General features: G+C 70.5%; 52 protein-coding genes and 2 pseudogenes (2 of these 54 only partly in view). 22 read left to right on the top strand and 32 right to left on the bottom strand.

The features are described 5' to 3' along the window. Both NHL60_RS11245 and NHL60_RS11250 read right to left on the bottom strand, forming a co-directional pair. Positions 1–299, bottom strand: partial view of an aspartate/glutamate racemase family protein gene (locus tag NHL60_RS11245; protein WP_253443299.1) — the 5' end (the start) only. The gene continues 403 nt to the left of window position 1, outside the view; 299 of the gene's 702 nt are visible here — the first part of the coding sequence; its start codon is at positions 297–299; the stop codon falls past the left edge of the window. An 11-nt stretch (positions 300–310) separates the two neighbouring features. Then, positions 311–874: a LysE family translocator gene (locus NHL60_RS11250; protein WP_253443300.1), complete on the bottom strand. Its 564-nt coding sequence runs from the start codon at positions 872–874 to the stop codon at positions 311–313. Between the two features lie 137 nt (positions 875–1,011). On the opposite strand from NHL60_RS11250, the gene NHL60_RS11255 reads away from it, so the two are divergent. Together NHL60_RS11255 and NHL60_RS11260 are read left to right on the top strand one after the other, a co-directional pair. Next, positions 1,012–2,409 (top strand): PLP-dependent aminotransferase family protein, encoded by a 1,398-nt coding sequence (locus NHL60_RS11255; protein WP_253443301.1) that lies wholly within the window; start codon positions 1,012–1,014, stop codon positions 2,407–2,409. 251 nt (positions 2,410–2,660) lie between these two features. Next, the gene (locus NHL60_RS11260; RefSeq protein WP_253443302.1) at positions 2,661–2,819 is read left to right on the top strand and encodes a hypothetical protein; all 159 of its coding nucleotides are present in this window, start codon (positions 2,661–2,663) and stop codon (positions 2,817–2,819) included. Positions 2,820–2,875: 56 nt separating this feature from the next. On the opposite strand, the gene NHL60_RS11265 is transcribed toward NHL60_RS11260, so the two are convergent. The 4 genes and pseudogenes from NHL60_RS11265 to NHL60_RS11280 all read right to left on the bottom strand — a co-directional run. Next, complete coding sequence (locus NHL60_RS11265; RefSeq protein WP_253443303.1) at positions 2,876–3,268, bottom strand: hypothetical protein; 393 nt, start codon at positions 3,266–3,268, stop codon at positions 2,876–2,878. Between the two features lie 16 nt (positions 3,269–3,284). Further along, positions 3,285–3,485, bottom strand: a pseudogene (locus NHL60_RS11270) (ABC transporter ATP-binding protein); the annotation flags it as partial. Positions 3,486–3,601: 116 nt separating this feature from the next. Continuing rightward, positions 3,602–4,789 carry a transposase gene (locus NHL60_RS11275; RefSeq protein WP_253443304.1) on the bottom strand — a complete coding sequence of 396 codons (1,188 nt, stop codon included), beginning with the start codon at positions 4,787–4,789 and terminating at the stop codon, positions 3,602–3,604. A 117-nt stretch (positions 4,790–4,906) separates the two neighbouring features. Beyond that, positions 4,907–5,362 (bottom strand): annotated as a pseudogene (locus NHL60_RS11280) (hypothetical protein); the annotation flags it as partial. A 165-nt stretch (positions 5,363–5,527) separates the two neighbouring features. Between NHL60_RS11280 and NHL60_RS11285 the strand changes: the two are divergent. From NHL60_RS11285 to NHL60_RS11310, 6 genes are all read left to right on the top strand, one after another. Continuing rightward, entirely contained in the window at positions 5,528–6,820 is a 1,293-nt protein-coding gene (locus tag NHL60_RS11285; RefSeq protein ID WP_253443306.1) for an MgtC/SapB family protein, read from the top strand. A 95-nt stretch (positions 6,821–6,915) separates the two neighbouring features. Beyond that, positions 6,916–7,764, top strand: coding sequence for a MurR/RpiR family transcriptional regulator (locus tag NHL60_RS11290; RefSeq protein WP_253443308.1), 849 nt, complete (start codon positions 6,916–6,918; stop codon positions 7,762–7,764). 268 nt (positions 7,765–8,032) lie between these two features. Continuing rightward, the gene (locus NHL60_RS11295) at positions 8,033–9,070 is read left to right on the top strand and encodes a TRAP transporter substrate-binding protein (protein ID WP_253443310.1); all 1,038 of its coding nucleotides are present in this window, start codon (positions 8,033–8,035) and stop codon (positions 9,068–9,070) included. A gap of 15 nt (positions 9,071–9,085) precedes the next feature. After that, positions 9,086–9,655: a TRAP transporter small permease subunit gene (locus tag NHL60_RS11300; protein ID WP_119022113.1), complete on the top strand. Its 570-nt coding sequence runs from the start codon at positions 9,086–9,088 to the stop codon at positions 9,653–9,655. After that, complete coding sequence (locus NHL60_RS11305; RefSeq protein ID WP_253443311.1) at positions 9,652–10,956, top strand: TRAP transporter large permease; 1,305 nt, start codon at positions 9,652–9,654, stop codon at positions 10,954–10,956. The genes NHL60_RS11300 and NHL60_RS11305 overlap by 4 nt, the downstream gene beginning before the upstream one ends. A gap of 3 nt (positions 10,957–10,959) precedes the next feature. After that, a complete protein-coding gene (locus NHL60_RS11310) occupies positions 10,960–11,649 on the top strand; it encodes an aspartate/glutamate racemase family protein (protein WP_253443313.1) in 690 nt (229 codons plus the stop codon). Between the two features lie 106 nt (positions 11,650–11,755). Here the strand turns inward: NHL60_RS11310 and NHL60_RS11315 are convergent, their stop codons facing one another. From NHL60_RS11315 to NHL60_RS11340, 5 genes are all read right to left on the bottom strand, one after another. Then, a complete protein-coding gene (locus tag NHL60_RS11315) occupies positions 11,756–12,004 on the bottom strand; it encodes an acyl carrier protein (protein ID WP_119022116.1) in 249 nt (82 codons plus the stop codon). Then, positions 12,001–13,266, bottom strand: coding sequence for a dihydrolipoamide acetyltransferase family protein (locus tag NHL60_RS19595; protein ID WP_301271061.1), 1,266 nt, complete (start codon positions 13,264–13,266; stop codon positions 12,001–12,003). Before NHL60_RS19595 ends, NHL60_RS11315 begins: the two co-directional genes overlap by 4 nt. Next, positions 13,263–15,272 (bottom strand): pyruvate dehydrogenase (acetyl-transferring) E1 component subunit alpha, encoded by a 2,010-nt coding sequence (gene pdhA, locus NHL60_RS11330; protein WP_253443315.1) that lies wholly within the window; start codon positions 15,270–15,272, stop codon positions 13,263–13,265. Before pdhA ends, NHL60_RS19595 begins: the two co-directional genes overlap by 4 nt. Next, positions 15,269–16,990: an acetate--CoA ligase gene (acsA, locus tag NHL60_RS11335; RefSeq protein WP_253443317.1), complete on the bottom strand. Its 1,722-nt coding sequence runs from the start codon at positions 16,988–16,990 to the stop codon at positions 15,269–15,271. The genes pdhA and acsA overlap by 4 nt, the downstream gene beginning before the upstream one ends. A gap of 149 nt (positions 16,991–17,139) precedes the next feature. Beyond that, a complete protein-coding gene (locus tag NHL60_RS11340) occupies positions 17,140–19,350 on the bottom strand; it encodes an OsmC domain/YcaO domain-containing protein (RefSeq protein WP_253443319.1) in 2,211 nt (736 codons plus the stop codon). Positions 19,351–19,533: 183 nt separating this feature from the next. Between NHL60_RS11340 and NHL60_RS11345 the strand changes: the two genes are divergently transcribed. Together NHL60_RS11345 and NHL60_RS11350 are read left to right on the top strand one after the other, a co-directional pair. After that, positions 19,534–19,971 (top strand): antitoxin Xre/MbcA/ParS toxin-binding domain-containing protein, encoded by a 438-nt coding sequence (locus tag NHL60_RS11345; protein WP_253443321.1) that lies wholly within the window; start codon positions 19,534–19,536, stop codon positions 19,969–19,971. Then, positions 19,971–20,456, top strand: coding sequence for an RES family NAD+ phosphorylase (locus NHL60_RS11350; RefSeq protein WP_253443323.1), 486 nt, complete (start codon positions 19,971–19,973; stop codon positions 20,454–20,456). Before NHL60_RS11345 ends, NHL60_RS11350 begins: the two co-directional genes overlap by 1 nt. Positions 20,457–20,495: 39 nt before the next feature. On the opposite strand, the gene NHL60_RS11355 is transcribed toward NHL60_RS11350, so the two are convergent. Continuing rightward, entirely contained in the window at positions 20,496–21,260 is a 765-nt protein-coding gene (locus NHL60_RS11355) for an SDR family NAD(P)-dependent oxidoreductase (RefSeq protein WP_253443325.1), read from the bottom strand. 333 nt (positions 21,261–21,593) lie between these two features. On the opposite strand from NHL60_RS11355, the gene NHL60_RS11360 reads away from it, so the two are divergent. The 3 genes from NHL60_RS11360 (at position 21,594) to NHL60_RS11370 (ending at position 24,233) form a co-directional block, all read left to right on the top strand. Then, positions 21,594–22,085: a CIA30 family protein gene (locus NHL60_RS11360; protein WP_253443327.1), complete on the top strand. Its 492-nt coding sequence runs from the start codon at positions 21,594–21,596 to the stop codon at positions 22,083–22,085. A gap of 128 nt (positions 22,086–22,213) precedes the next feature. After that, entirely contained in the window at positions 22,214–23,803 is a 1,590-nt protein-coding gene (locus tag NHL60_RS11365) for a BCCT family transporter (RefSeq protein WP_253443329.1), read from the top strand. 100 nt (positions 23,804–23,903) lie between these two features. Next, entirely contained in the window at positions 23,904–24,233 is a 330-nt protein-coding gene (locus NHL60_RS11370) for a hypothetical protein (protein WP_253443331.1), read from the top strand. Positions 24,234–24,332: 99 nt separating this feature from the next. On the opposite strand, the gene NHL60_RS11375 is transcribed toward NHL60_RS11370, so the two are convergent. Then, entirely contained in the window at positions 24,333–25,886 is a 1,554-nt protein-coding gene (locus NHL60_RS11375) for a glutamate synthase-related protein (protein WP_253443333.1), read from the bottom strand. A gap of 168 nt (positions 25,887–26,054) precedes the next feature. Here NHL60_RS11375 and NHL60_RS11380 point away from each other — a divergent pair, with 168 nt between their 5' ends. Next, on the top strand, positions 26,055–26,954 hold the full coding sequence (locus NHL60_RS11380; protein WP_253443335.1) for a cation diffusion facilitator family transporter: 900 nt from the start codon (positions 26,055–26,057) through the stop codon (positions 26,952–26,954). Positions 26,955–26,961: 7 nt separating this feature from the next. Here NHL60_RS11380 and NHL60_RS11385 read toward each other — a convergent pair whose 3' ends face one another. From NHL60_RS11385 to NHL60_RS11415, 7 genes are all read right to left on the bottom strand, one after another. Continuing rightward, entirely contained in the window at positions 26,962–28,611 is a 1,650-nt protein-coding gene (locus NHL60_RS11385) for an MBL fold metallo-hydrolase (RefSeq protein ID WP_253443337.1), read from the bottom strand. Positions 28,612–28,830: 219 nt separating this feature from the next. Then, on the bottom strand, positions 28,831–29,241 hold the full coding sequence (locus tag NHL60_RS11390; protein WP_253443339.1) for a YciI family protein: 411 nt from the start codon (positions 29,239–29,241) through the stop codon (positions 28,831–28,833). Then, positions 29,238–30,083, bottom strand: a complete 846-nt coding sequence (locus tag NHL60_RS11395; RefSeq protein WP_253443341.1) for a YciI family protein — start codon at positions 30,081–30,083, stop codon at positions 29,238–29,240. Before NHL60_RS11395 ends, NHL60_RS11390 begins: the two co-directional genes overlap by 4 nt. A 92-nt stretch (positions 30,084–30,175) precedes the next feature. Further along, on the bottom strand, positions 30,176–31,405 hold the full coding sequence (locus tag NHL60_RS11400; RefSeq protein ID WP_367399328.1) for an RNA polymerase sigma factor: 1,230 nt from the start codon (positions 31,403–31,405) through the stop codon (positions 30,176–30,178). A gap of 149 nt (positions 31,406–31,554) precedes the next feature. After that, positions 31,555–32,373 (bottom strand): DUF2182 domain-containing protein, encoded by an 819-nt coding sequence (locus NHL60_RS11405; RefSeq protein ID WP_253443343.1) that lies wholly within the window; start codon positions 32,371–32,373, stop codon positions 31,555–31,557. Beyond that, positions 32,370–33,032 carry a DUF1326 domain-containing protein gene (locus NHL60_RS11410; RefSeq protein WP_253443345.1) on the bottom strand — a complete coding sequence of 221 codons (663 nt, stop codon included), beginning with the start codon at positions 33,030–33,032 and terminating at the stop codon, positions 32,370–32,372. The genes NHL60_RS11405 and NHL60_RS11410 overlap by 4 nt, the downstream gene beginning before the upstream one ends. 142 nt (positions 33,033–33,174) lie before the next feature. Continuing rightward, a complete protein-coding gene (locus NHL60_RS11415; RefSeq protein ID WP_253443347.1) occupies positions 33,175–33,753 on the bottom strand; it encodes a TetR/AcrR family transcriptional regulator in 579 nt (192 codons plus the stop codon). 143 nt (positions 33,754–33,896) lie between these two features. Between NHL60_RS11415 and NHL60_RS11420 the strand changes: the two genes are divergently transcribed. After that, complete coding sequence (locus NHL60_RS11420) at positions 33,897–34,301, top strand: RidA family protein (RefSeq protein WP_253443349.1); 405 nt, start codon at positions 33,897–33,899, stop codon at positions 34,299–34,301. Here NHL60_RS11420 and NHL60_RS11425 read toward each other — a convergent pair. Genes NHL60_RS11425 through NHL60_RS11435 form a run of 3 tightly spaced genes read right to left on the bottom strand, consistent with a single transcriptional unit; the run spans position 34,298 to position 36,856 of the window. Beyond that, positions 34,298–35,356, bottom strand: coding sequence for a serine hydrolase (locus NHL60_RS11425; protein WP_253443351.1), 1,059 nt, complete (start codon positions 35,354–35,356; stop codon positions 34,298–34,300). The two genes, NHL60_RS11420 and NHL60_RS11425, sit on opposite strands and share 4 nt — an antisense overlap. Next, the gene (gene opgC, locus NHL60_RS11430) at positions 35,353–36,486 is read right to left on the bottom strand and encodes an OpgC domain-containing protein (protein WP_253443353.1); all 1,134 of its coding nucleotides are present in this window, start codon (positions 36,484–36,486) and stop codon (positions 35,353–35,355) included. Before opgC ends, NHL60_RS11425 begins: the two co-directional genes overlap by 4 nt. A gap of 31 nt (positions 36,487–36,517) precedes the next feature. Then, positions 36,518–36,856: a hypothetical protein gene (locus NHL60_RS11435; RefSeq protein ID WP_253443355.1), complete on the bottom strand. Its 339-nt coding sequence runs from the start codon at positions 36,854–36,856 to the stop codon at positions 36,518–36,520. Positions 36,857–37,113: 257 nt separating this feature from the next. Here NHL60_RS11435 and NHL60_RS11440 point away from each other — a divergent pair, with 257 nt between their 5' ends. From NHL60_RS11440 to NHL60_RS11455, 4 genes are all read left to right on the top strand, one after another. After that, complete coding sequence (locus NHL60_RS11440; protein WP_253443358.1) at positions 37,114–37,584, top strand: aminoacyl-tRNA deacylase; 471 nt, start codon at positions 37,114–37,116, stop codon at positions 37,582–37,584. A 124-nt stretch (positions 37,585–37,708) separates the two neighbouring features. After that, on the top strand, positions 37,709–38,875 hold the full coding sequence (locus tag NHL60_RS11445) for a ChaN family lipoprotein (protein WP_253443360.1): 1,167 nt from the start codon (positions 37,709–37,711) through the stop codon (positions 38,873–38,875). Between the two features lie 3 nt (positions 38,876–38,878). Further along, complete coding sequence (locus NHL60_RS11450) at positions 38,879–40,894, top strand: M1 family metallopeptidase (RefSeq protein ID WP_253443362.1); 2,016 nt, start codon at positions 38,879–38,881, stop codon at positions 40,892–40,894. Positions 40,895–40,993: 99 nt separating this feature from the next. Beyond that, a complete protein-coding gene (locus NHL60_RS11455; RefSeq protein ID WP_253443364.1) occupies positions 40,994–41,392 on the top strand; it encodes a glutaredoxin in 399 nt (132 codons plus the stop codon). Positions 41,393–41,448: 56 nt separating this feature from the next. On the opposite strand, the gene NHL60_RS11460 is transcribed toward NHL60_RS11455, so the two are convergent. The 9 genes from NHL60_RS11460 to NHL60_RS11500 form a co-directional block, all read right to left on the bottom strand. Then, entirely contained in the window at positions 41,449–43,065 is a 1,617-nt protein-coding gene (locus NHL60_RS11460) for a PH domain-containing protein (protein ID WP_253443366.1), read from the bottom strand. Next, the gene (locus tag NHL60_RS11465) at positions 43,052–43,594 is read right to left on the bottom strand and encodes a PH domain-containing protein (protein WP_253443368.1); all 543 of its coding nucleotides are present in this window, start codon (positions 43,592–43,594) and stop codon (positions 43,052–43,054) included. The genes NHL60_RS11460 and NHL60_RS11465 overlap by 14 nt, the downstream gene beginning before the upstream one ends. A gap of 59 nt (positions 43,595–43,653) precedes the next feature. Next, positions 43,654–44,673: an ABC transporter ATP-binding protein gene (locus tag NHL60_RS11470; RefSeq protein WP_253443370.1), complete on the bottom strand. Its 1,020-nt coding sequence runs from the start codon at positions 44,671–44,673 to the stop codon at positions 43,654–43,656. Beyond that, positions 44,670–45,755 carry an ABC transporter ATP-binding protein gene (locus NHL60_RS11475; RefSeq protein ID WP_253443380.1) on the bottom strand — a complete coding sequence of 362 codons (1,086 nt, stop codon included), beginning with the start codon at positions 45,753–45,755 and terminating at the stop codon, positions 44,670–44,672. Before NHL60_RS11475 ends, NHL60_RS11470 begins: the two co-directional genes overlap by 4 nt. After that, positions 45,755–47,101: an ABC transporter permease gene (locus tag NHL60_RS11480; protein ID WP_253443382.1), complete on the bottom strand. Its 1,347-nt coding sequence runs from the start codon at positions 47,099–47,101 to the stop codon at positions 45,755–45,757. Before NHL60_RS11480 ends, NHL60_RS11475 begins: the two co-directional genes overlap by 1 nt. Continuing rightward, positions 47,098–48,225, bottom strand: coding sequence for an ABC transporter permease (locus tag NHL60_RS11485; RefSeq protein WP_253443384.1), 1,128 nt, complete (start codon positions 48,223–48,225; stop codon positions 47,098–47,100). The genes NHL60_RS11480 and NHL60_RS11485 overlap by 4 nt, the downstream gene beginning before the upstream one ends. Further along, positions 48,222–50,813, bottom strand: coding sequence for an ABC transporter substrate-binding protein (locus NHL60_RS11490; RefSeq protein ID WP_253443386.1), 2,592 nt, complete (start codon positions 50,811–50,813; stop codon positions 48,222–48,224). Before NHL60_RS11490 ends, NHL60_RS11485 begins: the two co-directional genes overlap by 4 nt. A gap of 80 nt (positions 50,814–50,893) precedes the next feature. After that, positions 50,894–52,105: a methyltransferase gene (locus NHL60_RS11495; protein WP_253443388.1), complete on the bottom strand. Its 1,212-nt coding sequence runs from the start codon at positions 52,103–52,105 to the stop codon at positions 50,894–50,896. Between the two features lie 12 nt (positions 52,106–52,117). Then, positions 52,118–53,086 (bottom strand): DUF523 and DUF1722 domain-containing protein, encoded by a 969-nt coding sequence (locus NHL60_RS11500; RefSeq protein WP_253443390.1) that lies wholly within the window; start codon positions 53,084–53,086, stop codon positions 52,118–52,120. A 63-nt stretch (positions 53,087–53,149) separates the two neighbouring features. Between NHL60_RS11500 and NHL60_RS11505 the strand changes: the two genes are divergently transcribed. The 3 genes from NHL60_RS11505 to NHL60_RS11515 all read left to right on the top strand — a co-directional run. After that, positions 53,150–53,473: a hypothetical protein gene (locus tag NHL60_RS11505; RefSeq protein ID WP_253443393.1), complete on the top strand. Its 324-nt coding sequence runs from the start codon at positions 53,150–53,152 to the stop codon at positions 53,471–53,473. A gap of 104 nt (positions 53,474–53,577) precedes the next feature. Further along, on the top strand, positions 53,578–53,856 hold the full coding sequence (locus NHL60_RS11510; RefSeq protein ID WP_253443395.1) for a peptidylprolyl isomerase: 279 nt from the start codon (positions 53,578–53,580) through the stop codon (positions 53,854–53,856). A 159-nt stretch (positions 53,857–54,015) separates the two neighbouring features. After that, a protein-coding gene (locus NHL60_RS11515) for an ABC transporter ATP-binding protein (protein WP_253443397.1) crosses the window boundary here: on the top strand, positions 54,016–54,672 show its 5' portion. The gene runs 288 nt beyond the window's last position; 657 of the gene's 945 nt are visible here — the first part of the coding sequence; the start codon lies at positions 54,016–54,018; its stop codon lies beyond the right edge, outside the window.

Raw genomic sequence — 54,672 nt, forward strand, 5'->3', positions numbered from 1 at the left:
GGAATATCGACGGCCTGCTCGAGCTGCGGGGCGACCTTGTGCATGGTGTTGGTGCACAGCACCAGGAAGTCCGCGCCGGCCGCCGCCAGGGAGCGCGCCGCTGCGCCGAGAATCTGCGCGGTGGCCGCCCAATCGCCGCGGCGCTGCAGCGCCTCGATCTCGGCGAAGTCCACGCTGTAGAGCACAAGCCGGGCGGAGTGCAGTCCGCCCAGCCGCGCCTTTACCCCCTGGTTGATGAGCCGGTAGTAGGTCTGGGTCGATTCCCAGCTCATGCCGCCGATCAGCCCTATCGTCTTCATCTCCCCTCCTCTTACCCCAGGATAAACACCACGCAGGCGGCGGTGAGCGCCCCCATCACGCCGTTGAAGATCCGCCAGGCGCGCGGCGTGTCGAGCCAGCGGCCGATGGCCATGCCGAAGCCCGCCCACAGTGCGATGCAGGGCAGCGCCACCAGCTCGGCGAAGCCGGCCAGCAGCAGGGCGTTGACCAGGGTATTGCCATCGCCGGGCAGGAAGCCCGCCATCAGCGCCAACCCCATGACCCAGGCCTTGGGGTTGGCGAATTGGAAGGCCGCCGCCTGCCAGAAGCTTAGCGGGCGCCCCTCGCCGCGCCGACGCAGGTCCGGCGGCGGCGCCGTGGCGATACGCCAAGCCAGGTAGAGCAGGTAGCCGCTGCCCACCACCCGTAGGATCGTCTGCACCAGCGGGTAGCGCTCGAAGAGCAGCCCCAGCCCCAGGGCAATGCCGGCGAAGAGCAGGAAGCAGCCCCCCAGGATGCCCAGCATGTGGGGCAGGGTCCGCAGGAAGCCAAAGTTGGCCCCGGAGGCGGTGAGCATCACGTTGTTGGGGCCCGGGGTGATGGTCATGGAGATCATGTAAAGGGCCGCCGGCCCCAGGAACGCCACCGCTTCCAGCATATTGCACCCATACAATTTAGGGATTATTGTCGATACAGCCCGTGAATTTTCAGCTTAATGGGCGCAATCCTGGCGTCAAAGGTTTTATTGTCACCATGACAATCTGGACACCCCGGCTCGCCGAGTCGGGCCCCCGCTACCGCGCCATAGCCGAGGCGATCGCCCGGGCCATCCAGGCCGGCGAGCTGCCTCCGGGCCGCAAACTGCCGCCTCAGCGCCACCTGGCGGATGCACTGGGCGTCACCGTGGGCACGGTGTCGCGCGCCTATGCCGAGGCCGAGCGTCAGGGCTGGGTCTCCGCCCGGGTGGGCAGCGGCACCTATGTGCGCGGCGCCGAGCAGACGAACGCCTCCCCCTTCCTGGCCTCCGCCTCGGAGGAGGACGAGGGCCTGGTCGACCTCAGCCTGAGCCTGCCGCCGCCCCATGCGCTGCGCGCCTCGCTGCTGGGCCAGGCGCTGGCCGGGATCGCCGAGGATCGCACAGCGCTTGAGCGCGCCGTGGCCTATCAGCCGGAGCGCGGCCTGGCGGGGCACCGCGAGCGCCTCGCCGCCTGGATGACCCGCCTGGGCATGCCGGTCTCGCCGGAGGCGCTGGTGATCACCCAGGGGGGCCAGCACGGCATCGACCTGACGCTGCGGGCGCTGACGCGCCCCGGCGAGCGCATCGCCGCCGATGCCCTCACCTACCCCGGGCTGATCGGCGCCGCCCGCCAGGCGCACCTCAAGACGCTGGCCGTGCCCCTGGACGACGCGGGCATGGACATGGAGGCCCTGGCGCGGCTGTGCGCCCAGCAGCCGCCGCGGCTGGTCTACGTCACGCCGGACCAGAACAACCCCACCGGCGCGGTGCTGAGCGAGGACCGGCGCGAGCGTCTGGCGGCGCTGGCCCGGCAGCACGAGTTCTGGATCCTGGAGGATGGGGTGCAGTACCTGCCGGAGGCCGAGCGCGGCACCCCGCTCTACCGGCTGGCCCCTGAGCGCACCCTGTTCGCCTTCAGCTCCGCCAAGGTGCTGGCGGGCGGGCTGCGCATCGGCGCCCTGCGGGCGCCCGAGGCGCTGCAGGAGCCGCTAGGCGCGGCGGTGCGCGCCCAGAGCTGGATGGTCCCGCCGCTGATGGCAGAGGCCGTCTGCCGCTGCGTGGAGAGCGCCGATGCCGAACGCCTGCTGGCCTGGCAGATCGAGGAGCAGGCCGAGCGCCAGCGCCTGGCCCGCCGGTGGCTTGCGGAGTACGCCCCGACCGGGCGGCCCCACGGCAACAACCTCTGGCTGACGCTGCCGGAGGGACTGCGTGCCGCCGAGCTGCTCGCCGCCCTGGAGGAGCGCGGCGTGCGCCTGACCGGCCCGGAGCCCTTCTGCGTGGGCAGCGAGCCGGCGCCCCAGGCGGTGAGGCTCTGCCTGGGCGGGGCGCGCTCGCGGGAGGCGCTGACCCAGGCCCTGCAGGCGGTGAAGGAGACCCTGCAGGCGCCCCCGCCGCTCCCGTGGCGCACGCTCTGACCGCCGCCGGATCCCCCGGCGCGAGCCCGCTCATGGCAGCACCCAAACGCCAGACCCCCGAGCCGGGTGAGTGACTCGGGGGCCTGGTGGGGTTAGGTTCATAGGGAGTGCCCGCCAGGGGCCGCGTCGGTATCGCCGCCTTCGCGCGACCTGGCGCAATGTGCGTTCGTTCATCAGGAGCCGCCATGATCGCCGTCATCTTCGGTGTGGGGGACTAGCGCGACGAGGAGGCCATCGCCGAATGGCGCCGGGTGGAGCGCCACCGTGCCGCCCAGGCCAAGGGCCGCGAGACGGTCTTCGCCGACTACCGCCTGCGCGTGGCCGGGGTGCTCCGCGACTACGGCATGCACGACCGCGAGCAGGCCCCCGCCGACAGCCGCGAGCGACACGACGACAGCACGGGAAACTGATCGGGTGGCAACCCCCTATAGCTCGGGGGCCGGCCTGGCCATGCCACGGCCGGCGGCTACACCATGCCTCTCAGCCTGGCGGCAAGTCGCGGGGCCAAGGCCGTCACCGCGAGGACGACGCCCCAGAGATTGCCCCCTTCGAAGGTGTGGGCATTGAGCAGCTCGGGCCAGGACTTCCCCTGCCAGAGCCCGAAGGAGAATTCGAAGACGAGGGTGAGGGCCAGCCACCCGAGCCCGACGAGCCAAAGCTCTAGGGGCCGACGGATCTTCAGCCAGGGAAGTGACAAGTACGCCACGCCGAGGATCAGCGCCGAGAGCAATACCCCGCTCAGCACCAGGGCGGCCGTCACTCCGAGCAGCGGGACGAGCACGGACTCACGCAGCACCCCATTGGCAATGGCCAGCACCAGAATGCCGCACCAGATCATCAGCGACTTTACCGCGATCATCAATCCCCCCTGTGGTTCACTGAACCGGGTTCCCGTCGCCCGCCGCGGCGGCCTCCTCCACATCCACCCCGATGAATCCGCCGGACTGGCACCGCCACAGGGCGGCGTAGAGGCCGTCTCGCGCCAGCAGCTCGCCGTGGGTGCCGCTCTCGACGATCTGCCCCTCGTCGATCACCACCAGGCGGTCGAGCATGGCGATGGTGGAGAGCCGGTGGGCGTTGACCTCCTCCCCTCCCTTCGCGCTGTCGCGACGCAGGAAGAGGATTCCCTATCGGGTGCCAGCCCGATCGCTCGGGTGGCCGGTTCCTGCTGCTGACGGCCTTACTGCACCGTTCACTTCACAGGCGCGACGGGCAGGTCCTGCCCTGACAGGTGCTCATGCGCTTTCGCCAGGATGTTCCGGGCGCCGACGACATCGGCGTGGTCGGCATGCCCACAGGCCTGGCAGCAAAAGGACGCTCGACTCAGGCGGTTGGCCGCCTCAACATGCCCGCACTCGGGGCACGTCTGGCTGGTGTGGTGAGGCGGCACGGCGACCAGCAGGCCGCCCCGCCACGCCTGCTTGTAGGTGAGCTGGCGCCGGAACTCGAACCAGCCCTGGTCGAGAATGGCCTTGTTCAATCCAGACTTCTGTTTCACCCGCTTGCCCGGTGCCGCCAGGGACCCCTTGGCAGAGGTCGTCATATTGCGCACCCGCAGATCCTCGATGGCCACCATGGCGTGGTTTTGGCAAAGGGTGGTCGAGAGCTTGTGGAGGGTGTCGCGACGGACGTTGGCGGCTTTCTGGTGTAGTCGGGCGATGCGCGCTTTCTGCTTCTTCCAGTTCCGGGAGAACCGGGTCTTGTGCGTGAGTCGGCGCTGCGCCGTGGCGATACGCTGTTCCAGTTGCCGGAAGCTGTTGCGCCCGGCATGGGGCGTGCCGTGGGAATCCACGGCGAAGTGCGCCACGCCCATGTCCAGGCCCACCGCGGCGGTGGCCGGATGGCGGGGCGGCGTCGCCAGTTCCACCTCGACCTGGAAGCTGATGTGCCAGTGGCCACCATCGAGGCCCACGGTGCAGCTGGTGATCCTACCTTCCACCGGACGCGACTGGCGAAAACGCACCCAGCCCAGGCCAGCGGGCAGCTTCACGCGGCGATGATCGAGCCGGCAGTATTTGGGGAAATTGACGAAGCGGATGGCGTCCCGCGACTTGCCTTTCTTCTTGAAACGGGGCGCGTCGGCGGCCAAGCCCGGCGTGAAATGCCGCTGCCAAGCCGTGTCGAGGTCGCGGAGCTTCTGCTGGAGGTTGTCGGTATAGGCCTCGGTGAGAAAGACCGTGGCCTCCTGGCGTTTCCAGTTGGTGATCCAACCGGCCATGGTGCCATAGCGCGGCACCCGTTCGCCCCGCTCCCGGGCGGCGAGGCATTCGGCCAAGGCGTGATTCCAGACGAAGCGTGCATGTCCGGCCAGTACGCGCAACCGCGCCGCCTGCTGGGGCGTCGGGTCAAGGCGATACTTCAAACCGAGCTGGCGCTTCATCAAGACCGCTCCATGACTGTATATATCCACATACTAGCAGTGGCAAAGAGGCTTGCAAGCGGCTCACACCGCATTCCCCCGCACACCTTGATCGGTGTGGGTACCCTGCGGATTCTGGATGGCGATATAGCCGGCCAGCCACGCCACCAGCGGCAGCATCAGCCAGGGCTCGGCGCTGCCCAGCAGCACCATGGCACCGACGAAATAGACGACCACGTAGACCATCAGGTCCATCAGCTTGGTCACCGTCTCGCGGATCGCCAGGGCCGTCTGCATCACCTTCTGGGAGACCCGGCCGGCGAACTCGTCCTGATAGAAGGCGAGGCTCTGGCCCAGCATGTGGCGGTGGGCCAGCCAGCGCCCGATCATCGGGTAGTTGCCGAAGATGCTCTGGTGGGTCACCAGCGCCTGCAGCAGGGTCAGCAGCGGCAGCACCGGCCGCGTGAAATGCAGGATGAAGGCGAAGAGCCCCCGTGGCGGCGTGCCGCCGAGGTCCTGCGGGTAGGGGTTCACCAGGTTCTCGAAGTAGCGGAAGACGTGGTGGGAAACCAAACGCAAACGGGAGCGAAGCATGGCGGCAGTCCATTGACACGGGGTGGCTCGGGCACGCCAGGGTAACCCCCATCACGCCATTGGCGGTACCTCAGACTCGACCCTCCCCCGGCCCTGTGCGCGATACTGGCCAGGACCCGGCGAGCGGGCCACCCTGATCTAAACACCAGGGGGAGCGACTCGCCAATGGAAGACGTGACTCGCGAATTCCTCGATACCAACCAGCCGTTGATCCGACTGGCGGTCGCCCTGCTACTGGGCGCCCTGATCGGCATCGAACGCGGCTGGGTGGCACGCGAGCAGCGCGCCGGCCTGCGCATCGCGGGCGTGCGTACCCACGCCCTGGTAGGGCTTCTGGGCGGCATCGCCGCCCTGCTCTCGGCGTCGGTCAGCGCCTGGGCCTTCCCGCTGATCTTCGTGGCGGTGGCGGTTACCGCCCTGGTGGCCTGGCGGGCTCGGCTAGGCGATCCGCCTGACTTCAGCATCACCGGCCTGATCGGCCTGCTGCTCACCTTCTGCTTCGGCGCCGTGGCGGTGGGCGTGGACCTGGCCGTGGCTACCGCCTGCGCCGTAGCCACCGCGCTGATCCTGGACAACAAGCGCGAGATCCACGGCCTGCTCAACCGGCTCCAGGCCCACGAGCTGGACGCAGGCCTCAAGCTGCTGCTGATCAGCGTGGTGATGCTGCCGCTGCTGCCCAACCAGGCCCTGGGCCCGGGAGGCGTGATCAACCCCTACCAGCTGTGGTGGATGGTGGTGCTGGTCGCCTCCGTCTCCTTCGTCGGCTACTTCGCGATCCGCGTGGGCGGCACCGAGAAGGGCATCCTCTTCACCAGCCTGTTCGCCGGGCTCAGCTCCTCCACGGCCCTGACCCTGCACTTCGCCCGTCAGTCACGCCTGGCGCCGGCCCATGCGCCCCTGCTGGCGGCAGGCATCCTGCTCGCCTGCGGCACCATGTTCCCGAGGATCCTGCTCTACACCGCGGTGATCAGCCCCGGGCTGCTGTCGTCGCTGTGGCTGCCGATCAGCCTGATGGCCCTGACCCTCTATCTCCCCTCGCTGCTGATCTGGCGCCGCCACCACCGCCAGGGCCTGGTGGAGAGCCCCGCCCTGATCAAGAACCCGCTGGAGCTGCGCCTGGCGCTGCTCTTCGGCGCCCTGCTGGCGCTGATCATGCTGCTCGGCGAATGGCTGCGCAGCGCCCTGGGCGATGCCGGCATCTACCTGCTGGCCACCACCTCGGGCCTCGCCGACGTAGATGCCATCACCCTTTCCCTGACCCGCATGTCGCTGGAGACCATCGCCGGCCAGACGGCCGTGCTGGGGATCATCCTGGCCGCGGCCACCAACAACCTGGTCAAGGCGGGCCTTGCCGGCCTGCTCGGCACCCGAGACATCGGTTGGCGGGTCGCCGGGCCGATGCTGGCGTCGCTGCTGATCGGCCTGGCCGCCGCCCTGGCGATGCGCCTGGCGGGGTAGGCAGCGCCTGACTGCGTCCCGACTCTTGCCATCCGCAGTTGCGACCCCGCTTGCCACCGGACATGATGTCTGAAACCACAGTTTCAGGAGCCGGCATGGCCAGATCCTCGCAGGCGCGTTCCTTCCTCGCCCGGGTGCGCAGCGCCCTGCCCTCCCTGCACCCGGCCGAGCGCCGGCTCGGCGAGTTCGTGTGCGATTTCCCCGGTGAAATCGCCAGCTACGACGCCCAGGAGCTGGCGAAGTTCGCCGGGGTCTCCAAGGCGACGGTGTCGCGCTTCGTGCGCCGGCTGGGCTACGAGAGCTACGAGGCGGCGCGCAAGCACGCCCGAGAGGAGCAGGCCACCGGCTCGCGCCTCTTCCTGCAGAGCTCTTCCCTGGCGCCGGATGAGCGCTCCCTGGCGCTCAACCTGGAGCAGGGCAAGGACAACCTGGACCGCACCTTCTCGGCGATCCCCCAGGCGCAGGTGGATGAGGTGGCCCGGGCCATCCTCGAGGCCCGCAAGACCTGGGTCATCGGCTTTCGCGCCAGCCACCCCTTCGCCGACTACCTGCGCTGGCAGCTCACCCAGGTGGTGGAGCAGGTGGTCAGCCTGCCCGGCGGCGGCGAGACCCTGGGCGAGCACCTGGTCAGCGTGCGCCCGGAAGACTGCGTGGTCGTCATCGGCCTGCGCCGCCGGGTGGCGATCACCGAGCAAGTGCTGGCCGAGGCCCGCGAGAGCGGCGCCCGGGTGCTCTACATCACCGACGAGGGGCTCGCCCCGGACCCGAGCGTCACCTGGCACTTCCGCTGCTGCACCCTGGCCGCGGGGCCGCTGTTCAACCACACCGCCGTGATGGCGCTCTGCCACCTGCTGGCCATGCGCACCATCGAACTTGCCGGCGACGACTCGCGCCGCCGCCTGCGCCGTATCGAGACGCTGAACGACAGGCTCGAAGAGCTGTAGGAAAACGGCACCCTCCCGGTGCATGGCGCTACCAATCTGCACACTTTCCGGGCAAGAAACGACACAGCCGCGAGAGCGACGAACAGGCGATTCCGGGGTAATGGGCTGTTTTTGATATGAAACTACAATTTCTTTAAACCAATGGCATGAAACTTGGATCACTCAAGGCGACTGCCGCCGCCGCTAACGCGGCGGGCCGATACCGCCACCTGGCACCCAGCGGAGCCGCACGCCCGCCCGAGGTGCCGCCGATGACAGGACCAAGACCATGCTGACACGTACCGCTCTGGTAACCGCCGTCTCCGCCGCACTGATGGCCTCCGCCGCCCAAGCCAGCTCGCTGTCGCTCCAGGTGCTGGGCCAGCCCGCCGGCTCGGGCCTGATCGCCCAGCAGAAGGAGCAGCCCTTCTTCAACAACCTGGCCGAGCACACCGGCCTGGACATCAACGTCCAGTACCTGCCGGTGGACGTGGCCGGCGTGCCCGACACCGACGGCCTGCGCGTGCTGCGCTCGGGGCTCTTCGACATCGTCTCCCTGCGCGGTCCCCAGGTGAGCCGCGACGAGCCCTCCATCCTCGGGCTCGACCTGATCGGGCTCAACACCAGCTTCGAGGCCGGCCGCGAGCACGTCGATGCCTTCTACGACTACGTGGACAGCCGCCTGCAGGAGCGCTTCAACGCCAAGCTGCTGGGCACCTGGCCGGCCGGCCCCCAGGTGATCTTCTGCCGCGGCGAGATCGGCGGGCTGGATGACCTGCGCGGCAAGCGCGTGCGCGTGGGCGACCAGAGCGCGGCCAACTTCGTCGGCCAACTCGGCGCCACCGGCATCTCGATGCCCTTCGGCGACGTCCAGCAGTCGCTCTCCCGCGGGGTGATCGACTGCGCCATCACCGGCCCCGCCTCGGCCAACTCCGGCGGCTGGCCGGAAGCCACCACCACGGTGCTGCCCATCGCCCTGCAGCTGGCCATCAACGGCTACGCCATCAACCTCGATACCTGGAACAGCATGACCGAGGAGCAGCAGGGCAAGCTCGAAACCGCCATCGCCGGACTGAGCGACGAGATCTGGGCCTACTCCGAGGAGCTCTACGAGGACGCCATGCGCTGCAACGCCGGCGAGACCCCCTGCGAGTACGGCAAGCCCTACTCCCTCACCGAGGTGCCGGTCACCGACGAGGACCTGGCCAAGGTGGCCGCCGCGGTGGAAGAGGTCTCCCTGCCGATCTGGGCGCGCCAGTGCAACGCCGCCGCCGCGGACTGCGAAGCCGTGTGGCGCGACACCGTCGGCCAGAAGCTCGGCCTCTGAGCCGCGGAGGCGACGATGAACATCTACGCTCGCATTCTCGGCATGCTGTTCGGCGCCATGATGCTGCTGCTCGCCCTGCTGATCACGGTGGAGACCGTGATCCGCAAGGTCTTCTCGATGTCGCTTGGCGGGGTCGACGAGCTGGGGGGCTATGCCATCGCCATCGCCGCCCCCCTGGCATTCTGCGTGGCCATGGTCGAGCAGTCCCATATCCGCATCAACCTGGTGCACATGCGCCTGCCCTTCCGGGTGCAGGCGGTGCTCAACGCCCTGGCCGCCCTCACCCTCGGGCTGCTGGCGGCCTTCCTGCTCTACTTCACCCTCCAGACCGTCCAGGACACCCGCCTCTACGGCTCCATCGCCCAGACGCCCCGGGCCACGCCGCTGATCTACCCGCAGACCGTGTGGCTGATCGCCATGCTCGCCTTCACCCTGGCGGCCGGGGTGCTCACCGCCCAGGCCCTGGGGCTGCTGGTGAAGGGCGACTGGAAGGGGCTCAACCGCCGCTTCGGACCGAGCTCCACCCAGGATGAGCTGGAGGCGGAACTCGAGGACCTGAAGCAGCGCGAAGGAGGCCAGTCATGAGCATTCCCCTGATCGCCACGGCGTTCATCATCATGCTCGGCCTGATGCTGCTGAGCATCCCGGTGGCCGTGGCCATCCTCTTCGTCGGCGTGATCGGCGGCTACCTGATGCACGGCTTCCCGCAGGTGGACATGATGGGCGGCGTGGTCTGGAGCAGCCTGAACAGCCCCTCCATGCTGGCGATCCCGCTGTTCATGCTGCTCGGCGAGCTGCTGCTGCGCGGCGGCATCGCCGACCGCATGTACGCCGCGCTCTCGGTGTGGTTCAACCGACTGCCGGGCGGGCTGCTGCACACCAACATCGCCACCTGCACGCTCTTCTCGGCGACCTCGGGCTCGTCGGTGGCCACCGCCGCCACCGTGGGCACCATCTCGCTGCCGGCGCTGCAGAAGTACCGCTACCCGGTGCGCCCGTCGCTGGGCTCCCTAGCCGCCGGCGGCACCCTGGGCATCCTGATTCCCCCCAGCATCAACCTGCTGGTCTACGGCCAGCTGGCCAACACCTCGGTCAGCCAGCTGTTCGCCGCCGGCCTGATCCCGGGCCTCACCCTGGCCCTGCTCTTCTCTGTCTATCTGTTCATCTTCCACGGCAAGGCGGGCAATGCCTCCCTGGTGGAGGTCAACCTGCCACTGCGCGAGAAGCTCGCCCTCTCGCGCCACCTGGTGCCGCCCTTCGTGATCTTCGGGGTGGTGATGGGGAGCATCTACGGCGGGATCGCTACGCCCACCGAGTCCGCCGCCATCGGGGTGATGATCGCCCTGGCCTTCATCGTCGGCGGCGGCAAGCTGAGCCTCGACCTGTTGGTCCACTGCTCGCTGCACGCCGCCAAGACCACCGGCATGGTGATCATCGTGCTGATGTGCGCCCTGCTGCTCAACGTGACCCTCTCGATGCTGGGTGTCACCCAGGCGCTGACCCAGTGGGTGGCGAGCTTCGGCCTGACCCAGGTGGGCCTGCTGCTGGTACTGCTGCTCTTCTACGTGGTGCTCGGCACCTTCATGGATGCCATGTCGATGCTGGTGCTGACGGTACCGATCACGGTGCCGATGGTGATGGCCGTGGGCGTGGACCCGATCTGGTTCGGCATCTTCATCGTGCTGATGTGCGAGATCGCCCTGATCACCCCGCCGGTGGGCATGAACCTCTTCGTGGTGCAGGGGGTGCGCAAGGATGGCGGCAGCTTCAACGATGTGATCTGGGGCTCGCTGCCCTTCGTGGTGATCATGGCGCTGTTCACGCTGGCCATCATGATCTGGCCACAGATCGTGATGTGGCTCCCCGACCTGCTGGCGGGGCGATGACCCATGACCCATACCCCTGGAGACGCCACTCCGCCGGCCAGCGTGCGCGTGCTGGCCATCAATCCCAACACCAACCCGACCGTCACCCAGCGGGTGCAGGCGGTGCTGCAGGCCCAGGCGCCGCCCGGGGTGCTGATCGAGGCGGTCAGCCCGCCCCAGGGGCCCCGGGCGGTAGAGAGCGGGCAGGACAAGACCCGCGCCGCTGGCCACGTGATGGCGCTGATCGAGCGCCGCCTGGCGCAGGGCTACGCCGGCTATATCCTCGCCTGTTTCGATGACATCGCCGTGGTCGAGGCCCGCGCCCTGACCGGCGCCCCGGTGGTCAGCCTGGCGGAGGCCGGCATTCGCCGCGCCGACGCCACCGGCGGCCCCTTCACGGTGATCACCACCTTCGCGGGGGCCGTGGCCACCATCGAGTCGCTCTGCGAGGCCTACGGCGTGCGGGAGCGCTGCCGCGTGGTGGCCACCGGCATCGGCGTCAGCGGCACCGCGGCGCGCACCCCGGAGGCCGAGGCGCGGCTGGCGAGGCTCTGCGAGCAGGCCCGTGCCGAGGGCGCACGCGCCATCGTGCTGGGCTCCGGCGCCTTCGCCGGGCGCGGTAAGGAGCTGGCCGCCCGCCACGGCCTTCCGGTGATGGACGGCTTCGCCGAGGCGCTGGCCTTCGTGCTGCACGAGGCGCAGAGCGCCGGCTGAGCAGCATCGCATCCACGACTGCACGACTAACGACCCGCGCTTGCCGCCTCGGTGCCCATCAGCCCTGGCGCCGAGGTTCGAGTCAGCCCTGGCGCCGGGGTTCGAGTCAGCCCTGGAGCCGGGGTTCTAGATAGTCCAGCAGTGCCTGGAGGCTATGCAGCCCCGCGTAGTCGCTCTCGGGGATGCTCACCCCCAGGCGCTGGTGCAGGGCGGTGAGCAGGTTGAGGGCGTCCATGGAGTCGAGGTCGTACTCGTCGCGCAGGCGGGCCCGGTCATCGAGGGTCGCGGTATCGATGTCCGGGGCGATGGCCGAGAGCTCATCGAGCACGATGTCACGCAGTTGGTCTCTGTTCACAGCGCCTCCGGCTGCTGCAGCTGGGCGTCGATCTCGTTGAGGAAGCGAGCGCCCAGGTGGCCGTCGCAGACGCGGTGGTCGGCGGCCAGGCTGACCTCCACCACCGGGCGAATCGCCAGCATCTCGTCCACGGCCACGGGGCGCCGGCGCGGGGAGCCGAAGCCGATCATCGCCACCTGGGGCGGATGGATGACTCCGTAGACGGTATCCACGCCCTGCTCGCCCAGCGCGGTCACGGTGGCCGTGGGGCTGCCGAGCTCGGAGGCGCGCAGGCCGCCGCGGCGGGCGCGCCGGACCAGGTCCTGCAGGCGCTCCATCAGCGCCGGCAGGGCCAGCGCCGCGGCATCGGTAAGCGCCGGGGCGATCAGGCCGCCCCCGCGCAGGTGAATGGCCATGCCCAGGTCGACCCGCTCGGCCGGCTGGAAGCCCGCCTCGCCGTAGTGGCCGTTGAGCTGCGGGTAGCGCGCCAGGGCCCGGGCGGTCGCCTTCATGAACAGCGCGGCCATCAGCAGGCGCGCCTCGGGCGGCCTCTCGCGGTTGTAGTCGGCAAGCCAGGCGTCGGCGGCGTACAGGTCCACGCTGGTGGCCAGGTAGAAGTGGGGGATCTCGCGCTTGGCACGGCTCATGGTGGCGGCGATGGCGCGGCGCATCTCGTCAGGGTCGAAGCCACCCCGGGGCGCGGGACGGGTCGCCCTACCGGCGGCCCCGTCGAGGTCGCGCAGCACGATGGCGCCTTCGGGCCCGCTGCCGCTCAGCGCGCCCAGCGCCACGCCGAGCTCCCGCGCCCGGCGCCTGGCGGCCGGCGAGGCCGCACTCCGCAGCCCTTCGGGTGTGGCCGCGGCGACAGGCGCTGCGCTGTCGGGTTCGGCGACAGGTGCCGGGCTCGAGGGCTCCGCCGCAGGGGCCGGGCTCGAGGGCTCCGCCGCAGGGGCCGGCGCCACGCCGGGCGCGGAAGCCATGGTATCGGCCTCAGGCGCCGGCATGGCGGCGGGCGACTCGCTGGCGGGAATCTCGCTCACCACCCGCTCGCCGCTGCCGATGCGGGCCAGGGGCGTGCCCACCGGCACCTTGGTGTGCGGCGCCACATAGCAGGCCTCCACCACGCCGCTCTCGAACACCTCGACGTCGATGGCGCCCTTGGCGGTCTCCACCACCGCGATGACCTGCCCCTTCGTCACCCGCTCGCCGGGCGCCACCAGCCACTCCACCAGGGTGCCCGCCTCCATGTCGGCGCCCAGCGAAGGCATCAGGAAATCGCTCATGGAGCGGCCCCCATGGCCCGGCGGGCCGCGGCCAGGATGTCCGCCACCTGGGGCAGCGCGGCGTTCTCCAGGTGCTGCGGGTAGGGAATGGGGATCTCGTCGCTGCAGACCCGCTCGATGGGGGCATCCAGCGCCCAGAAGGCCTGCTCGGCGATGATGGCGGCGAGCTCGCCGGCCAGGCTGCCGGTCTTCCACCCCTCGTCGACGATCACCGCGCGGTGGGTGCGGCCCACCGAGTCGAGCAGCGTCGCGGTGTCCAGCGGGCGCAGCACGCGCAGGTCCACCACCTCGGCGTCGATCCCCTCCTCGGCCAGCGCCTCGGCCGCCTCCAGGGTCTTGGGCAGGCTGCCGCCGTAGGTGATCAGGCTGAGGTCGCGCCCCGGGCGGCGGATGGCGGCCCGCGCGATGTCCACGCCCTCCGGGCAGGGGGCGAGCTCGCCCTCGCGGTTGTAGAGCATCACGTGCTCGAAGATCAGCACCGGGTTGGGGTCCTGCAGCGCCGCCCAGAGCATGTAGCGGGCATCCTCCAGGGTGCCGGGGGCCAGCACCTTGAGCCCCGGCACGTGGGCGTACCAGTTCTCCAGGCTGTGGGAGTGCTGGGCGGCCACCTGGCGGCCGGCGCCGGTGGCCATGCGGATCACCAGGGGCACGGCGAACTCGCCGCCGGACATGTGCAGCAGGGTCGCCGCGGTGTTCACGATCTGGTCCATGGCCAGGAGGCTGAAGTTGACCGTCATGATCTCGACGATGGGCCGCGCTCCACCCAGCGCCGCGCCGATGCCGGCGCCGGTAAAGCCGTTCTCTGAGAGCGGCGTGTCGCGGATGCGCTCGGGGCCGAAGCGTTCCAGCAGCCCGCGGCTGACCGCATAGCAGCCGCCGTAGTGGCCGATGTCCTCGCCCATCAGGAAGGTGCGCGGATCGTGCTCCAGGGCCTCGATCAGGCCGAGCCGGAAGGCCTCGCGAAAGCTCAGCACCACCGGCTCGGGCTCGGCGGCGGGCGGCGGCGAAGGCGCCTCGCTCGCCTCGCGCAGCACATGCTCGAAGCGGCCGGCCTCGGGCTCCCACTCGGCGGCCTCGGCGAAGGCCACGGCCCCTTCCACCTCCGCGGCGATCTCGGCCTCCAGCGCGGCGAGCTCCTGTTCGGGCAGGAGCCCCGACTGCTGCATCCACTGCGACAGGCGCTGGATGGGGTCGCGGGTCTTCCACTCCTCCACCTCGGCCTTGTCGCGGTAGAGCTCGGGGTCGAACATCGAGTGGGCGCGGAAGCGGTAGGTGCGGCACTCCAGGAAGCGCGGCCCCTCGCCCGAGCGCAGCGCCGCCAGCAGCCGTGCGCTGGCCGCCTCGACCCGGGCGATGTCCATGCCGTCGACGCTCTCCGCGGGCACCCCCAGCGCCTCGGCCTTGCGATGGAGCTCGGTCTGGGCGTGGGCGTAGCGCAGCGCCGTGCCCATGGCATAGAGGTTGTTCTCGCAGACGAAGAGCACCGGCAGCTGCCACAGGGCCGCCAGGTTGAGGCTCTCGTGGAAGCTGCCCTCGGCGGCGGCGCCGTCGCCGAAGAAGCAGACGGTGACACGCTTTCGCCCGGCGAGCCTGTCCGCCAGCGCCAGGCCCACGGCCAGCGGCAGGCCGCCGCCGACGATGGCGTTGCCGCCGACGAAGCGCGCGCTGGCGTCGAAGAGATGCATGGAACCACCCCGGCCCATGCTGCAGCCGGCCTGCTTGCCGTACATCTCGGCCATCACCCGCTCCATGGAGATGCGGTTGAGCAGCGCGTGACCGTGCTCGCGGTAGGTGGAGACCACGGCGTCGTCGGGGGCGAGCCCGTGCATCACCCCGGTGCCCACCGCCTCCTCGCCGATATAGACGTGCAGGAAGCCGCGGATCTTCTCCTGGGTGTAGAGCTCCACGCAGCGCTCCTCGAAGCGGCGGATGCGCAGCATCTGGCGCAGCAGGTCGAGCAGGTGCGCCCGGGAGAGGCGCGGCTTGTCGGTCGATGGCGTGCTCATTCGAAGCCTCCTTCCAGCGTCGAGGTATCGCCTTCCGGCAGGCCCAGCTCCCGGGCGCGCAGCAGGCGGCGCATGATCTTGCCGCTGCGGGTGCTGGGCAGGCGCTCGCGGAACTCCACCTGGCGGGGTGCCACTGCGGGCCCGAGGCGCTGGCGCGCGAGCCCGAGGATCTCCCGGCGCAGCGCCTCGTCGGGCGCATGGCCGGGCTTGAGCGACACGAAGGCCTTGACGGTCTCGCCGGCGATCTCGTCGGGGATGCCGATCACCCCGGCCTCGGCCACCGCCGGATGCTCCATCAGCACGCTCTCCACCTCGAAGGGGCCGATCAGGTGCCCGGCGGACTTGATCACGTCGTCGGCGCGGCCGATGAACCAGAAGTAGCCCTCGGCGTCGCGGCGGGCCAGGTCGCCGGTGAGGTACCAGGCCCCGGCGAAGCACTGGCGGTAGCGCGCCTCCTCGTGGAGGTAGCCGCGAAACATCGAGGGCCAGGGGGCCTTGAGCACCAGCTCGCCGGTCTCGTCCGGGTCATCGATCAGTTCGATGCCGCTGTCGGTGCGCCGCGCCACGCCCGCCTCGATGCCCGGCACGGGGCGCCCCATGGAGCCGGGCTTGATGGGCATGCTGGCGAAGTTGGCGATCATGATCCCGCCGGTCTCGGTCTGCCACCAGTTGTCGTGGAACGGCAGCCCCAGGGTCGCCCGCCCCCAGTGGACGGCCTCCGGGTTGAGCGGCTCGCCCACGCTGGCCAGGAAGCGCAGGCTCGAGAGGTCGTGCCGGCGAGCCAGCTCCGGCCCCACCTTCATCAGCATGCGGATGGCGGTGGGCGCGGTGTACCACACCGCCACCCGCTGCTCCTCGAGGATGCGGTACCAGCGCTCGGCGTCGAACTCCTCCTCGTCCACCAACAGGGTCACGCCGTTGGTGAACGGCGCGATGATGCCGTAGGAGGTGCCGGTGACCCAGCCGGGGTCGGCGGTGCACCAGTAGATGTCCCCCGGGTGCAGGTCCAGGGCGTAGTGGCCGGTGATGTGATGGGCCACCACCGCCTCATGGACGTGGAGCGCGCCCTTGGGGCGCCCCGTGGTGCCGCTGGTGAAGTGCAGGAGCGCCGGGGCCTCTGGTTCCATGGATCGGGTCGAATAGTCCGGCGACTGCGCCGCGAGGGCTGGCTCCACCGCCAGGGTGCCCGGCGGGGCCTCCGCCACCTCGCCGATCAGCAGCACCTGCTTCACCGAGGGCATCCGATGGAGCCAGCCGGCCAGCTTGCGGCGATAGAGCCGCTCGGTGGTGACGATGACCACGGGGGTGCCGATCTCCACCCGGGAGCGGATCGGCTCCGGCCCGAAGGCGGAGAAGAGCGGCGTGAAGACGCCGCCGAGCTTCAGCGTGCCCAGGGCGGCGGCGTAGAGGTCGGGGGTGCGATGGGCCAGGCAGTAGACGCCGTCGCCGGGCTCGAGCCCCAGCGACGCCAGCAGGTTGGCAAAGCGGTTGGCGCGCTCGGCGAGTTCGCGGTAGCTGATGTCGACGGCAGCGCCCTCGCGGGGCAGGAAGCGGATCGCCGTCTGCTCGGCGGTGGGGGTGTCGAGATGGCGGTCCAGGGCCGCGTGGGCAATGTTGATGCCGCCGCCGGGCATGACGGGAAGCCGGCTCCGGGCATCGCGCCAGCTGAACGACGCGCAGGCGGCGGCGTAATCGGGCAGGGTCGGGCTCGGGCGCATCGGCCACCTCCTTGGATCGCCGCCACGGAAACAGCGCGGCGCTTCTCAGGAAAGCGTAGTGCGCTTTTCCGGGGCGTCACCATGATGAGGGTCATGTCGGGCGATGCCCCGGGTGTTGGCCCAAGGTGGCGGCGCGACGCCGCCCTCGCTCAGGCCGGGGCGCGCATCCCCGCCCGGCGGGCCCGGGCGGCATGGAGCTTCCTGTAGCTCTCGATCAGGCGCTGGTGCTTCTCCAGCCCCTCCAGCGCCATGCTGGTGGGCGTCAGGCCGTGGAAGCGCACCCTGCCCAGCACCGAGCCGATCACCGCCTCGATGGTCGCCTCGCCGAACATGCGGCCGAGGTTGTGGCGGAAGTCGTCGAGTTCGAGCTCGTCATCCAGCACGATCTCCAGCACCGCCTGCACCGCGCGGTAGAAGAGGTTGCGCTCGACGGTGTTGTCGTTGAACTGCAGGAACATCTCGACCCGCTCCAGGGCCTCCTCCTGCTGGCCCAGCGCCAGATTGATCAGCAGCTTCAGCTCGAGGATGGTCAGCTGGCCCCAGTCGGTGTTCTCGTCGAACTCGATGCCGATCAGGGTGATGATATCCATGTGCTCGTCGAGCTGGCTCTCCTCCAGGCGCTCGAGCAGGTCGGCAAGCCGGTCATCCTCCAGGCGGTGAAGATTGAGGATCTCCTCGCGGTACTGCAGCGCCACGTTGGTGTTGTCCCACACCAGATCCTCCACCGGATAGACCTCGGAGAAGCCGGGCACCAGGATGCGGCAGGTCGGCGCGCCGAGCTCGTCGCGCACGGCCACATACGCCTCGAGCTCCAGCGTCTCGAGGATGCCGAACAGGGTCGCCGCCTCCTCCTCGTTGCTGTTGGCGCCGCTGCCGGAGAAGTCCCAGTCGCAGAAGTCGATGTCCGAGCGGGCGCTGAAGAAGCGCCAGGAGATCACCCCGGAGGAGTCGATGAAGTGCTCGACGTAGTTGTTGGGCTCGGTCACCGCCATGGAGTTGAAGGTGGGCGGCAGGAAGTCGTTGAAGCCCTCGATACTGCGCCCCTGCAGCAGCTCGGTGAAGGTGCGCTCCAGGGCCACGTGGAAGCTCGGGTGGGCGCCGAAGGAGGCGAAGACGCCACCGGTCTTGGGGTTCATCAGGGTGACGCACATCACCGGAAACTGGCCGCCGAGCGACGCATCCTTGACCAGCACCGGGTAGCCCTGGGCCTCCAGCGCCTCGATGCCCTCGACGATCTCGGGGTAGCGCGCCAGCACCTCGGCCGGCACGTCGGGCAGCGCCAGCTCCTCCTCGATGATCTTGCGCTTCACCGCCCGCTCAAAGATCTCGGAAAGGCACTGCACCTGGGCCTCGGCCAGGGTGTTCCCCGCGCTCATGCCGTTGCTGAGGTAGAGGTTCTCGATCAGGTTCGAGGGGAAGTAGACCGTCTCGCCGTCGGAGTGGCGCACGAAGGGCAGCGAGACGATGCCGCGATCCGCCCGGCCGGAGTTGGTATCGATCAGGTGGGAGCCGCGAAGCTCCCCCTCCGGGTCGTAGATCTCCCGGGTGGTGTCGTCGAGGATCTCCGCCGGCAGCGCGTCGCCCGGCCCGGGCTGGAACCACTTCTCGTCGGGGTAGTGGACGAACTCGGCGTCGGCGATCTCCTCGCCGAAGAACTGGTCGTTGTAGAAGAAGTTGAAGTTGGTGCGCTCGATGAACTCGCCCAGCGCCGAGCAGAGCGCGCTCTCCTTGGTGGCCCCCTTGCCGTTGGTGAAGCACATCGGCGAGGCGGCGTCGCGGATATGCAGCGACCACACATGAGGCACGATGTTGCGCCAGGAGGCGATCTCGATCTTCATGCCGAGCTCGGCCAGGATGCCGGTCATGTTGGCGATGGTCTGCTCCAGCGGCAGGTCCTTGCCCTCGATCCAGGTGTAGTCGTCGCCGTCCGGCTGGCCCATCAGCAGCGCCTGGGCGTCCTCGTCGATGTTCTCGACCACCTCGATCTGGAACTCGGGGCCCTCCTGCACCACCTTCTTGACGGTGCAGCGGTCGATGGAGCGCAAAATGCCCTGGCGGTCCTTGTCGGAGATGTCCTCGGGCAGCTCGATCTGGATGCGGAAGATCTGCTTGTAGCGGTTCTCCGGGTCGACGATGTTGTTCTGCGACAGCCGGATGTTCTCGGTGGGGATGTCCCGGGCGTTGCAGTAGACCTTGACGAAGTAGGCCGCACACATCGCCGAGGAGGCCAGGAAGTAGTCGAAGGGCCCCGGCGCCGAGCCGTCGCCCTTGTAACGAATGGGCTGGTCGGAGATGACCGTGAAGTCGTCGAACTTGGCCTCCAGGCGGAGGTTGTCGAGATAGTTGACCTTGATTTCCATGGGGCACCGGGGGAGTTGGCGTGGGCAGCGGGGGCGGAAAACCCGCCATTATCCAGCTTTTCGCGCCGGGCGTCATGGCAGGTAACAAAATTGCACCGCACACGCCAGGAAACATCATAATGATGTGCACCAGGCATCAAATCGCAGTACGCTTGGGGGTAGCCCCCTTCAGGAGACGCCGCCATGGCTACTGCCGAACTTCACGAGGTCGTCAGCGAGAGCCTGGATCCGGCCATCTTCGACGACAGCGCCGCTTTCATCCGTGCCGTGCGCCGCGGCGTGCCCGGCAGCGTGGTGCGCGAGGCCATTACCGCCCTGGGCAACACTCCCGAAGCACGCGAGCTCTTCGTGACCCTGCTGGAGACCACCTCCGGCAACCTGCACCGCTACTACAAGCGCGCGGCGCTGGGCCGCACCGAGAGCGAGAAGGTGCTCGATACCCTGCGTCTGGTGCACTACGCCCAGGCGGTGTTCGATGATGCCGAGCTGGCCGCCGACTGGCTCGCGACCCCGGTCGCCGCCCTGGCGGGCGAGACGCCGCTATCGCTGTGCGACACCTTCCAGGGCCGCCGGCTGGTGCGTGACGCCCTGGGCAAGATCGAGTACGGCGAGTTCAGCTGATGGCCAACCGGCTCTATCGCATCGCCCCGGCACGCTTTCTCGAGGCCTATGCCGGTACCGGCGCCAGCTACCGGGACGGGGCGCGCTGGAACCGCCCGGGCGACCCGGTGCTCTACTTCGCCACCTCGCCCAGCCTGGCCATGCTGGAGATGAGCCACTACCTGCCATCGCCACGCCACGTGCCGGCAAGCTACCGGCTCGGGGTCTACGAAGTGGAAGCGGAGGAGGACGCGGCCGAGACCCTGGCCCCCAGCGCGCTGCCCGACGACTGGGCCGGCTTCCCCTACCCTGCCGCCACCCAGGCGCTCGGCTCGGCGTGGCTGCGCTCGCGCAAGGGGCTGATCCTCAGAGTACCGAGCTGTGCGGTGCCCGGCGGGCTGGAGAGCATCGCCGTGGTCAACCCGCTGCATGAAGCCATTGCGGGGCTGCGGCTGGTGGACACCCTGGCGGCGCGCTACAACCCGCGGGCCTTTCGGCGGGGTTGAGGGCACGCCGGGCGGGGCCGTGCGCCCCCGCGCCTCGGCCTACTGGGCGCAGTAGCCGCCGTCCACCACGTAGGTGTTGCCGGTACAGCCCGAGGCCAGGTCGGAAAACAGATAGACCGCCATCCCCGCACACTCCTCGTTGCTGACGTAGCGGCCCAGGGGAATGCGCGCCGTGAAGGCCTGCTGCACCTCGGCACCGTGGCCCGGATTGGCCTGGTCCTCGATGGAACGCATCATGCGATTGTCCACCGGGCCGGGGTTGAGGGTATTGACCCGGATGCCCTCCGGGCCGAGCTCCGCCGCGAGACAGCGCATCATGCCCACCACGGCATGCTTGCTGCTGACATAGGGCGTGAGCCCGGACGCGCCGCGCAGGCCTGCCACGCTGGAGGTGATCACGATACTGCCGCCGCCCGTCTGGCGCAGCGCCGGCAGCGCCGCCTCCACCCCGAAGCGCACGCCGTGCACGTTCACCGCGAAGACCGTTTCCCAGGCCGTATCGGAGCGGCTGTCGAAGGGGCCCACCTCGCCCTCGATGCCGGCGTTGAGAAACACCCCGTCCAGCCGGCCGAAGTGCTTGAGCGCCGCCGCGACCATGCGCTCGTTGTCCTCCCGCCGGCTAACGTCCACGGCGAGCCCCACTGCGCGCTCGCCCAGCGACTGGGCGATTGCCTCGACGGGCCCGGCCTCGCGGTCAGTGATCACCACGCTTGCCCCCTGGGCGTGCGCCATCCGCGCTGTGGTCTCGCCGATGCCGCCCGCACCGCCGGTTATCGCGATCACTTTTCCCTTCAAGCTGCTCATGACATGCTCCCTGAGGTGACGAGGATTCTCGAGCCGCCATCGGGCTCGGGCTAGGAAAGTCTAGCCGTTCTTAGACAACTTGATACCTGGCGCACCCCGGCCTGCGACAACCTGTCAACGAGAAGGCCCTTTCGCCACGCATCCAGGGGAATCGCGATGATGACATGGCGCCATACCGCCCGAAGGCTGGCCACTGCCGGCATGGCGATGGTCTCGATGATGGGCCTGGCCGCCGCCAATGACCCAGGCCAGGCGTCTCAGGGCATCTCGGGAGTGCCAGTGCCCTCGGCGATATCCGAGCGAACGACAAGCGACACGGGACGGAGTGAGCCCATGACCTACCTGATCGACTTCCAGGACCCGGGCGAGGCCAACCGCTGGCGCGCCATCAACGACGCCGTGATGGGCGGCGTCTCTCGCGGCGGCCTGACCGTTGAGGACGGCACTGGCGTCTTCAGCGGCGAGACCTCGCTTGAGAACAACGGCGGCTTCGCCTCGGTGCGCCGCGACCCCGAGGCCTTCGATCTCGCCCGCCAGGCGGGCATAGCGCTGCGGGTGCGAGGCGATGGGCGCACCTACCAGCTGCGCCTCTATACCGACCAGCTGCCACGGGGTGCCGCCTATCGGGCCGAGTTCCAGCCCACCGCCGACCAGTGGCAGCGCATCACCCTGCCCTGGCACGCCTTCGAGCCGATGTTCAGGGGCCGGCGACTCGGCGAGGTTGCGCCCCTCGACCCGGCGCGAATCGACCAGGTCGGGCTGATGATCGTCGACCGCCAGGCCGGCCCCTTCCGCCTGGAGCTGGCGTGGCTCGATGCGCCCTGAGGGGTGCCTTGCCGGGCAGCAGGCACCGCCCGACTTCAGACTTAAGTGGAATATTGTTAGCATACTGTCGCTCTAGTCCGCGCCGTGGCTGTCTCGGCGCGCTCCTCCTCCGCCACTAGAGCATCCGGATGTCATCCCAGAACACCCCCGCCCCCACCGGGGCTTCGCTACTCTCACGCCTCGGCGACCCCATCGTGCTGCTGCTCACGGTCGGCTTTATCGTGGCCTTCGTCGGCCTGTCGCTCTTCGACATCGACCGGGTCGCCGACACCATCGGCGCCGGCTTCGCCTGGACGGCGGCCACGTTAGGCACCTACTTCCAGCTCCTGCTGCTGCTGACCTTCCTGGTCGCCATCGGCGTGGCCATCTCGCCGGCGGCGAGCGCACGGGTCGGCAACCTGGAGAGCCCGCAGATCGGCACCTTCAAGTGGCTGTCGATGATCATGTGCACCCTGCTGGCCGGGGGCGGCGTCTTCTTCGCCGCGGGCGAGCCGGTCTACCACTTCGTGGTGACCCCGCCGGCCTTCGACACCGAGGCGGGCACCGCCGAGGCCGTGGCCGGGGCCCTGGCCCAGTCGTTCATGCACTGGGGCTTTCTGGCCTGGGCGGTGCTGGGCTCGCTCTCCGCCATCGTGTTGGCCCACGCCCACTACGTGAAGGGCCAGCCGCTGCAGCCCCGCACCCTGCTCTATCCGGTATTCGGCGAGCGCGTCATGAAGGGCGCTCTGGGCAGCATCGTGGACGCCTGCTGCGTGATCGCGGTGGTCGCGGGCACCGTCGGCCCCATCGGCTTCCTCGCCACCCAGGTGAGCTTCGGCCTGCATGAGCTGTTCGGGGTCAGCCAGGGCTACGGCACCCAGCTCGGTATCCTGGCACTGCTGGCGGTGGTCTACGTCACCTCGGCCATGACCGGCATTCACAAGGGCATCCAGACGCTGTCGCGCTTCAACGTCTTCCTGGCACTGGCCATCGCCGCGGTGATCCTGGTGGCGGGCCCGACCCTGTTTCTGGTCAACGCCTTCGCCCAGGGCTTCGGCGAGTACCTGTCGTCGTTCTTCGCCATGGCGACCATGACCGCCGAGACCGCCCCGGCCTGGTGGATGCAGTGGTGGACGGTGTTCTTCTTCGCCTGGTTCATCGGCTATGCGCCGCTGATGGCGATCTTCGTGGCGCGCATCTCGCGGGGCCGCACCATCCGCGAGATGATCCTCGCCGTGGCCGTGATGGCCCCGGTGGCCACCGCCATCTGGTTCACGCTGCTCGGCGGCTCAGGCATCTACTACCAGCTGACCGGCGCCATCGACCTCAGTGATGCGCTGAACAACTTCCAGTTCGACGTGGCGACCCTGACCGTGGCCCAGGCCCTGCCTGGCGGGACCCTGATGGCGCTGGCCATCCTGCTGCTGACCAGCATCTTCGTGGCCACCACCGGCGACTCCATGAGCTACGCCATCGCCGTGGTCTGCGCCGGCCACGATGCCCCCCACCGCCTGGTGCGCGCCTTCTGGGGCATCGCCATGGCGCTGATGGCGGGCATCCTGCTCTACATGGGGGCGGGGCAGATCAGTGCCCTGCAGCAGTTCATCGTGATCACCGCGATTCCGGTCTCGCTGATCCTGCTGCCCACGCTCTGGACCGGCCCCCGCGCCGCCTACGCCCTGGCCCGGGAGCAGGACATCCTGCCGCCGGCGGAGCACCTGACCGGCCAGGCCCGTTAAGCGACAGAAGCTATTCACCTTGGCAACCGGTTCAGGCACCATGAGGTTTCGAACAGCCGTCAAGAACGGATCGGCAACGGCCCACCGCTGGAGGAGCCCCATGCAACCGCTGAGCTACTACTACTACAACGTGCTCGAAGGTCTCGAGAAACCGCACGACGTGCCCACCGACCGGCTGCAGGAGGGCTACGACATCCTCTACCGGCACGGCGGGCGCATCGAAATGGACCTGATGCACAAGGCTCGGGAAGGTGACGCCAGGGGCCAGCCCTACCGCTGGTATGAAGCGCTGGACGAGGAGCAGCGGGCGAAGCTGCACAAGGCGCTGGACGACGATGACCCCGCCAAGATCCTCAAGATCATTCAGCGCAACGGCTATGCCGGCGTGCTCTACCACCACGCCTGGGAGCACTTCCGCGACGCCTCCTGAGCCGGCCAGCGTCTCCCTCTATTGCCTACGCCAGGGCCCGCGCAGTCGCGCGGGCCCTTCTCGTACCAGGGAAGAGCGCCGCGGGACCGAACGCTGCGCTTACCTCACGGAATCGACCACGCCGGCAAAGCGCACGCCGCTGAGCAGGGCCATCTCGCGCTTCCAGGTGGCCAGATCATCGGCGTTGAGGCCGGACAGGCTGTCGTGGCCGCAGGCCCGCGCCATCACCTGCATCAGCGCCGTGGAGGCGCGCAGGAAGCGCTCGAGCTGGGCGGCGGACTTCTCGACGTCGAGGCGCTGGCGCAGATCGCCGCGCTGGGTGGCGATCCCCGCCGGGCAGTTGTTGGTGTGGCAGATGCGCGCCGCCACGCAGCCGATGGACTGCATGGCGCTGTTGGCGATGGCCACGCCGTCGGCGCCCAGCGCCAGGGCCTTGACGAAGTCGATGGGCAGGCGCAGGCCACCGGTGACGATCAGGGTCACCCGGCCACTGGCCCCCTCGGCGTCCAGGTAGCGGCGCGCCCGGGCCAGCGCCGGAATGGTCGGCACGCTGATATGGTCGCGAAACATGGTGGGGGCCGCCCCGGTGCCGCCCCCGCGGCCGTCGAGGATCAGGTAGTCGGCCCCGGCGTCCAGGGCGAACTGGATGTCGCGCTCGATATGGTTGGCGCTGAGCTTGAAGCCCACGGGAACGCCGCCGGTGATCTCGCGCACGCGGTCGGCGAAGCGGCGGAAGTCCGCCACGTCGTGCAGGTCCTCGAAGGTGGCCGGCGAGACGGCGGGCTGGCCCTCCTCGAGGCCGCGCACCTCGGCGATCTTGCCGGTCACCTTGTTGCCCGGCAGGTGGCCGCCGGTGCCGGTCTTGGCCCCCTGGCCGCCCTTGAAGTGGAAGGCCTGTACCTTCTCGAGCAGGCGCTCCTCATAGCCGAACCTGGCGCTGGCCAGCTCGTAAAAGTAGCGGGAGTTCTCGGCCTGCTCTTCGGGCAGCATGCCCCCCTCCCCGGAGCAGATCCCGGTGCCGGCCCGCTCAGCGCCGCGGGCGAGCGCTATCTTGGCCTCTTCGGAGAGGGCACCGAAGCTCATGTCGGAGACCAGCAGCGGCATCTCCAGGGTCAGCGGCTTTCTCGCCTCGGGGCCCACCACCAGGCGGGTGGACACCTCGGCGTCGTCAAGCAGCGGCTGGGTCGCCAGCTGCGCCACCATCAGCTGCAGGTCATCCCACTGAGGCAGGCGATGGCGCGGCACGCCCATGGCGGCGACCGGCCCATGGCGCCCCACCCCGTCCAGCCCCTCCCGGGCCAGCTGGTGGATGAACTCGACGGTGGGCTCCTCCTCGGTGGCCTCGGCCTTGGGGGCCCGCTCCTCGCCGCCCTCGTCATCGGGTTCCGGCGCCTCCTGGCCCACCTGGTCGCTGGCGAACTGCTTGTGGGTACCGTCGCAGTAGGGGGCGTCACCGGTCTGCTTGCACTGGCAGAGGTACGCCTCGCCGTCCTTCTCGGCGGTGAACATCTGCGGCGTGAAGCCGGTGCCCTTGTGGGAGCCGTCGCAGAAGGGCTGGTCGCCGGAGCGGCCGCAGCGGCAGAAGGCGTACTCCTTGCCCTTCTCCAGGGTGACCTTTGTCGGCTTGTTGTCGGCGATAATCGGCTGGCTCATGGCTGGCTCCTGATTCGAATCGAGGCGCCATCAGTCTGGAAGAGCCACGCCGGACCCGCCAGTGGCCGGGGAAGCCACCAATAAACGCAAGCCGGAACGGCCCTCGCTCGGCGTTTTGCGCTCGGCTAGAATGGAAGGTTTTCCCTCTCGGATCGTCACAGAGCCAACATGCAAGCCACCCTCGAACAGCGCGCCCTCAAGGTCTCCATCATCGTCACCCTCGTCGTCTCGAGCCTGGGGGTCACCTTCGGCCTGCTGGCCGGGTCCCAGTCGATCCTCTTCGACGGCGTCTTCTCCACCATCGACGCGGCCATGTCGGCCCTCTCCCTGGTGGTGGCGCGGCTCGCCATCCGCGAGGCCAGCCAGCGCTTCCAGCACGGCTACTGGCACCTGGAGCCGCTGGTGGCAGCGCTCAACGGCGCCATTCTGATGCTGCTCTGCTTCTACGCCTTCCTTAACGCCGTTCAGGGGCTGATGGAGGGCGGCCGCGAGCTCGACTTCGCCATCGCCTATGCGGTGGTGGTGGCCATCGCCTGCTTCAGCATGGTGATCTACCAGAAGCGCTTGAACCGCCACGCCGACTCCGAGTTCGTGCGCATCGACATCCAGGGCTGGCTGATGGCCGCGCTGATCACCACCGCCCTGCTGGTGGCCTTTGCCATCGCCCTGCTGCTGCAGGACACCGCCTGGGCCCACCTGACCCGCTACGTCGACTCCGCGCTGCTGATGGTGCTCACCGCCTGCTTCATGCCGGTGCCGCTGGGCATCGTGCGCCGGGCGGTGCGCGAGATCTTTCTGATCGCCCCGAGCGCGGTCGACCGCGAGGTGCACGCCGCCATGGTGCCGGTGATGGCCCGGGAGGGGCTGCTCAACTACCACAGCCACGTGGCCAAGGCCGGTCGCGGCCACTTCATCGAGATCCATATCGTCACCGCGCCCGAGTTCGGCGCCGGCCAGGGGGTGGCGGTGATGGACGAGATCCGCGAGCAGATCAGCGCCGGGCTCTCCATCCCGCCGGAGCGGCGCTGGTTTACCGTGGCCTTTACCGCCGACGAGCGCTGGGCCTAGGCACGGTTCACCCCTCCCGAGAGATCCACTCGCCGTCGCGCTGCTCGGCGCGCCCCTCCCCCTCCAGCTTGAGCAGGTGGGCCAGCGCCGAGCGCGCCGCCACCCCGAGCCGCGCCTCGGGCACGTCGTCATAGGCGTGGCGGGTCAGCGCCTCGAGGCTCGCCGGACCAAAGCACGCCAGGGCCCGGGCCACCTTGTGCTCCCGGGCCAGGCGGTGGGTGATCAGGAAGTCCAGGGCCGAATGGGCCTCGCCGATGAGGAAGCCGTGGCCGGGGGCGATGGTGTCGAAGGCCTCCTGCCCCAGGGCGTGCAGGGCCGCGATATAGGCCGCCATGTCACCATCCGGCGGGTTGATCACCACCGTGGAGCCCTGCATCACCTGATCGCCGGCAAACAGCAGCCGCTGGGATTCGAGCAGGAAGCAGAGGTGGTTGGAGGCGTGCCCCGGGGTGTGCAGCACCTTGAGGGGCCCCGCCGGCGTATCGATTCGCTCGCCATGGCCCGGCCGGTGGTCCGGCGCGAAGGTGGCGTCCTGGCTGGCGCCGGGCGGCGGCGGCAGGCCCACCAGCCGGGCGCCGGTTCGCGCCTTGAGCCAGGCGGCCCCCGGCGAGTGGTCGATATGGGTGTGGGTCACCAGCACCCGGGAGATTCGCCCGCCCGCCAGCGCCAGCAGCCGCTCCAGGTGCTCGGGATCTGCCGGGCCGGGGTCGATCACCACATGATCCCGGCCATCGCCCAGCAGGTAGCTGTTGGTGCCGGGGCCAGTCATCACCCCCGGGTTGGGCGCGGTCACTCGGGTCACCCCGGGGGCCAGGGCCAGGGCCACCGCCCGGCCCGGCACGATCTCGGCGAGGGCCGTGCCGTGGCGGTGCGGGTCCAGGCGGCGCACCTCCGCGTAGGCCGGGGCATCCGGTTCTACCTGGCAGCCCCGGCCGTCGCGGCGCGCCGGCCAGGGCCCGCCGGGCCGCAGCGTGGGCGGGTTGGCGTGGGCGTGGCGCAGCAGCGCCTCGGCATCGCGAAACTCGCCGATCAGGCGCAGGGTGCGCAGGGTGGGATAGCTCAGCGCCAGCCGGCCATGGCGGTGCGCCGCCAGCGCCTCGGCGGGCATCATCCAGGCGTGGTCGACGGTCTCGCTGCCGTCATGGCTCGCTTGCTGCCCCGGTGGCGCCAGGGCCACGAAGAAACGCGTATCGAAGCGCCGCGGCGCCCCCGGAGGCGTCACCCAGTGGCCCACGTAGGCCAGCCGGTCCAGCGGCAGCGCGAGGCCGTGGCCCTCGCACAGCTCGCGGAAGCCGACCTCCTCGCGCCGCAGCGCCTCGCGCCCCTCGGTCAGGATCGGATGATCCCCCGGCACCGGCTGCCCCTGCCCGTCCAGAGCCAGCAGCAGGCCCGCCTCCTCCAGGCACTCGCGCAGGGCAGCGATCATGTAGTCGGCCCCGCCCTCATCGAGGCTCAGGATCTGGCTGACGGCGGCATCATTGCGGCCAGAGGCGCAGGCCCGCACATCCGGGTCACAGGGGTCCACGGCGCCGCCGGGAAAGACGAAGTAGCCGGGCAGGAAGGCGGCCTGCCAGGTGCGTTGCAGCAGCAGCACCTCAAGCCCCCGGTCGCTGTCGCGCACCAGGGCCAGGGTCGCGGCGGGACGTATCGCGGTCATGGGCGGCCCGGGGCCGGGTTGGCCGGCGGGAGGTCATCAAGCTGGGGCATCACGGGGGTCCTTGTGGTGATGAGGGCATCCCCAGCAATACCATGCCAGCCGCCCCCGGCCAATCGGCCCATGGCAGGGGGCAGCGCCGCTCCCTACTCGTCCACCACCACCTCGAAGCCGCCGTAAATCAGCCGCTTGCCATCGAAGGGCATGGGGTGGGGTTATCGTTCATGGGATCTCTCCTCCGGTCGGGGGACGCGACGGGGCGGTCTCGGGTGCCGGGTCACGGGGCGGCAGCTCGCGGATCGGCCGCACCTCGACGGTGCCGAAGCGCGCCGGCGGAATGCGCCCGGCGAGGCGCAGCGCCTCGTTGAGGTCGCGGGCCTCGAGCAGATAGAAGCCCGCCAGCTGCTCCTTGGTCTCGGCGAAGGGGCCATCGGAGACCAGCGGCTCGCCGTCGCGCAGCCTCACGCTGACCGCGCTCTCCACCGGCTGCAGGGCCTGGCCGCCGAGGAAGTGGCCCTGCTCGGTCAGCCGCTCCACCCCGGCCACGCACTCCTGATTGAGATCGTGCCACTCCTGGTCGGTCATGGCGGCGATCAGGCTCTCCTGGTAGTAGACCAGGGCGGCATACTTCATGACGCACCTCCCGTTTCCTGATCCAGGCAGCGGCCGGTCTGGCAGGCGATCATCCAGGGCACCCCGAAGCGGTCGGTGAGCATGCCGAAGCGCCGCGCCCAGAAGGTCTCGGCGAAGGGCATGGTGACTTCCCCGTCCTCGGCGAGCCGCCGGAACACCTCGTCGGCCTGGGCCTCGTCGTCATACTCCAGGTGCACCCGGACGCCCTGGGGAACCTGGTAGCACTCCCCCGGCATGTCCGCCCCCATCAGCCGACGACCGCGCAGGTTGAGCGAGGCGTGGATGATGCGATCGTGCCAGTCCGCCGGGACCTCAGCGGCGGTCGGGGTCTCGCCGTAGGGAATCAGCGCCTCCAGATGGCCGCCGGTGACCTCGGCGTAGTAGGTCATCGCCTCCCGGCAGGTGCCGGGGAAGGTCAGGTGCAGGTTGAGCTCGTCGGGCAGCCGCGCCTGGACGCGATGCTGCTCGAGGCCGGCGCTCGGCGCGAAGTCCTCGAGGGTGTAGTAGCGGCGCAGCTCCAGGGTGACGTTGCCGTTGCTGTCCTCGGGGGGCCACTGACTGGCCCAGCGGATCGCCTCCTCCAGGGAGTCGACCTCGAGCACGCTGTAGCCGGCCAGCAGCTCCTCGCTGGGCGCGAAGGGGCCGGCGACCACCCTGGGCTCGCCGTCGCGAAAGACCAGACGGCAGCCCTCGCGACTCGGCCTCAGGCCATCCCCGGAGACCATCACCCCGGCCCTGAGCATCCGCTGGTTGTAATCGGCCATGGCGGCGAGCACCTCCACGTCCGGCTGAGGATCCGACTCCGTCCGGGTATCGGCCTTGCGCATCATCATATAACGCATTCCATCTTCCTCCGTTGTGGCTTACCCCCTGGAGTCGCGCCGGCTCGACGCAGATCGACAGCCACGAGGCTTTTTTGTGCTCCGTGGCCGACTCAGCGCTCGAGCTCGGCCAGCCGGCGTTCGAGGTAGCGCCGCTCGGCTCCCTGGCCGCACAGCGCGAGAGCCTGCCGATAGGCGAGGCGCGCCTCGTCGGACCGGCCGGCGCGGCGCAGCAGGTCGGCCCGGGCGGCATGGAAGAGGTGATAGTCGGCCAGGGCAGCCTCATCCCCCAGCGTCGCCAGCTGGTGCAGGCCCGCCTCCGGGGTATCGCGCATGGCCACCGCCACGGCCTGGTTGAGGGCCACCACCGGCGAGGGCTGGCGGCGCTGGAGCGCCGCATAGAGCCGCACGATGCGCCCCCAGTCGGTGGCCTCGGCCCGGGGCGCCTCGGCGTGCACCGCAGCGATGGAGGCCTGCAGGGTGTAGGGGCCGGTGGGAGTGAGTTCCAGCGCCCGGGCCAGCCAGGCCCGGCCCTCCTCGATGCGCTCCCGGTCCCAGCGCCCTCGATCCTGCTCCTCCAGGGGGATCAGCTCGCCGTCGGCGCCCTGGCGGGCGGCGCGGCGGGCATCATGCAGCAGCATCAGCGCCAGCAGGCCGAAGGCCTCGCCCCGAGGCAGCAGTTCGACCAGAGCGCGGGCGGTGCGTATCGCCTCCTCGGCCAGGCTGACGTCGAGCAGCGCCTCGCCGTCGCTGCGCGAATAGCCCTCGTTGAACACCAGGTAGAGCACCCGCAGCACGCCGGTCAGGCGCTCCGGCAGGGCCGCGGCCTCAGGCACCTCGTAGGGCAGGCCCAGCTCGCGCAGGCGCCGCTTGGCTCGCACGATGCGCTGGGCCAGGGTAGCGGGCCTGGCCAGCAGGGCCGCGGCCACCTGCTCGGTGGTCAGGCCGCACATCTCGCGCAGGGTGAGCGCCACCCGGTCCGCCATGGCCAGCGCCGGGTGGCAGCAGGTGAAGAGCAGGCGCAGCATGTCGTCCTGGATCGTCACGGCATCGAGCCCGGCCCGCGGGGGCTCCTCCTCCAGAGGGGGCTGCTCCCGGGCATGGCGGCGAATCACCTGGCGCCGCCGGATCTGGTCGACGCCGCGGCGCTGGCCGACGCGAATCAGCCAGGCGACGGGATGCTCGGGCACGCCCTCCCCCGGCCACTGCTGCACCGCACTGGCGAAGGCCTCCTGCATCGCCTCCTCGGCGAGGTCGAAATCACCGGTCAGCCGGATCAGGGTAGCCAGCACCCTGGCAGAGTGCTGCCGGTAGAGCCGCTCGATCTGCTGCTCCATGCTCATGGGGAATCACCGCTGCCTGGACATCCCTTCAGCATAGACGGCAAGCCGCATCACCCTGGCCGTTGACCAGCAGGGGGCGAGGCGACGCCCATGCCGGGCCCCGCCTCGCCTGTCGTCGAGTCGAGAAGCGCCGCAATGGGCGCCATGGATCAGTGGGCGCCATGGAGAGGGCTGCCGTGCCCCCCATGATCAGGCACGAGGCCCGGCAGCCAGGCCGGATCCACCATCATCAGCAGCCCGAGCAGGATCAGCAGGCCTCCGACGGGGCGCGCCAGGCGCGCCCCGTGGCGCCCCACCTTCTCGTAGAGCATCAGGGCGGCGAGCGGTGCCATCCAGGTCAGGTTGGCGATCCCGACCACGAACATCACCAGCATCAGCGCCCAGCAGCAGCCGAGACAGAAGGCCCCGTGGCGCAGCCCCAGGGCGAAGCCGCCGGCCACGCCGCGCCGGTAGTGGTTGAGCAGGAAGGCGCGAGGGGCTCGGCACTTGTCCAGGCAGGCCTCCTTGAGGGCGGAGAACTGGAAGGCCCCAGCGAGCACCAGCACGCCACCGGCCAACCATTCGGGCCGCTGGTGCAGCCAGTGCCAGCGGGCACCGAGCCCCTCCAGCAGGGCCATGCCGACCAGCGCCGCCACGCCGAAGGCGGTCCAGACCACCAGGTAGCCGGAGAGGAAGCTGACCCGCGCCAGGCGGGGGTGAGGCTGCCCCGCCGCCACCTGGCGATAGAGCCCGACCATGGGCAGGGTCGTGGGCAGCATCATCGCCGCAATATGCACCTGCCAGGCCACCAGGAAGAGCGCCAGGCTGGCCCAGAGGGCCAGTCCGTCGACCACCAGCCGGTGATGGTGCACCCACTGCACCTCGCCGGTCACTTCGGCGGTGATGGCCAGCAGCCAGGCCAGCAGAATGGCCCCCATCAGCAGTGGCGCGCCCGCCCAGGCAGGGCGCGCTTGGGTAACGGCACTCATGGCCGATGCTCCATCATCCAGGGGGTCTGGATGGCGTTGTGGCCGTCGAAGGACCACGCCATGCCGTGCTGGGGCAGGGTCACCCGGTAGCGTACCGACTTGCCGAGATAGGCCGGCGCCCCCTTCACCGTGGTGAAGGCGCTGCCGTAAAGCGTCGCGGTGCTGCCATCCGGCGAGGACTGGATGGGCGCGAACTCCGCCTCCACCATCCCCTCGGCCTCCAGGCGCCCGCTGGCCTCAGAGGCCTCATGGGTAATCGGCACCCGCTCGACGGCGACCACCTCCCCGACCAGGCTCGCCAGGTCGGCCAGCGGCCCGCCCAGCTTGCCGCCGAAGGCGTCCAGCAGGGCCTCGGCCTGTGCATCGTCGGCGCGGCTGTCGACCAGCAGCACCGAGCGCCAGCCGCCGGCCAGGGCATTACCCGGGATATGGGCCACATTGATCAGGTTCAGCCCCGAGACGTCGACCCCACGGGCCTCGCCCTTCTCCAGATGAAAGGTAATCACGCCGAAGCATTCGCCCCGATCCGGGTCCTCGCCGATGAAGCAGGGGCAGGACACCGCGCAGGAGCAGAGCTCCAGCATGGTGCCTTCCAGACGGTAGCTCGCATCGGCCGTTGCGGTGTCTGTTGCTGCGGTATTTGTCGTGGTGATGTTCATGGCGCACCTCCACCAGCGTCAGGGTTGGATTTCCCCGGGTGGTGAGATGTCGTGAGCGGTCACGGCACCGGCCACGCCGGGGCAGTCGCGCTCCACAGGCCGCCTGGTGCGGCCGGGTCCCTGGCAACCTCCTGGCGCTTCGTCATGACGCCCGGGTCGCCGCCGAGAAGGTGAAATCCAGCATCCGATCGAGGGGGGCCGGATCTCGCAGCAGGCGGCTGCGCAGGGCAGCGCCTTCCCAGCAGTTGAGCAGCAGATTGGCCAGTTCTCGCGGGTCGGCATCCTGGGGGAGTTCACCCTGCTGGCGCGCCTCCTCCAGACAGCTGGCGATACGGCCGCTGATCTCGCCGAAACAGGCTTCGATCCTGGCCGCAAAGGTGGCATTCACGCCGGAGAGCTCCTGTCCCAGGCCGCCCAGCATGCAGCCCATATAGCCATCCCGACGGTACTTGTCCCGCGACAGCTCGAAGAAGCGCCGGGCTCGCGCAAGCGGGGCGAGCCGGGTGTCGCCCAGGGAAAGGTCCAGGCCCTGGTGCACCTCCTCCATGTAGCGATCGACGACCTGCATGGCAAAGTCCTCTTTGCTGCGAAAGTGATGATAGAAGGAGCCCTTGGGAATGCCGGTCTCCTTCAGCAGCACCTGGATCCCCAGGTCGTTGTAGCCGTGCTCCAGCAGCAGACGAAGCCCCGCCTCGAGCAGCCGTTCGCGGGTTGTCGCCATCTCACCTCCACTAGACTGACCGGTCTACTCACAATCTAGACCCGCCAGCCGAGCTGTCAAGGCAACCCGGCACGGCTCCGTCGCATGACGGCCGGCGCGGGCGCTATAGTGTCGACACCACCCGCCGTGACGCCGGAGGCTCCATGCCCGAATTTCGCAACGATCCCACCCTGCCGGTTCCGCTCTTTCCGGGCAGCCATATGGTGCTGGACGACCGCTACGTGTTTCTGTCGGGGCTGACCGCCGTGGATATCCAGGGCGGCGAGACGGTGCTGGGAGATATCGAGGGCGAGACTCATCTGGTGCTGCGGCGGATCCGTCGCATGCTGGCATCGGTCGGCTGCGGCATGGAGCAGGTGGTGCGGGTGGACGTGCATATCACCAACCTGGAGGATATCCGCCGCATGGACGCCGTCTACGCCGAGTTTTTCGAGACGCCACGCTATCCGGCCCGCACCTGCACCCAGTCGCCGCGGCTCTTCGGCGGCGCCCGGGTGGAGATCACGGTGATGGCCCGGCGCCCGGCCGATGACGAGAGAGGTGATTAGGGCCCCAGCCACCCCGACTCACGAATCGCCCGCCCCACTTCGCGCAGCGTCGCCTCCGAGCGCTCGATATCCCGCTCTCCCCGGGTGCAGGCGACCACCACCCAGCGCCGCTCGGTGGCCCCCGCCCCGCGAAAGGCGATGCCGGCGTCGCAGCTGCGCAGGTGCTGAGTGCCGGTCTTGTGGGCGAAGCGGATATCGGGACCCAGGCCCGCCTTGAGCCGCGCCTCGCCGCTGGTGGTGCGCGCCATGATGGCCAGCAGCTCGGCGGTGGCCGCGGGGCCCAGCGCCCGCCCCTCGCCGATGGCGGCGAGCAGCGCGCCGAAGGCGTCCAGGCGCCCGGCGTTGAGCCCGCTCGCGTAGTAGGCCGCGAAGGCGGCATCCAGGCTGGGCAGCGCCAGGGCCGCAGGCGTCACGCCGAGTCGCTCGGCCAGGGCATCGAGGCGCTGCTCGTCATCCTCGACCTGGCGCAGCAGGATGAAGTCCATCCCGGTGAGTTCTCGCGCCCCCGGATGCAGTTGCCCATAGGCCTCGCGGCGCACCGCCAGCAGCGTGGTGATGGGACCGAGCCCGCCCCCGGAGAGCGCCTGGGCGCGGGCGTTCACGGCGCCAAGCCCCAGCCGGCCGATCAGCAGGTCGGTGGCGGTGTTGTCGCTCTCGGTGAGCATCGGCTCGAGCAGCTCGCCCAGGGTCAGGGTCGTGCCCGGCTCCGCCCAGTTGGTGGGCCCGGCGCCGTCCACATAGTCGCGCTCCTCGAGCACCAGGGGCTCGTCGAGGGAGAGCTCGCCCGTCTCCCGGCGCGCCAGCAGCGCCACGGCCACCGGCACCTTGATCAGCGAGGCCAGGTACCAGGTTTCATCGTCGCGCCAGCCGAACGGCTGTCCCCCCTGCGTCAGGCCGCCCGCCCCCAGCTCCTGAACGTAAAGGCCGATCTCGTCATCGCCCTCGGCCTCCAGGGCGGCCAGCCGGGCCTCGAGCTCGGACTCCCAAGCGCCGCCGGCCAGGGCCGGGGCGGCCATGACCAGGCTCGAGAGCACAATCGCGGCGAGCCACCTCATCCCCGCTTCTCCCGGAACCAGCCGGTCAGGGCGATCCAGCCAGCGGTGGCCAGCACCAGGGCCACCCCGATGCCCAGCACCTGGGGGTAGTCGTAGACCCGCCAGGCGTCGAGCAGGAACCGAAAGACGCCGAAGATCACCACGATATGGAAGATGAAGGCCTTGAGGGCGTCGCTACCGATCAGGGTGAGCGGGCGCAGCCAGCGCGCCGCCGCCGCGCCGCCCTGCAGGCAGAGCGCCAGGATCACCAGGGCCCCGCCCAGGCTGAAGAGCATGAAGGCGAGCTCCGGCGGGTGCTTGCCCGCATTGCGCGCCACCGCCATCAGGGCGTCGTGGACCGAGGCCTCCGGGGCGGCGACGGCCAGGGAGAAGAAGGCGAGCAGCATCAGCGCCCCGCCACCGGCGATGGCGAGCAGCAGCCGGGCGCGCCAGGCGCTCCAGTAGCCGCGCAGCAGCGCCTCACCGACCAGCAGGCCCAGCAGCACCAGCGGCAACCGCGAGAGCTGGCCCCAGGTGTAGTGGTCGGCATCCTCCACCAGCAGCGCCTTGAGCGGCTCGATGCCCCAGAAGGTGGCGTGGCGCTCCAGCCAGCCGGCGGCCAGGGCGATGGCCACCGGCAGCAGCAGCCGCGACCAGAGCGGCAGCCGGCACCAGAGCGGCAGCACCCAGGGCAGCCAGAGCAGGGCGATGGCGTAGAAGCCGAGGATCTCGACCCAGATCGGGAAGCGCTGATAGAGCAGGGCGTCGAGGATGTCCTCCCGGGGGAAGATGGCCATCATCTCCACCACGGTGAGCAACTTGTACCAGAAGAGCACCTCCAGGCCGCGCAGCATCAGGCGCAGGCGGCGCCTGGGCCAGTCCGCCTCCCCTACCCGGGGCAGGAAGGCCACGGCGAGCGCGATGCCGAACACCACGATGAACAGCGAGGAGGAGAACTTGGTGACGAGATGCACCGGCACCAGGCCCCAGTCGGGCAGCTGGCGGATGCCATAGAGCCCGCTGACCGTGTGGCTGAGGATCATCAGCGCGATGGCGACGCCCCGGGCCAGGTCAATGGCCTCGATACGCCCCTCCGCCCGGGGCAGCTGGGCGCGTTCGGCGAGCCGGTCGCGGATTGCCTTCCCTTGCATCTATCGATCTCCTGAAGGCCGTCTCCCGGCGCTAGTCGTCCAGCACTTCGATGCTCTCGATGGTGAGGCGTCGCCCCTCCTCCCGGGAAAAGGCGAACTCACCCTCCACCCGCACCCGCTCCCCAAGCAGGGAGGCAACCTTGTCATGGGGGAAGAGCTCTACCCGGTTGAGGCCCTCATCCTCGACCCAGTAGTGCAGCGGCTCCTCGAAGTGGCGCACCACCCCTTCGGTGATTACCCGACTGCCGTCGAGGGCCTCACCGTCGGTGGCCAGCACCGCCAGGGGCGCCTCCCGGGGGCCCGGGTCGCCACCGCAGCCGCCGAGCCACAGCAGAAGGATCAGGAGAGGCATCAGCAGGCGAGACATCATCGGGAACCTCGTGGGCAGGGGGATTGAGTAGTGACCGTGCAGAGCCGGCTCGAAGGCCAGGCCCATGCTACACCGTCAGGGCCTTATCGACCCCGTCTCGATACATGCCGGTGCTCCGATACTTTTGAGTCTAGGGCCCCAGCCAACCGGCTGCATAGCGGCAAGCGGACTATCCTCAAGGGAGGGACAACACGTTCAACCTGAAGGGAGGCAACCACCGCCAGTTCACGGCCCAACCGGCCGAAGGAGAGAGTGCCATGACCATCCCGATGACCCTGCAGGAGTACCTGAGGTCCTGCGATATCGACTTCGAGGAGCTACCCCACCCCCGCGAAACGACCGCCAGCCGTATCGCCGAGAAGTCTCATATCTCCGGCGACCGCATGGCCAAGGCGGTGATGCTCCAGAGCGACTCCGGCTATCGCCTCGCCGTGGTGCCCAGCAGCTGCGATGCCGATCTCGAGCAGCTCTCCCAGCTGCTCCACGAGAAGGTGGCGCTGGCCTCCGAGCAGCAGATCCAGGAGCACTTTCGCGACTGCGACCCCGGCGCCACCTCCCCGGTCGGCCAGGCCTGGGGCCTGCAGGTCTACGTGGACGACATGCTCCGCCACCAGCCCGACGTCTACTTCGATGCCGGCGACCACGAGACCCTGATCCATATGAGCGGGCGGGAGTTCGACCGCCTGATGCACGATAGCCCCCACGGGCGCTTCAGCCGCCACTACTGACCCGGGCACATGAGGTGGTGCCCGCCGGGCCGCGATCCGCGTTGATCGCGGCCCTTTCCTGCCGGGGCGCCGACTGCGCTATGGTAGCGGCCTGAGTCCCGCCGACCTGCCCCCAGGAGCTCCCATGCCGCGCCTTGCTTTCCGCTCGTCTCCCCCATGCCTTGCCGCTCCCCTCCTTGCCCTGCTCCTCACCGGACTGCCCGCCGCCGCCCTGGCCGATGAGTGCCCTGCCCCCGGCCAGTGGCAGCACCATGGCCAGGCAGCAGACGCCGCCGCGCTGCTGGCCGATCTGGCCGAGCGCCGCGTGGTGCTGCTCGGCGAACAGCATGAGCGCCTGGCCCACCACCGCTGGCAGCTGCACACCCTGGCCGGCCTGCACGCCCATGAGCCGCGAATGGCCATCGGCCTGGAGATGCTGCCCCGGGAGGCGCAGCCGGTGCTGGACGCCTGGGTGGCCGGCGAGCTCGACGAGGCCGGCTTCCTGGCCGAGAGCGACTGGCTGGGCAGCTGGGGCTATGACCCAGACGCCTACCTGCCGATCCTGCACTTTGCGCGCATGCAGCGCATCCCGCTGCTGGCCCTCAACGTCACCCCGGCCCTGCGCCAGCGCATCGCGGAAGAGGGGTGGGAGGCGATCCCCCCGGAGGAGCGCCACGCCATCACCCCGCCCACCTCCGCCTCCGAGGGGTACCGGGAGGCGCTGGCCGAGGTCTATGCCAACCACCCCAGCGCCGAGGACCCCGAGGCGGGGCTCGAGCGCTTCGTGGCCGCCCAGCTGGTCTGGGACCGCGCCATGGCCCAGGGGCTGGCCGATGCCAGCGCCGACACGCCCCTGGTGGTGGGCCTGATGGGGCGCGGCCATGTGACCTACGGCCACGGCGTCCCCCATCAGCTGGCCGATCTGGGCATCGAACAGACGGCGACGCTGCTGCCCTGGAGCGCGGAGGAGAGCTGCACGCCCCCAGCGGGCATCGCCGACGCCCTCTTTATCCTGGGCGACGAGACGCCTTTCGAGCCCGCCGAGCCCCAGCGCCTCGGCGTGCTGATCGGCACCGCCGAGGGGGGCGTGCGGGTGATGAGCGTCATGGAGGAGAGCCTGGCGGAATCCCTGGGCCTCAGGCGCGACGACCTGATCACCGAGGCCGCCGGCCGCCCCCTGCGCCGCCCCGGCGAGCTCACCGACCTGGTGCGCCGCCAGACCCCGGGCACGGTGCTGCCACTCACCGTCAGCCGGGATGGCGAGCGCGAGGAGCTGCTGGCCCGCTTCCCGCTGCGTAACGGGACGCCCTGAGCCATGCCGTACCGCCTGAAGCCCCTGAGCACCGGCCGAGCCATGGCGCGGCTGGCGCCTGCCCTGCTGGCCGCCTCCGCCTGGGCGGGGCCGGCCGCGGCGTCCAGCGCCCCGGAAGGCGCCGACGCGCCTCTCCAGGAACCTGCCCAGCGACACCTGAGCCTGCGCCTGGATCCCGCGGGGCGCACCCTCGCCGGCGAGCTGGTCCAGGCGCTGCCCCGGGGCGGCCAGTTCCGGCTGCTGCCCGGCCTTGAGGTCGAGACGGCGCGCTGCGACGACGCGCCGCTGGCGGTGGCCCACGAGGGCGAGGGGCTGTGGCGGGTCGCCCCCTGCCCGGGCCAAATCTCACTGAGCTGGTCGGGCCGCCTCGGCGAAGGCAGCGGCGAACGGGGCCTCAGGCTCTCGGAGGCGGGCAGTCTGCTGCCCACCCGGGCCGGCTGGTATCCCCATCTGGCCGAACGCGCCGGCCCGCTGGTGGTCGAGGTCGAGACGCCCTCCACCCAGCGCGCGGTGGCCAGCGGCTCCCTGGTGGAGGAGCGCACCACGGCCGAGGGTCGGCTCGCCCGCTTCCAGCACCCCCACACCCTGGCGCTGGAGGTGGCAACCGGCCCCTGGCAGCGGCGCGAACGCGAGGTCAACGGCGTGACCCTGCGGGTGCTCTTTCCCGAGGCCCTGGACGCCGCCTTCGGCGCCACCTACCTGGACAGGGCCGCCGCGCACCTTCAGGCCTTCGAGCAGCGCCTGGGGGACTTTCCATTCACGAGCTTCAGCATCGCCGCCTCGCCGGCGCCGGTAGGCGTGGCCTTTCCCGGCTTCACCCTGCTCGGCGAGCGAGTGATCCCGCTGCCCTTCATTCCCGAGACCTCACTACCCCACGAGATCATGCACGCCTGGTGGGGCGCCGGCGTGCTGGTGGAGTACGCCGACGGCAACTGGGCCGAGGCGCTGACCACCTACCTGGCGGATCACGCCGTTGCCGAGGCGGCCGGCGAGGACGCCGAGCTGCGCCGGGGCTGGCTGCGCGACCTGGCCGCCCTGCCCTCCGGGCAGACCGGCAGGCTGCGCGACTTTCGCGGCGGACCGGACCCCGCCGGGCGCCTGATCGGCTACCAGCACGGCGCCCTGCTCTTCCATATGCTGCGAAAGCGCCTGGGGGACGACGCCTTCGACGCGGCCCTGGGCGAGCTGGCCGACGCCTGGATGCATCGCCGCGCCGACTGGCAGGCCCTGGAGGCCGCCTTCAGTGCCGCCGCCGAAAAGGACCTGGCGCCCTTCTTCAGCGCCTGGCGCGACCGCTCCGGCCGCCCCGACCTGGCCCTGGAGGGGGTGCGCCTCGAGGACGAAAGCGGCACCTTCTGGCTGCGCGGCGAGCTGGTGCAGCGCGGCGACAATGCCCCCTGGCCGCTGACCGTGCCGCTGGTGGTGGAGACGGCGTCGGGGCCGGTGACCCTGAATCAGGACATGGAGAGCGAGCGCCAGCCCTTCGGAATCCCCCTGGGCGAGCGCCCCCTGGCGCTGGAGGTGGACCCCGACGCCGACCTGGCCCGCCACCCGGGCGCCCTGCCCAGCCTGCTGCGCCGCCTGCTGCTGGACGCCGACACCAGGCTCGTCGCCCTGACACCGGCGCTGGAACCCCTGGCCGAGCGCGCCCTGGCCCGTCGGCTCGAGACGTGGCCCGCCGAGGCCGGGCTGGATGACGCCCCACCGCTGCTGGTGGTGGGCACCACCGAGCAGGTTGCCGAATGGCGCCGGTCGCAGGGCCTCAGCGCCCCGCCGCGGGACGCCCTGAAACAGGAAACGCTGGAAACGGCGGGTCGCGCGCGCTTCTGGATGCACCCGGACCACCCCATCGGCCTGCTCAGCGGCGACGATGCCGAAAGCCTCGCCCTGCTGGCCGCCCGACTGCGCCACCACGGCCAGCGCAGCCACCTGGTACTGGATGAAGACGGCGAGACCCGCCGCGCCGGCACCTGGCCGGCAGGCGAGAATCCGCTAAGGGTGGCGTTCCCCCCGGAGTGACCAGAGAGGGCCAGGGGATGGCCAGCGCGCGCCCGGCCAGGCATCATGGGCGCCGCTTTTCCTGATCCCAGCCCGACTCAAAAGAGGTCCATTTCACCGATGCGAATCATCATCCGCACCTTCTTTCGCGGCCTGCGCCTGGTGCTGGCGCCGGTCGTGCTGATCGCCGAGAAACTCTCCACGCCCCAGTCCGTGGAGCGCACCCCGGAAGAGCAGGCCGAGGTCGACCGCGCCTGCGAGAATCTCGCCCTCTACCAGTTCCGCACCTGCCCCTTCTGCGTCAAGGTGCGCAAGGAGATCGCCCGCCTGGGCCTGAAGAAGATCGAGGTGCGCGACGCCCAGCTCGACCCCGAGCACCGCAAGGCCCTGGCCGAGGGCGGCGGGCGCATCAAGGTGCCCTGCCTAAAGATCACCCACGAGGACGGCAGCGACGAGTGGCTCTACGAGTCCGACGCCATCAACGCCTGGCTGCACAAGCGCTTCGGCAAGGCCGCGTGACACTCTCCGTTTGACACCCCCCGCCTGCCGCGGGACCGATTCGGCGCCGCCGCGGGTCACCGCAACGAGGGCGCCGGCGCCGAGCCTTCGGCCTCCACGCCCGCCAGCAGCCGATTGGCCAGGGCATCGGCCCGCTCGGCGCGCAGATAGGGCAGCGTGACCGGCCCGTTGGCCAGATGGAGATGCAGCGTCGCCACGCCGCGGCGGCGCTGCAGCCAGCTCTGCTGCACCTCTACCGCCACCAGGCTGCCCGTGGGAAACAGCCGGGTGCGCTGCCCCAGAAGCCCCTGGCGCACGATCAGGTACTCCCCCTCCCGGGCCCAGCCCAGGGCGCACCAGCGCAGCTGGGCCAGCAGCGCCGCCAGGGCGGTCAGACCCCCAAGACCCACCAGGAAGACCGCCGAAAGCACTCCGGGCCCTGCCCCCGGGGCCAGCGAGCGCAGCGCCAGGCCGCCGGATGCGGCGTCGCCGGCGGATTCGCCGTTCAGCACGGCGCCAACCAGCAGCCAGGCGCCGACCAGCGCGGCGGCCAGGAGCGCCAGCAGCATCCGCAGAAAAAGCACCCGCCGATAGAGCGGCTCGACCCGCGCCAGGGGCGTGGCCATCGCAAGCCCGGGCCAGAACACGCCGGCTAGCCGGCGCCCGTCGGCCAGGCCGAGCCCCGGCACCACAAAGCGCCGCGCCTCGGCCTCCGCGCCCCCCGCCGCGCCAAACTGGTGACAGACCAGATAGCCGCGCCGCAGCAGGCGGCCGAGGCCGGTCTGCACCCACTCCACCACCTGCAGCCGCGACAGCATCAGCACCTGCTCCCGACGGTTGAAGAGCCCGCTCACCTGGCGCTGGCGCTCGCCGTCGTCGTCGTGGAGCCGGTAGCCGTGAAAGCGCCACCAGGCCGCCAGCACCGAGAGCAGCGCCAGCCCCAGCAGCAGCGCCGCCATGCCCAGCGCCACCGCCGCCGGGGCGGAGGTCGGCAGCCAGGCCGGCGGTGTCGTCTGCGGCAGCGTCTCGTGCAGCCAGCGCTCCAGGGGACGCACCAGCGGCGAGAGCATGGCGGCGATCACGTAGACCGAGCGGCTGGCCAGGCCATGCAGCACCAGGGCGCCGGGGGTGATGCGATAGCGCAGGCGCGGAGCCGGCCGGGCCGGCTCCGCGGCGGCCTCGTCGGGCTCCGACGCTGCCTTGGCTACACCCCCGGCGGGGCGCAGACGGCGGTCCAGGGCCTCGGCCACGTCGCGCCGAATACCCGGCAGGGCGATCCGCGAGGCCTCGCCGGCCCGGGTCTCCACCTGCCACTTCACCAGGCCGAAGGGGCGCATGTAGAACGGCTGATGGATCTCCACCTGCTGAACGTGCTCCGCCGCCACCTTGAACTCGCGGCGCTCGAGCAGTCCCCGGCAGATGATCAGCAGATCGCCGTCGAGGCGAAAGCGGAAGCGCCGGTAGTAGGCCAGGCTGAGCAGCAGCGCCGCGCCCAGCAGCAGCGCGCCCCCCAGGGCCATTTCGCGCAGGCCGATGCGCTCGACCATGGCCAGGCCCGCGCCGGCACCGGCTACCAGCGGCAGATGCTGGCGCAGCAGGGAGGCGCCGCCGCTGATCAGCAGGAGCCCCATGGCCCAGGGCGAGAGGCGCTGCCAGCCCTCAAGCGCCGGGGCGTCAGGGTCAGGCTGGGTCATCGCCGTCCTCCCTCGGCGCCGGCGTGCCGCTCACCCTGGCCAGCAGATGCTGCTTGACCGCCTCGGCGCGCTCGGCGGGAAGCCCTTCCAGCACCAGGTCGGCGCCGCGCCCGCCCGCCGTGAAGCAGACCAGCCGGACCAGCCCGAAGCCGCGCTCCAGGGGGTTGCTGAGGGTCTCCACGTGCTGCAGGCGGGCGACGGGCAGCACTCGGCTACGCTGCACCAGCAGGCCGCGGCGGTAGATCAGGTCGTGCTCGCGCAGGGCATAGCCGCGCCGGCGCGCCTCGACCCAGCCCAGGCTGGCCAGGAATAGCCCCAGCAGCAGCACCCCACCCGCGGCGGCAGGCTGCCAGCGCACCAGCTCCTCGGCCGGGGCGGGAAAGAGCCATACCAGCCCGGCCACCAGGATCCAGCGGCCCATGACCGACAGCGCATGGCAGGGGGCCAGGCGCCGGGAGACCGGCGTCAGCGCGACCCGCTCCCAGCGCGGCAGCGCCGCCGGGTCGAGCGCCTCGTTGTGAAAGGACATGGCAGGCGTCTCCTGTTATCCGGTGCGTGTTTCATGCGATCGAGCGACGCGCGGCCGGCTCAGGGCGCGGGCGGGGCCGGCTCGTCGAAGAGCCAGCACGCCACCCGGCGCGCCGGGGCGGTGGCGATCTCCGGCGGCGCCTCCACCTCGCAGCGCCCGGCGATGGCCCGGGCACAGCGCGGATGGAAGCGGCAGCCGGACGGCGGGGTGATCAGGCTCGGCGGCTCGCCGGGGGGAACCTCCCGCTGGCGGGTGGCGTTGGCCGCGTCGGGGTCGGAGAGCACGCCCAGCAGCGCCCGGGTATAGGGGTGCTCGGGGGCATCCAGCAGCGCCTCCACCGGGGCGCTCTCCACCACCTTGCCGGCGTAGAGCACCAGGATGCGCTCGGCATAGTGGCGCACCGTGGCCAGGTCGTGGGTCACGAAGGCGAGCGTCAGGCCCCGCTGGCGCTGGATGCCCCGCAAGAGCTCCAGGATCTCCACCCGCACCGAGGCGTCGAGCATCGACACCGGCTCATCGGCGATCACCAGGGCCGGCTCGAGGATCAGCGCCCGGGCGATCACCACCCGCTGCTGCTGGCCGCCGCTGAGCATATGCGGAAACTTGCCCAGAAACTCCTCCACCGGGGTGAGGCGCACCTCCTCCAAGGCCGCGCGGATGCGCCGCTCGCGCTCGGCGCGATCGCCCACGCCATGCACCTTGAGCGGCTCGGCCAGGATGCGGCGCACGTCCAGGAAGGGCGGCAGCGCCCCGAAGGGGTCCTGCTGCACATAGCCCACCCGGGCGCGCCACGCCTTGAGCTCGGCGCCCCCGAGCGAGGCCAGATCGCGCCCCTCGCAGCGCACTTCCCCCGCCGTGGGGCGATGCAGCCCCAGCAGGGTGCGCACCAGGGAGCTCTTGCCGCAGCCCGACTCGCCCACGAAGGCCACCGCCTCGCCCCGGGCCAGGGTAAAGCTGACGTCGTCCACGGCGCGCACCGCTCCCACCCGCAGAAAGCCCCACTGGCGCAGCTCGAACCAGGTGTGCAGGCCCCGGGCCTCCACCAGAGGGGCTTCCATCAGAGGGGCTTCGGCGGTCATGGCGTCTCCTCCCGACCGGTCGCATGGAGCCAGCAGCGCACCCGGTGGCGGCTCTCTCTCACCTCGCTACTCACCTCGCCCCCCACGCCTGGCTCTCCCCCTGGCTCCACGCCTGCTCCCGCCCCGTCGGCGGTCTCCGGCACGAAGGCCGGCGGCGACTCGGCGCAGCGGGCGAAGCGCGCCGGGCAGCGCGCGGCGAAGCGGCAGCCGCCGGGCGGGTCGAGCAGGCTCGGCGGCTGACCGGCGATGGCCCGGGGCCGGCGGCGCTCATGGAGCCGGGGCACGCTTTCCATCAGCATACGCGAATAGGGATGGGCCGGGGCGGTGAAGAAGCGCTCGGCGCTGCAGGTCTCCACCAGCTCGCCGGCGTACATCAGCGCCACCCGGTCGGCCAGCTCGCTGGAGGTGGCCACGTCGTGAGTGATCAGGATAAAGCTGGTGCCCTGGTCGCGCTTGATCTCCTTCAAGACATTCATGATCGCCGCCTGGGTCAGCACGTCCAGGGCCGAGGTGGGCTCGTCGAGGATCACCAGCTCCGGCTCCGCCACCAGCGCCATGGCCAGCACCGCCCGCTGGCGCATGCCGCCGGAAAGCTCGAAGGGGTAGCGGGCCATGAAGTCCAGCGGCAGCCCCACCCGCTGGAACACCTCGGCGGCGCGCTCGAGGGCCCGGCGCCTCGGCCAGCGCTTCAGTTCGCGCAGCGGCTCGGCCACCTGCTCCCCCACCTTGACCACCGGGTTGAGGGCGTTCATGGAGGCCTGCATCACCAGCGCCAGCCGCGACCACTGCACCTCGCGGCGAAAGCGCTCGTCGGAAAGCTCGCTGATCAGGGTCTCCCCCAGCCACACGCGGCCGCCGTGGTGGGCCAGGTTGCGAGGGTGCAGGCGCATCAGCGCCCGGGCGAGCGAGCTCTTGCCGCAGCCCGACTCGCCGAGCACCACCAGCGCCTCGCCGCGCTTCACATCGAAGGTGAGCCCGTCCACGGCGCGCACCGCTCCCTGGCGGGTTCGGTAGTGCAGGGCCAGCGCCTCGACCCGCAGCAGGGCTTCCCCCGCCGCGACGCCTGTCGTCGTTGTCGCCATCACAGGCTCCTCAGTCGCGGATTGAACACCCGATCCAGGGCGAAGCCGAGCATGGCGAAGCCCAGGCCGGTCAGCATCAGCAGCAGCGCCGGCGACACCACCCAGTAGACGTAGCCGTTGTAGAGCGCGCTCTGGGACTGAGCGTCGTTGAGCACCTTGCCCCAGGTGGGCAGCTCCGGGTCGCCGAGCCCCAGCACCGCCAGGGACGCCTCCAGGAAGACGAAGGTGGGGATCAGGGTGACGAAGCTCGGCACCAGCACCGGCAGGATCCGCGGCAGCATGTAGCGCATCACGATGCGCAGGTTGGAGGCGCCATAGGCCCGGGCCGCCTCGATATAGGGCGCCTCGCGGATCGGCAGCAGCATGGCGCGGTAGGTCTTGATGCCGGCGCTGAAGATGCCGAGCAGCACCACCACCCCGAGCATCAGCCAGATGCTCGTGGAGTAGAGGGTGCCCACCATCACGAGTATCGGCAGCACCGGCAGGATCATGTTGACCTCGGTGAGCCGCTGGATGACGGCGTCCACCCAGCCCCGGTACCAGACCCCCACGGCGGCGATTACCAGGGTGGTCAGGGTGGTGCCCACCGCGGCGATCAGCCCGAAGGCGAGCGCCACCGGCGTGCCCCAGAGCAGCGCCAGGCTCAGGGCGCGCCGCTGATGGTCGGTGCCGGCGATGCCGTGAACCCGCCCGTAGACCACCAGCTCCGCCTCGAGGGGCGCCTCGGCGTCGAAGAGCACCGCCTCCAGCACCAGGCCGTAGCGCCCCGTCTGCAGCGACGGCGCGCCCGCCTCCCCCTCGGCCTTCTCGGCGGCGAAGAGCCCGATATGGGGAGCCAGGCCGCCCAGGCGCTGCGCCAGGGCGCGATCCTGGGAGATGGAGATACGCTCGCGCTCGCCGAGCCGATGGCCCCCCAGAGGGATCTCGCGGCCGTCGGGGGTCTGCCACAGCAGGCGCACGAAGGGCGGCCGGGCGTGCCCCTCGGCGGTCAGGAAGAGATTGAGCTCGCTCGGGAAGTCGTCGAAGGCGTAGTCGAAGGTGAGCGGCAGGGTCAGCCGCCGCCCCCCGGGGAAGGGGTGCACCTCCGCCTCGACGTCGCGACTGGCGATCACCCGAGTGGTGGGCGCCCTGCCGCCGCGCAGGCGGTCGACCCACACCGGGGCGGCATTGACCGGGTGGTACTGCCAGCGCTCGCCGCCGCGCCAGCGCTCCAGGGCCTCGCCGTAGGGCACCGCCAGGGGGGCCGCCAGGGCCACTCCGACCAGCACCAAGATGATGGCCACCCCGGCGATGGCCGAGGGGTAGCGGGCCAGCTCCCGCCAGCGACCGCTGCGCCAGGCGATCATGAGCGCCCTCCCCTGACCCGCACCCTGGGGTCGAGCAGCGCATAGAGGAAGTCGAGCAGAAAGACCGTGGCCGCCAGCAGATAGGCGAAGATCACCACGCCGCCGATGATCACCGGGGTATCCCGGTGGCCGATGGCCTGGAAGAGCAGCGAGCCGAGCCCCGGCCAGTTGAACACCTGCTCGAGGATGATGGCGCCGCTCCACAGGCCGATCAGCATCAGCAGAAAGCTGGTGATGATGGGCGCCAGGGTCGGGCGCAGGATATAGCGCCGCTCGATGCGCCGGGCGCTGAGCCCCTTGGCGCGGGCCATCTCCACGTGGTCCTCGCTCGAGTGGATCAGAAAGAAGGTGCGCCAGGAGTAGATGGAGACGAAGATCGAGGAGAGAAACATCGCCGCCACCGGCAGCAGCATGTGGCGCGCCAGGCTCGCCGCGTACTCGAGCCGGCTCTCGGGGGGCGGCGCGGTGACCATGCCGCCGGCGGGCAGCAGCGGGAAGAGAAAGGCGAAGAACAGGATCAGGAAGATGCCGTAGAACCAGCCGGGAGCCGCCGAGCTCGGCGCCAGGGCGATGACGGTGCGATCCAGGGCGCTGCCGTAGCGCCGCGAGAGATGCAGGGCGGCAAACACCGCAGTGAAGAAGACCAGCAGGTTGGCGCTGCCGAAGAGCAGCAGGGTCGCCGGCAGGCGCTCGACGATGATGTCGCGCACCTCCCTGGAGCCGCGGTCGCTGTGCATCTGCTCGGCGCGGCCCAGGTCGAGGCTCAGGGCCCGCCTGAGGTAGTCGAGGCTGCGCACGATGAAGGGCTGGTCGAGGCGCAGCCGCTCCACCTCCAGGGCCACCTGGCGCTCCACCAGGGCGCTGCGCTCCTCGCCGGGCATGTCGAAGAAGGCGGGATCGGCGCGCACCGCCTCCACCGCTTCGCTGCGGATCTGCACCAGGCGCAGTTCATCCACCTGGCCGCCCATGTTGGCCACCAGGATGGTCAGGTAGACGCCCACCACCACCGTGGCCAGCAGCGCCAGCAGGCGGGCGGCGGCATAGAGCAGCAGATGGCGCAGGTCGCGCAGCCGGGAGCGTCGCAGGTCGGGGCGGACGGGCCTCCCCGCGGAGGCGGGCTTCATCGGGGCACCTCCTCGCCGGGTGGCAGGGTGGCAAAGACGTGGGAGGCGAAGGCCGGCAGCGCCACCCGGCGGCTGATCACGGCGAGCTCCAGGCTATTGGCGCCGCTGCCCAGCCCCGCCAGGGTCTCGGCATCCAGGCGCACCCGCCACTGGCCCTGCCCCAGGGGCTCGGCCTCGCCGCGGCCTGCCAGGGCGCCGTCGCCGTCGAAGAGCAGGTAGCTCACCTCGCGGAGTTCCTCCTCGGGATAGGGCGCCCCCTCCACGGTCACCGCCAGGCGAAACTCGGCGCCCTCCCGCCCCTCGCGCCCACCGACGGCCAGGCCGTTGGCGCCGGGGGCCCGGCCCGCCGCCACCACCAGGGGGCCGTCGAGCAGCAGCTCGGGGATGGGGGCGCGGCTCAGCCCCAGCCAGCGGTCGGCGGGGCCTCGAAAGCCCTCGAAGCGGCGCAGCACCACGCTGCCCTCCACCGGATGCACCGAGTGCAGGCGGTAGGGGCCACTGCCCACCCAGAAGTGGCCGAAGGCGCGCTGCCAGGCGTCCAGGGCGGCGAAGCGCCTCTCCGGCTCCCCGGGCGCCAGCCAGTCCCCCAGGGCGTCGCCATAGGGAAGCGGCAGCTGTTCCTGCAGCTGTTCCTGCACCCCGGCCAGCAGCCGCTCGAGCACCGGCAGGCTGGGCCCGGCCACCAGGCTCAGCCAGTCCACCCGCTGGCGGTCCGCCTTGTTGGAGGAGAAGGCCAGCTCGCCGCGGCGCTCGCCGAGGATCCCCAGCATCAGCACGTGCCAGGGCAGCGGGCTCGGCGCCCGGGCAGCGACGATGCTCTCGGCGTCGGGGAAGATCTGGTCGCTGTAGACCTCGATGACCAGGGGCTCGGTGGAGAGGATCCGCCAGCCGCGGAAGTGGCGCCGGAAGGCCTCGAAGGTGGCGAGGTGGGCGGGGTCGAAGAGCGGGCTTGCCTCGCTTGCCCGCTCGAAGTCGAGGATCCAGGGCAGAACGAAATCCGCGGGGGTCAGCCAGGAGCCATCGTGCCAGCGCCGGGCGAAGAGCTCGGGGTCGTAGCGGACCCGCACCCGGGTGCGGGCGGTAAGCCCCTCCGGATGGGCCTCATCGGCGGGGATGAAGCGCCCGTGCAGGGCGTCCCAGTCGACCCAGGCGTCGCCGGGCACGGCGATCTGCGCCTCCCGGGTCAGCGTCAGCCAGTCGAGGGTATGCTCCACCGGGATGCCCGCTTCTACCGCCAGCTCGGCGCGGGCGATGCGCTGGGGGTGGTAGAGCCCGGTATAGGGGTCGGGCAGCACCACGGGGTCCTGGGTGGCCCGGGTGATCATGCGATCGAAGGCCCAATTGCTGCCCGCCACCGGGTTCCAGGGCTCCCCGAGCAGCCCCGGCAGGCCCACCACCATGCGTCCGCCGAGCCGGTCGGTATAGCGCAGGGTGTAGGGCCAGAGCGCCGAGCCGGAGACGCCGCCGGCCAGGTCCGCCGCCACCTCCACGTTGGCGGCTCGGGCCGAGGCGTTGAGCTGGTCCACCAGCCAGACCCGGGAGGAGTCCACCAGGGCCAGCTCAAGGGCGCGAGCCATCATCCCCTGGCGCTCCTCCCGGCTGGCATAGTCCCGCCGGGAGAGCCGGTCGGCGAGGGCATCGAACTCGGGCGCGGGGCGATAGGCCTGCCACAGCGGCTCGGCGCGGCCGCGGGGCGTGTAGTAGAAGCTGAAGTTGTCGGCCTGGTCGCGCTGGATGACGATGGAGATCCAGGCCCCGGTGTAGAGGTGCCACTCGCCGGCGGCGGGGTCGGTGGCGATCCAGAGCCTGGAGGCCTCCTCGGCGGTGCGGTAGCGCCGCTCCACCTCGAAGCCGAGCCCCTGGAGCAGGTTGGCCAGGTAGTCCCCCACCCGGCGGCGCTCGTCCTCGGTACGGATCAGCAGGCGCAGTCGCACCGGCTCCCCCGCGAAGACCCAGCGCCCCTCCCGGCGCTCGGCGCCGAGCTCGCCCATGCCGGCCTCGATGGCCTCCCGGGCGCGGTCCGGGTCATGGGCGTAGCGCAGCTCCAGGGCGCGGGCCTCTTCGGCCAGCCTGGCGTAGTCGGGAAAGGCGGTGGAGAGCGGCAGGGTGCGCGGCACCGCCAGGCCGCCGTAGAGCTCCTCGGCCACGTGGCGGCGGTCGACCAGCCAGTTGAGGGCCTCGCGGATCTCGGGCAGGGCGAAGGGGTTGAGGCTGCCATCGGCCAGGATCGGCCCCGTCGGATTGAGGGTCAGCTCGCTTGAGGTGCCGAAGGCCAGGTCCATGTCGGCGTGAATGGAGTCGCGCAGGCGATTGACCACGGTGGGGCTGGAGATGCCCTGGCTGAAGAGCTGGTGGCTGCCCGCCTCGATCAGCCCGGTGACCCGGCCGAGGTCGGTCTCGCGCAGGAAGACGATCTCGTCGAGCAGCCCGCCCTGGCGCTCGGCCAGGGCCGCGGCGTCCACCGCGCCCGCCACCGTTCCCGCCCGCTGCCCCGCCTCCCGCTCCGTGCGCTCACGGTCGGGAGACAGCGCCACCAGGAGTACCGCCGCCAGCAGCAGCGCGCTGATGCCCAGACCCACTCCCTTCATGCCCCGCTCCTGATGAAATTTCCTGTCTTCTCTTGTATCGCCTGCAGGCACTCAGAGCACCCGGAGCGCCACAAGTTTTTTCAACGCTTGCGAGCCCGCAGCAGCAGGTTGCGCGGCGTCAGCGAGCGCGCGCAGAAGGTGCCGAGCTCCACCGCGTAGCCGGCCTCCTCGAGAAAGGCCAGGCGGTCCAGGGCCAGCCACACCTCCAGGGGCCGGCGGTAGAGGTGGCGGACCAGCTCCAGGCGCGCCACCTCCCTATGGCGCCGCCACCCCTCGGCCTCGAGGGCGGCCCAGTCGACCTCCTCGGGCAGCGCGAGGCCCTTCTGCGCCGCCGCCCAGCGGCAGAACTCGGAAAAGCGCGACGGCATCCTGCCGTAGGCGAGGCTCGGCACCGGCAGGTAGGCATCGACGCCGCGCACCCGGCGCTGCAGCCGGTCGAAGCCGAGCCGCCAGGCCGAGGCGCGCTCCCGGTGGCGCTGCACGCCCCGAGGGGCGGTCACCGTCTCCTGCACGGCCAGGGTCAGGGCGTCGCGGTCGAGCGTAAGACCGGCAGCCGCGGCGAGGGCGCGCCCCCGGGCCGAGAGCGGACGATAGCGCTCGTCGGCGGTGCGCTGATAGCAGCAGGGCGCCAGCACCACCTCGCTGCCCGCCTCCGCGGCCAGCGTCAGCAGGCGCCGGTGCAGATCGCCGCAGGCGTGCAGCGCCACGGCCCGGCTGCCGGCGTGGAGCCAGCGCCCGGCCTCTTCGGCCATCACGTCCTGGACCCGAAAGCGCACCGCGGCGCTTTGCCCCTGGGCCAGGACGCTACCCGCCGCGCAGAGCGCCGGGTCCCACTCCAGTGCCGTGACCTCGACGCCGTGGCGCTGGGCCAGGGCCCGGGCCAGGTGCCCCTTGCCGGCACACCACTCCACCAGGTCCACCGGCGCCTCGTCAGGGCTCGCCGGCACCTGAGGCACGAAGGCCTCGAGCTGGCGCCGCTTGCGCTCGGCGATGCCTTCGGCCCAGGCCTCCGGCAGGGTGACGTGACGCGACAGGTCCGGCAGCGCCACCAGCTCGGCCAGCGCTGCCACGGGCAGCCAGGCGGCCAGGGGGGAGTCGGCCAACGCAGCGCTGGCAAAGGGGTCCGCCTGCAGGCGGGCGAGCGTATCATCGTCCAGGGCCAGCAGCGCCTCGGCGAGCCCGGGCCAGCGCGAACGCCAGGCGGGCTCCGGCTCCTGGAAAGGCAGGCAGCGCCACAGCGGCGCGCCCTCGGCCAGCCGCTCGGTGAGCCGCTGGAAACGTGTGTCATGCATCACGGCGTCGACTCAGATAGCGTTGCGCAGCCCCAGCTCGTAGGGGTGAGGGTCCAGATAGGTCTGGCGGCGAATATACTCGGAGCCGTGGCGCTTGAGGTAGTGGCTGAGCAGGCGGATCGGCACCGCCAGATGCACGTGGCCCTGGCGGTACTCCTCGATGGCGGCGAGCAGGTCCTGGCGGGTCTCGGCGTCCAGGGCCTCCTTGAGGTAGCCGAAGACGTGCATCAGGGCGTTGGTGTGGGTCTTGCGGGTGGCCGGCCGCGCCAGGGCCGTCATGAAGCGCTGCAGGTAGTGGGCCATGGCCTCCTCCAGGGGCAGCCCGCTGGACTCCGCCAGGTAGCGCCCCAGCTCGCGGTAGGCCTCCACATGGTGGGCCATCAGCAGGTACTTCTGGCGGCTGTGGAACTGCAGCAGCTCGTGGTAGCTGGGGTGGGCTTCCACCTGGCGCTTCCAGTCGTCGAGGGCATAGACCCGGGTGATGAAGTTCTCGCGCAGCACCGCATCGTTCATGCGCGCCTCCTCCTCCAGGGGCAGGGTCGGGAAGTGGCGCTTCAGGGCCCGCACGAAGGCGCCGGCATCCGAGTGGCTGGGCATGCCGTTCTCACCGTAGACCTTGACCCGCTCCAGGCCGCAGCTGGGCGAGCCCTTCATCAGGATGAAGCCGCGCAGGTGGCGATGCGCCTCGATAAAGGCCCGGCTCACCTCCTCGAGCCCCTCGGTGACGTCGAGGGTCGCGTCCACGGTGCCCACCACCCTGGGCTCCTCCCCCGGGGCGCCCACCAGGCGGATCGGTTCCCTGGGCACGCCGAGGCCGGCCTCAAGCTCGGGGCAGAAGGGCTCGAAGGCGAAGCGCTCAGCGAGTACCTCCAGGCAGTAGCGCGACCGCTTGTGGCCGCCGTTGTAGCGCACCTGCTCCCCCATCAGACAGGCGCTGATGCCCACCGGAATCCCCGCCCGGCTTGCCACCGTCTCACTCATTCCTTTCTTCTCCTGTGTTATAACCCCCTCGACGTCACCATCAACAGCTATAGGGAGGGGGCCATGGGCCGCTTCGTCGTAACTCTCGCACTGCTCGCCGCCCTCGTCTACGGCGGGCTCCACTGGTACTACGGCCACGCCGCCGAACGGGCCATCGAGGAACAGCTGGAGGCCCGGGGCCTCGACGCCGTGGAGCTGGAGGGGGTCGACTACGGCTGGCTGGCACCGGTCAGCCGGGAGGCGCGGATCACCGCCCGGGTACGCTACCGCGGCGCCTCGGCCAGCCTGGATATCCGGGTGGTGGGTCACCCGCTGTTCGACGACGAGGTGCGCCTGGAGCTCGACGGCCTGCAGGCCCTCAGGCTCAGCATCGGCCTGGGTGGCTGAGGCCGGCCAGCGAGCATGCTATGCTCGCTTCTTCACTCTTCACTCACTCATTCAGGGGCCGGCAGAGTCGCCGGCCTTCACTGCAACACTCTCGGGAGAGATCCATGGCCAGGGCAACCGCGCGTCATATTCTGGTAAGCAGCAAGGAAAAGTGTGAGGCCTTGAAGGCCGAGATCGAGGGCGGCCGCGACTTCGCCGAGGTGGCCCGCGAACACTCTAGCTGCCCCTCCGGCCGCCAGGGTGGCGATCTGGGCAGCTTCGGCCCGGGCCAGATGGTCCGCGAGTTCGACGAGGTGGTCTTCTCCGGCGAGCTCAACAAGGTGCACGGGCCGGTGAAGACCCAGTTCGGCTTCCACCTGCTCGAGATCACCAGTCGCAGCTGATCCCGTCTCGAGGCCGAACCCGAAAGCCGCGCATGGCCGTCATGCGCGGCTTTCTTGTACCATACCTGTATCAAGACCAGCCCTGTATCAAGACCATCCCCGTATCAGGCGGCCCACCTCTCGGGGGCAGGCCCGCCGCTTCGCGACCAGGAGGCCCACTTGCACCATGATCCGGTGATCAGCGTCGAGCGACTCTCGAAGACCTATGCCGGCGGCTTCCAGGCGCTGAAGGAGGTCTCCCTGGAGATTCGGCGTGGCGAGATCTTCGCCCTGCTGGGGCCCAACGGGGCTGGCAAGACCACCCTGATCAGCGTGATCTGCGGCCTGGTCAACGCCACCTCGGGCCGGGTGCTGGTGGATGGCCACGACAACGTGCGGGAGTTCCGCGCCGCCCGGGAGCGCATCGGCCTGGTGCCCCAGGAGCTGACCAACGACGCCTTCATCCGGGTCTGGGACACGGTCGCCTTCAGCCGCGGCCTGTTCGGCAAGCCGAAGGACCCCGACCATCTGGAGAAGGTGCTGCGCTCGCTGTCGCTGTGGGAGAAGCGCCACAACCGCATGATCACTCTCTCCGGGGGCATGAAGCGCCGGGTGCTGATCGCCAAGGCGCTGGCCCACGAGCCGGAGATCCTGTTTCTCGACGAGCCCACCGCCGGCGTCGACGTGGAGCTGCGTCGGGACATGTGGGAGGTGGTGCGCCAGCTGCGCGACAGCGGGGTGACCATCATTCTCACCACCCACTATATCGAGGAGGCCGAGGAGATGGCCGACCGCATCGGCGTCATCCGCGGCGGCGAGCTGGTGCTGGTGGAAGAG

It is taken from the genome of Halomonas sp. Y3 (assembly GCF_024137965.1).
In the GTDB taxonomy this organism is placed as follows: Bacteria; Pseudomonadota; Gammaproteobacteria; order Pseudomonadales; family Halomonadaceae; genus Halomonas; species Halomonas mongoliensis.

Bases quoted from the DNA above. Each gene is read 5' to 3' on its own strand.
- NHL60_RS11265 (WP_253443303.1), bottom strand. From the start codon at position 3,268: ATGATCGCGGTAAAGTCGCTGATGATCTGGTGCGGCATTCTGGTGCTG.
- NHL60_RS11275 (WP_253443304.1), bottom strand. From the start codon at position 4,789: ATGAAGCGCCAGCTCGGTTTGAAGTATCGCCTTGACCCGACGCCCCAG.
- NHL60_RS11345 (WP_253443321.1), top strand. From the start codon at position 19,534: ATGGCTACTGCCGAACTTCACGAGGTCGTCAGCGAGAGCCTGGATCCG.
- NHL60_RS11420 (WP_253443349.1), top strand. From the start codon at position 33,897: ATGCCCGAATTTCGCAACGATCCCACCCTGCCGGTTCCGCTCTTTCCG.
- NHL60_RS11505 (WP_253443393.1), top strand. From the start codon at position 53,150: ATGGGCCGCTTCGTCGTAACTCTCGCACTGCTCGCCGCCCTCGTCTAC.
- NHL60_RS11250 (WP_253443300.1), bottom strand. From the start codon at position 874: ATGATCTCCATGACCATCACCCCGGGCCCCAACAACGTGATGCTCACC.
- NHL60_RS11480 (WP_253443382.1), bottom strand. From the start codon at position 47,101: ATGATCGCCTGGCGCAGCGGTCGCTGGCGGGAGCTGGCCCGCTACCCC.
- NHL60_RS11455 (WP_253443364.1), top strand. From the start codon at position 40,994: ATGCGAATCATCATCCGCACCTTCTTTCGCGGCCTGCGCCTGGTGCTG.
- NHL60_RS11365 (WP_253443329.1), top strand. From the start codon at position 22,214: ATGTCATCCCAGAACACCCCCGCCCCCACCGGGGCTTCGCTACTCTCA.
- NHL60_RS11500 (WP_253443390.1), bottom strand. From the start codon at position 53,086: ATGAGTGAGACGGTGGCAAGCCGGGCGGGGATTCCGGTGGGCATCAGC.
- NHL60_RS11285 (WP_253443306.1), top strand. From the start codon at position 5,528: ATGGAAGACGTGACTCGCGAATTCCTCGATACCAACCAGCCGTTGATC.
- NHL60_RS11340 (WP_253443319.1), bottom strand. From the start codon at position 19,350: ATGGAAATCAAGGTCAACTATCTCGACAACCTCCGCCTGGAGGCCAAG.
- NHL60_RS11490 (WP_253443386.1), bottom strand. From the start codon at position 50,813: ATGAAGGGAGTGGGTCTGGGCATCAGCGCGCTGCTGCTGGCGGCGGTA.
- NHL60_RS11290 (WP_253443308.1), top strand. From the start codon at position 6,916: ATGGCCAGATCCTCGCAGGCGCGTTCCTTCCTCGCCCGGGTGCGCAGC.
- NHL60_RS11440 (WP_253443358.1), top strand. From the start codon at position 37,114: ATGACCATCCCGATGACCCTGCAGGAGTACCTGAGGTCCTGCGATATC.
- NHL60_RS11350 (WP_253443323.1), top strand. From the start codon at position 19,971: ATGGCCAACCGGCTCTATCGCATCGCCCCGGCACGCTTTCTCGAGGCC.
- NHL60_RS11445 (WP_253443360.1), top strand. From the start codon at position 37,709: ATGCCGCGCCTTGCTTTCCGCTCGTCTCCCCCATGCCTTGCCGCTCCC.
- NHL60_RS11370 (WP_253443331.1), top strand. From the start codon at position 23,904: ATGCAACCGCTGAGCTACTACTACTACAACGTGCTCGAAGGTCTCGAG.
- NHL60_RS11305 (WP_253443311.1), top strand. From the start codon at position 9,652: ATGAGCATTCCCCTGATCGCCACGGCGTTCATCATCATGCTCGGCCTG.
- NHL60_RS11310 (WP_253443313.1), top strand. From the start codon at position 10,960: ATGACCCATACCCCTGGAGACGCCACTCCGCCGGCCAGCGTGCGCGTG.
- NHL60_RS11385 (WP_253443337.1), bottom strand. From the start codon at position 28,611: ATGACCGCGATACGTCCCGCCGCGACCCTGGCCCTGGTGCGCGACAGC.
- NHL60_RS11255 (WP_253443301.1), top strand. From the start codon at position 1,012: ATGACAATCTGGACACCCCGGCTCGCCGAGTCGGGCCCCCGCTACCGC.
- NHL60_RS11380 (WP_253443335.1), top strand. From the start codon at position 26,055: ATGCAAGCCACCCTCGAACAGCGCGCCCTCAAGGTCTCCATCATCGTC.
- NHL60_RS11300 (WP_119022113.1), top strand. From the start codon at position 9,086: ATGAACATCTACGCTCGCATTCTCGGCATGCTGTTCGGCGCCATGATG.
- NHL60_RS11360 (WP_253443327.1), top strand. From the start codon at position 21,594: ATGACCTACCTGATCGACTTCCAGGACCCGGGCGAGGCCAACCGCTGG.
- NHL60_RS11415 (WP_253443347.1), bottom strand. From the start codon at position 33,753: ATGGCGACAACCCGCGAACGGCTGCTCGAGGCGGGGCTTCGTCTGCTG.
- NHL60_RS11390 (WP_253443339.1), bottom strand. From the start codon at position 29,241: ATGAAGTATGCCGCCCTGGTCTACTACCAGGAGAGCCTGATCGCCGCC.
- NHL60_RS11395 (WP_253443341.1), bottom strand. From the start codon at position 30,083: ATGCGTTATATGATGATGCGCAAGGCCGATACCCGGACGGAGTCGGAT.
- NHL60_RS11465 (WP_253443368.1), bottom strand. From the start codon at position 43,594: ATGTCCTTTCACAACGAGGCGCTCGACCCGGCGGCGCTGCCGCGCTGG.
- NHL60_RS19595 (WP_301271061.1), bottom strand. From the start codon at position 13,266: ATGAGCGATTTCCTGATGCCTTCGCTGGGCGCCGACATGGAGGCGGGC.
- opgC (WP_253443353.1), bottom strand. From the start codon at position 36,486: ATGCAAGGGAAGGCAATCCGCGACCGGCTCGCCGAACGCGCCCAGCTG.
- NHL60_RS11495 (WP_253443388.1), bottom strand. From the start codon at position 52,105: ATGCATGACACACGTTTCCAGCGGCTCACCGAGCGGCTGGCCGAGGGC.
- NHL60_RS11470 (WP_253443370.1), bottom strand. From the start codon at position 44,673: ATGACCGCCGAAGCCCCTCTGATGGAAGCCCCTCTGGTGGAGGCCCGG.
- NHL60_RS11295 (WP_253443310.1), top strand. From the start codon at position 8,033: ATGCTGACACGTACCGCTCTGGTAACCGCCGTCTCCGCCGCACTGATG.
- NHL60_RS11460 (WP_253443366.1), bottom strand. From the start codon at position 43,065: ATGACCCAGCCTGACCCTGACGCCCCGGCGCTTGAGGGCTGGCAGCGC.
- NHL60_RS11450 (WP_253443362.1), top strand. From the start codon at position 38,879: ATGCCGTACCGCCTGAAGCCCCTGAGCACCGGCCGAGCCATGGCGCGG.
- NHL60_RS11485 (WP_253443384.1), bottom strand. From the start codon at position 48,225: ATGAAGCCCGCCTCCGCGGGGAGGCCCGTCCGCCCCGACCTGCGACGC.
- NHL60_RS11405 (WP_253443343.1), bottom strand. From the start codon at position 32,373: ATGAGTGCCGTTACCCAAGCGCGCCCTGCCTGGGCGGGCGCGCCACTG.
- NHL60_RS11375 (WP_253443333.1), bottom strand. From the start codon at position 25,886: ATGAGCCAGCCGATTATCGCCGACAACAAGCCGACAAAGGTCACCCTG.
- NHL60_RS11425 (WP_253443351.1), bottom strand. From the start codon at position 35,356: ATGAGGTGGCTCGCCGCGATTGTGCTCTCGAGCCTGGTCATGGCCGCC.
- NHL60_RS11410 (WP_253443345.1), bottom strand. From the start codon at position 33,032: ATGAACATCACCACGACAAATACCGCAGCAACAGACACCGCAACGGCC.
- NHL60_RS11355 (WP_253443325.1), bottom strand. From the start codon at position 21,260: ATGAGCAGCTTGAAGGGAAAAGTGATCGCGATAACCGGCGGTGCGGGC.
- NHL60_RS11435 (WP_253443355.1), bottom strand. From the start codon at position 36,856: ATGATGTCTCGCCTGCTGATGCCTCTCCTGATCCTTCTGCTGTGGCTC.
- pdhA (WP_253443315.1), bottom strand. From the start codon at position 15,272: ATGAGCACGCCATCGACCGACAAGCCGCGCCTCTCCCGGGCGCACCTG.
- NHL60_RS11510 (WP_253443395.1), top strand. From the start codon at position 53,578: ATGGCCAGGGCAACCGCGCGTCATATTCTGGTAAGCAGCAAGGAAAAG.
- acsA (WP_253443317.1), bottom strand. From the start codon at position 16,990: ATGCGCCCGAGCCCGACCCTGCCCGATTACGCCGCCGCCTGCGCGTCG.
- NHL60_RS11475 (WP_253443380.1), bottom strand. From the start codon at position 45,755: ATGGCGACAACGACGACAGGCGTCGCGGCGGGGGAAGCCCTGCTGCGG.
- NHL60_RS11400 (WP_367399328.1), bottom strand. From the start codon at position 31,405: ATGAGCATGGAGCAGCAGATCGAGCGGCTCTACCGGCAGCACTCTGCC.